Raw genomic sequence first — 54,704 nt, forward strand, 5'->3', positions numbered from 1 at the left:
CTGGGTCGGGCTGGTGGGGGGGGCCACCCCCTTCCCCCCCCCCCGGCCCGCGCCGAAGCTTCCCCGCCGCACCCTGCGGCGCGGGAGATTCGGGTGATGAGCGAGACCGAACGGCGCGCGGAGCTGGCCCGGACACTGCTCGGGCCGGCCTATGACGATCTGACCCCGATCCAGCGCAGCGTTATCGACCTGATCGCCACCGAGGCGCCCAGCGGGCTCGACCCCTTGCTGCGCGCCGACGACCGCAGCTTCTGGGAGCGGCTGGCCGACAAGGTGGCGGCGGTGGGCGGCTCCTGGACCTTCATCTTCGGCTTTGCCGCGGCCATGGCGCTGTGGACCGGCTGGAACGTGCTGGCCAGTCGCGCCGGGATGGCCTTCGACCCCTATCCCTTCATTTTCCTCAACCTGGTGCTCTCGACGCTCGCGGCCGTCCAGGCGCCGGTGATCCTGATGAGCCAGAACCGGGCCGCAGCCCGCGACCGCGCCGCAGCCGAGCACGACTATCGGGTGAACTTGCGCGCCGAACTGGAGATCATGCACCTGCACGACAAGCTCGACGCCCTGCGCCAGGAGGACATGGCCCGCCTGATCGCCCGCCAGGGCGAAATGCTGGACGCCCTGCGCACGGAGATCGCGGCGCTGCGGCGGGGGTGAGCGCGGTGGAGCTGGAGCCGGAGCCCACGCCGCCCCGCCAACCCTTCGACATGGAAGACTATGTGCGGAGGATCACGATGGGGCCGTGCTTCATCTGCCGGATGGCCGCCGGGGATCCGGACTACGCCCATCATGTGGTTTATGAAGACGACTTCGCGGTCGCTTTCCTCAACAAGCACCCGACCCTGACGGGCTACACCCTGGTCTGCCCGAAGGCGCACCGGGAGCAGATCGGCGGCGGCGACCTGAGCCTCGACGAGCATCTTCGCTTACAGGCTGTGGTCTATGCGGTGGCCGAGGCCCTGCGCCGCGTGTTGCCTACTGAGCGGGTCTATGTGCTCTCCCTGGGAAGCCAGGCGGGCAACCGGCACATCCACTGGCACGTCGCGCCCCTGCCTCCGGGCGTGCCGCTAGAGGACCAGCAGTTCGCCGCTCTGGACGTGACGCGGGGAGTTCTCGCGCAAAGCGAAGCCGAGATGGCGGATCTCGCGCGCAGGATCGTCGGGGAGTTGCGGTTCGTTGGGGAATGACGGCGGCTAAAGGGCTGAACACCTCAGGCGTAGCCGACCCAGCCGCGCCAGGTGAAGGCGGCATAGAAGAGCGCCACGTCGGTGAAACCGGCTGCGTTCAGGACCGCTTCGTCCTCCTCGGGACTGAACATGTACCGGCTGGCCGAGACGGCGGCGCGGGCGGCCTCGACCTGCTCCGGATCGGCGCCGGAGGCGAGCGCGAAGGCCGCGTAGCGCGACAGCCACGCCTCGCGGGCGCCCGGCTCCTGGGGAAAGCTCGCGTGAGCCACCACGCAAGGCGCGCCGGGACGCAGGCGGGCGCGAAGGGCGCGGGCGGTCTCCACGCGGGCCTCGCGGTCGAGAAAGTGCAGGGTGAGCAGGCAGGTGGCCGCGTCGAAGGGGCCGGGCGGCGCGTCGTCGATATAGCCCTGCACCAGCTCGATCCGCTCGGCGTACGGGGCGGCGGTCTTCGCCGCCAGGGCCAGCATCTCCGCGGCGGGATCGACGCCGACAAAGGTCCAGTCCGGCCAGGCTTCGGCCAGGGCCTTGAGCTCCAGCCCTCCGCCGGCGCCCAGAACCAGGACGCGTGCGGCCGCCGGCGCCCGCTCGGCGAGAAGAAGCCCGCTCATGCGGTGCAGCGCCGCAAGGCCCGGCGTGTAGCGCGGGGGCCCCTCTACATAGCGGGCCACGGCTTGGGGGTCGGAGAAGGACTGCAGAAAAGTCTGGGAGCTGTCTTCAGGCGGGACGGGGGGCTGCGCCTGTGAAGGCTGAGGACTGGTCATCGGGCGCATCTCCACGTCTTGGATATGTAATATTATAACATCTCCGTTGATTCAACGGAGTCGCGGCGCCGCGAAGCGCGCCTAGGCGGACCGCCAGACGTGCAGGCGGTCCATGACGTCGGCGATGAGCTGGTCGCGGGTGAAGCCGGTGACGTCCCGTGGCCGCCCGCTCTCCTCCAATCCCGCCGACAGCCGCCATTCCATCGTCCGGCGACGCTCCGGCGCGTCCAGGGCGGTCAGGGCGGGACGGGGCCGTTCGCGGGCGAGGAGGCGATAGCGGAAGGCGCGTCCGTCGGCCGCCTGGGCCAGCAGGCGCAGGCCGGCGTCTTCGCGGGTCAGTTCGGCCGCCATGCCCTGGTCGGCCAGCGCCTGGCGCACGGATTCCAAGGCGGGAACGCCTGTGCGCTCGATCTGCCGATCAATATCGCGGCGGCTGGCCGGCGCGAGGATCCGCTTCAGCTGCTCGGCCAGCGGCGGACCTTCTGTTTCGACGGCGCGGCCGACGAGGTCGGCGTTCATCTGGCGGACGAGCCCGACCGCCAGCACGATCATGATGACGGCGAAGGGCAAGGCCGCGACCAGGGTCGCGGCCTGGAGCGCGCTCAGCCCGCCGGCCAGAAGCAGCAGCGCCGCGGCCAGACCTTCCAGCGAGCACCAGTAGACGCGTTGCCAGCGCGGCGTCTCGTCCGCGCCCCCCGAAGCGATCGTATCGATCACCAGCGAGCCGGAGTCGGCCGAGGTCACGAAGAAGACCGCCACCAGCGTCACCGCCAGGGTGGAGGTGATCGCGGCCCCGGGCAGCTCGGCGAAGAACCGGAAGATGGCCACCGACAGGTCGGCCGCCACGGCGTTCGAGATCGCGCCGGCGGCGCCGCCCATGTCGAGGGCGATGGCCGTGTTACCGAAGACCGTCATCCAGAGGAAGGTGAAGCCGGTCGGGACCAGCAGTACGCCGATCACGAATTCCCGCACCGTTCGGCCGCGGGAGATGCGGGCGATGAACATGCCGACGAACGGCGACCAGGCGATCCACCAGGCCCAATAGAAGAGGGTCCAGTTCGCCATCCAGCCCCGCGGCTCGTAGGCGTAAAGATTGAAGGTGCGGATGAAGAAGTGGTCGAGATAGAGGCCGAAGTTCTGCACCAGCGCCTTCAGCAGGAAGGCGGTCGGCCCGACCGCCAGGACGAAGAGCATGAGCAGGACCGCCAGCGCCAGGTTCAGCTCCGACAGGCGCCGGATCCCCCTGTCGAGGCCGGTCAGCACCGAGATTGTCGCGGCGGTCATGACCAGGACGATCAGCGCCACCTGCACCGAAACCGTGTTCGGAAGGCCGGTGAGGTATGCGAGGCCGCTATTGATCTGGGACACGCCCAGGCCCAGCGAAGTCGCAATGCCGAACAGGGTGCCGCAGACGGCGAACACGTCGACCACGTCGCCTATGGGCCCGTCGATCCGCCGCCCCAGCAGCGGCGAGAGCCCCGAGCGCAGGGTCAACGGCAGGCCTTTCCTATGGGCGAAATAGGCCAGGCTCAGCCCAACCAGGGCGTAGATAGCCCAGGCGTGCACGCCCCAGTGGGTGAAGGTGATCACCATGGCTTCGCGGGCGGCGTCGAAGGACTTCGGCGCGGCCTCCGGAGGGCTTGCGTAGTGCTGGATCGGCTCTGCGACCGCGAAAAACATGAGGCCGATGCCCATGCCGGCGGCGAACAGCATGGCCAGCCAGGAGAGGTAGGGGAAGTCAGGCTCGGAGTCGTCCGGTCCCAGCTTCAGCGCTCCTGTGGGGCCGAAGGCGACGAACAGGATCAGCAGCAGGAAACCGGCCACCGCCGCGATGTAGAACCAGCCGAAGGTGTCGATCACCCAGCCCTGCGCGGCCTGAAACAGCCGGTCCGACTCGCCGGGCGCGGCGACCGCGAGCGTCAGCAGCAGCCCGGCGATCAGGCTCGCGCCCCAGAAGACGCGCGGGTTCATCTGGGTGCGTAGAGTCATGGACGGCGCGAGCCCCTGGGCTCGGTTCTTAGCAGGGTCATCGCAGCAGCTAACGCCGAGGATCGCGCCCGTATCCTCAGCTCCAGCCTGCGAGCGCTAAGGCCTTAGCTTCCGGCGCCCCCCTCATCCCTCCGGGGCTTCGTACAGCATGATCCAGTTGCCGACGGTGTCGTCGAAGGTGGCCATGGCGGGCATGGCGGCGTCGCCGACGCTGGGCGGGGCCTTGAAGGCGACGCCGGCGGCGGCGAGGCGGCGGTGTTCGGCCGCGAGGTCGGCGACCTCGAAAGCGGTGAGGGGAACGCCATTCTCCTTCAGCGCCTGCTGATAGGCCTTCACGAACGGGAAGCCGTTGGGTTCGAGCGAGATGCGCGCCCCGTCCGGGTGTTCGGCCGGGGCCAGGGTGATCCAGCGCGGCGCGCCCGGCGGGCCGACCGCCACGTCCTCCTTGACCACGAAGCCCAGTTTGTCGCGGTACATGGCCAGGGCCTTCTCCTGATCCTCGACGATGATCGAGACGAGGGTGACCTTCATGGCTGGCGCTCCTGCGGCGTCTTTGAATTAAACCAGTGGGTTTATTATTAGTCCGAACGGAAACGGTCAACCAAAAGGTTTTGCTTCTGAAATTGGAGCCTCCGGCTTAGGGCTTCAGCGGCCGGCGGCGGTCGCGCCCGTCGCGCGGAGCAGAGGATCGAGGTGGGTACGGCGATCAGCGTCGAAGAGGATGGGCGCGCGACTGCGGAGACCGGCGGCGATCCCAGCTTCCGCTGCTACGGCGGCCGGGCAGGCGCCGTCGGGCCTGAGCGGCGCTTCGCCCTCGGCCGTGTCGGCAAGCTTCTCGACTTCGGCGACCGTGCAGGCGAACAGGCCGGTCATGGAGACGAAGCAGACCTGACGCTGGACGAAGGTCTCATAGCGCCACCGGCACAGGTCGCTGCCGTCCGGGGAATCCTGTGGCCGTAAAACGAGGGTGGCGCCCGAGATGAAGGCGGCTTGGCGCAGCAGAGCGTCCTCGCGCCGAACCCCTTTGGTTAGGACCAGCGCTACGTCGCGGCCGGCGACGATCTCGGCCTGTTCTCGCCGGCTCAGGACCACCGGTTCCGAGGGTGGCGGGACGATGGGATCCGGCGGCAGGTCGGGGAGGATCATTCGGCCGGAATCCTGAAGAGCATCGGAATGCGGACACGACTACCGGCGACTGGCCGACCGTCGCGGGCCAGCGGAGCCATCCGGAAGTCGCCGGCCATCCTCAGCGCCGCCTCGCCGAAACCAGCGGCGGCGGGCGCCTCGCGCAGGACCTCGCAATCGACCAGCAGGCCCTGGGCGGAGACCGCGCAGCCGATCACGGCCTGGCCTTCCAGGCGCTGGGCGAGGGCGGCGGGAGGATAGGCGTGGGCGACATCCGCCGGTCCGGGGCGCTCCATCCAGTCCGGCGCAGCGACAAGAGGGAGGTCGGGTTTCGGCGGTTCCGGCGCGGCCTGAAGCGCCCAGGCGGCGCCTGCGCCGCCGAGACCGAACAGGCCCACCAGGGCGAGGCCGGCGAGCCGGCGAGCGGAGGTGGGCAAGGGCGCGGCCAGCATGGCGATCCTCTCCTTCAATGGGTGGCGGGTGGTGGGCGGCCAGCGACAGCCCAGGGGCAGGGGGTGGGCGGCGAGCTGCGTCTTAAGCAGCGCCTCGGCATAGAGCCGCCGCCTATGCGGCGCTTCCGCCAGCACGGCGGCGTCGCAGGCCAGTTCCTGGTCGATGCGCATGATACGGACGCCCAGATGGATCAGCGGGTTGAACCAGCAGAGGCAGAGGAGCGCGGCGGCCAGGGCGTTTGCGGCGGCGTCGCCGGAGGCGAGATGCGCGCGCTCATGGCTGAGGATCACCTCGCGTTCCTCGGGCGAGAACCGGGCTTCGAAGTCCTTCGGGGTGACGATCCGCGGCGACAGCAGGCCGACCACGGCGGGGCCGGCGCGACCGGCGCGCGCCTCCGACAGGAATCGCCGTTGGTGCGCCGCCATCGCGGCGAAGGCGATCAGAGCCCCGCCGGCCCAAAGGGCGAGGAGTTGCGCAGGGAGCCAGGGAGCGTCCTTCACCATGACCTCGGCGACAGCGCCGCTCGCCGAGAGCACGACGGGGCTGAGCAGCGTCGGGCTCTGCGGCTCGGGCAGCAGGCAGGTGGCCGCAGCGAATAGAGGTAGCGTCCAAAGGGCGTAGGCGACGCGGGCGCCGAAAGCCCGGCGCACCGGCTGGCGAAGGAGGAGCGTCGCCGGCACGCCGGCGGCGAGCAGGAGGTTGGCGCAGCCGAGGAGAAGGAGAATCTGTTCGGTCATGGATCGAGCTCGGCGATGATCCGCTTCAGCTCCGCCACGTCCTCGGGCGAGAGCTTTCGGGCCTTCGAGAAATGGCTGACCAGGGGAGCCACGCGGCCTTCGAACAGCCGGTCGATCAGGCCCGCGCTCTCGCGCGCCACCCAATCACCGCGCTCCAGGCGGGGCCGATAGAGATAGCGCCGCCCATCGCGTTCGGCCTCGATGGCCTTCTTCTTCAGGAGCCGGTTGATAAGCGTCTTGACGGTGGCTTCGCTCCAGCCCTGCGCAGGGCCGACATCGGCGGCGATCTGCTCGGCCGAGCGGGGGCTGTCCCGCCAGAGGGCTTCCATCACCAGGCTTTCGGCGCCGCTGATCCGCATGAGTATTTACATCCGTAATCGTCGTCACACGATTACGAGTGTAATCAGTTCTGTCAAGGCCCGACTTGGTCGCTGCTTCACCCCACGATCTTGCCGGGGTTGAGCTGTCCCGCGGGGTCGAGGGCGGCCTTTAGGATGCGCATCAGGGCGATCTCCGGCGGGGTGCGGGAGAGGGGCAGGAGGGCGCGTTTGCGCAGGCCGACGCCATGCTCGGCCGAGACCGAGCCGCCGAGCTGGGCGAGGGGCTCGTGCACGAGGCGGTCCAGGGCCTCGTGGGCGCCGGGCGGCACGGCGCCGACGATCAGGTGCAGGTTGCCGTCGCCCAGATGGCCGAACACCCAGAGCGGCGCCTCCGGCAGGAGTTCCGCCAGGGCCTGACGCACGCCGTTTACATAGCCCGGCATGTTGCGGATCGGCAGGCTGACGTCGAAGGCGGCGACGGGGCCGTGGCGGCCGGTCTGGCCCACGTCGTCACGCAGGGCCCAGAGGGCGTCGATCTCCGCGCCGGAGCGGGCGATGGCGGCGTCGGCGATCAGCCCGTCCTCCAGGGCCCCGGCCAGCGCCGCCTCGAACCGGGCGGGGTCGTGGACGGGATCGCCGCCCAGGCTCTCGGCCAGGACGTAGAAGGCGTGTCCGGCGGGCAGGGGCGGGCGGCCGAGCGCCGGCGGCTTGGTCACCAGGGCGTAGAAGTCCGGCCACATGGCCTCGAACGCCGAGAGCGTTCCGCCGAGATCGGCTTCCAGCCGCCGCAGCAGCCGGGGCAGGGTCTCGAAGCTCGCCACCGCCAGCAGGGCGGCGGAGCGGGCGGCCGGCTGCGGGCGCAGGCGCAGGACGGCGCGGGTGACGACGCCCAGCGTGCCCTCCGCCCCGATGAAGAGCTGCTTCAGGTCGTAGCCGGTGTTGTTCTTCAGGAGGCGGTTGAGGGCCGGCAGGATCGTCCCGTCGGGCAGGACCGCCTCCAACCCAAGAACCTGGTCGCGGGTCATGCCATAGCGCAGTACACGGTTGCCGCCGGCGTTGGTGGAGATCATGCCGCCGAGGGTCGCCGAGCCGCGGGCGCCCAGGTCCAGCGGCAGGAAGAGGCCCGCGGCCTCCGCCGCCTCGCAGGCCTTGGCGAGGGGACAGCCGGCCTGCACGACCATCAGGCACTGGGCGGCGTCGATCTCCTCGACCGCGTCCATCCGCTCCAGGCTCAGCGCCAGGGCGCCCTCGGCATAGGCGCCGCCGGCCAGGCCGGTGCGCCCGCCCCAGGGCACGACGGGGACCTTGGCCTCCGCGGCGGCGCGGACGACGGCGGCGACGGCCTCCGTGCTGCGCGGGCGGGCGATCGCCAGGGGCCGGCCAAGCGGGCCCCAGAAGCTGAAGGCCGCCTCCGCCGCCGCCTCGCCGGTCGCCAGGTCGTTGGGGGCCAGGATCGTTTCCAGCCGCCGCATCAGCTCGGTCATGCGCGCCTCCTGTGGGGAATGTGCGCCAAGCCGGCCGCCGTGCGGTTGATGCAGGTCAAGCTGCGGCGCCGAGCTCCCCTCGCGCCGTGCGACGCAAGGCCTGAGGCGGCTGGCCGAAGGCGCGGATGAAGGCTCGGCGCATGCGTTCAGGGTCGCCGAAGCCGGCGGACTGGGCGATGCGGTCGATGGGCTCAGCCGAGCCCTCCACCCGCTCGCGGGCGGTCTCAAGGCGCAGGCGCTCCACGGCCTTGGCTGGCGTCAGGCCGGTCTCGGCCGTGAAGGCGCGGGCGAAATGGCGGGGGCTCATGGCGGCCTTGTCGGCCAAGCGCTCGACGGGCAAGGGCTCGGCCAGGCGCTCCCGCATCCAGTCCAGCAGCTCGGCGAAGCGGCCGCCCTGGCCGCCCATCTCGATCAGGGCCGAGAACTGCGACTGGCCGCCCGGGCGACGGTGATAGACGACCAGTTGCTGGGCGGTCCGCCGGGCGACGTCTTCGCCCAGGTCCTCGCCGATCAGCGCCAGGGCCAGGTCGATGCCGGCGGTGATGCCGGCCGAGGTCCAGATGGAGCCGTCGCGGACGAAGATGCGGTCGGCTTCGAGCTTCACCTTCGGATAGCGGCGGGCGAAGTGGGCGCTGCGGGCCCAGTGGATGGTGGCGCGCCGCCCGTCGAGCAGGCCGGCCTCGGCCAGGACATAGGCGCCGGAGCAGACGCTGGCGACGCGGCGGGCTGTGGCGGACGCCCGGCGGACGAAATCCAGCACGCCTTGGTCGATCGCCGGCCCCCGCGTGCCCTCGCCGCCGGAGATCAGCAGGGTGTCGAGCCGCTCGGCCACCATGGGGGCGGCCTGCATGGCGACGCCCGAGGAGGCGGCGACGAGACCCGGCGTCGGGGCCATGGGAACAAGCTGGTAGGCGCCCGGCGTGAGGCGCCCGGCGATCTCGAAGGCGGCGATGGGGCCGGCGACGTCGAGAATCTGGAAGTCGGGGAAGATCAGCAGGCCGATGCGACGGGTCATGGCTATTTTCGAGGGAATAACGTCATTTCGGCCAGAGGCTAGGTCGGCCATCCTGCTTCCGTCAAGCACAGGAGCCGACGATGGCGCAGACCGAAATCCTGATCCCCCTCTATCCGGGCGTGACCCACCTGGACTTCACCGGGCCGCAGCAGGTGCTGGTGCGCCTTCCGGGCGCCCGGGTGACCGTCGCCTCCCTGGGCGGCGCCGATATCGAGGCCGACGGCCTGATCTTCACAGGGCTGGCGGACCTGGCGGCGGTCGAGCGCTGCGACATGCTCTGCGTGCCCGGCGGGTTCGGGACCACGGAGGCCATGCTGGACGAGGCCTTCATGGCCGAGATCCGGCGGCTGGGGGCCGGCGCCACCTATCTCACCAGTGTCTGCACCGGCTCGCTGATCCTGGCGGCGGCCGGGTTCCTCAAGGGGCGCCGGGCGGCCTGCCACTGGGCCTGGCGCGAGCTTCTGGTTCCGTTCGGCGCGATCGTCGATGAGGCCCGCGTGGTGCGTGACGGCAATATCATCACCGGCGGCGGCGTGACGGCGGGTTTGGATTTCGCTTTCGTCGTGGCTGCGGAGCTGGCGGGCGAGCCGGTGGCGAAGTCCATTCAGCTCGGCCTGGAGTATGCGCCTTCCCCGCCCTTCGAATGCGGCCGGCCGGAGATCGCCGATCCGGTGATCCTGGCCGCCATGCGCCAGATGATGGCGGCGGCCGGCGCCGACCGCATCGCCGCAGCGGAAGAAGCCGCTCGTCGGCTGGAGTCGGCCTTGGTCAGCCGGCGAGCACCCGCAACAGCTCCTGTGGGCTGATCGGCTTGCTGAGATAGCCGTCGAAGCCGAGCGCCAGCAGGCGCTCGCGCTCGCCGGCCATTGCGTCGGCGGTCAGGGCCACCACCGGCACGGCGGCGAACGGGCTTCCGCTGGCGCGGATCGCCGCCAGGGCCTGATCGCCGCTCATGCCCGGCATGTGGATGTCCATGAAGACGAGATCGAAGGGCGCGCGGGAAAGCGCCGCCAGGCCTTCCCGTCCGCCGGGCGCAGTCTCCACCTCCACGCCAAGCGCTTCGAGCAAGGCGCGGGCGACCTCGCGGTTGGCGGCGTTGTCGTCGACCACCAGAACCCGCACGGAGCGGTCGAGCAGGGCGGCCTCCGCGCGAGGTGGGGCTTCCGCCGGCGGCGCGCAGGCCGGCAGGGGCAGGGTGAGGGTGAACCGGGAGCCTTCGCCCAGGCGGCTCTCGACGGCGATGTCGCCGCCCATCAGGCGAGCGAGCTGGCGGGAGATGGCGAGCCCCAGGCCGGTGCCGCCGAAACGCCGCGCGATGCTGGAATCGCCTTGGACGAAGCCCTGGAACAGGCGCGCCTGGGTCGCCTCGTCCATGCCCGAACCGGTGTCGGCGACGACGAAAGCGACGAGGCCTGGCGTCGCGCCAGGAACAATGGAGACGCGCACCTCGCCCGTCTGGGTGAACTTGATGGCGTTGGAGACGAGGTTCATCAGGATCTGCCGCAGGCGGGCCGGATCGCCCTCCACCCATCGCGGGGCGACGGGGTCGATCTCGCAGATTAGGCGCAGGCCCTTCTCCTCCGCGGCGGTTTCCCAGAGCGTCGCGACCTTGGCGAGTTTGAGCTCCAGGTCGAAGGGCTCCCGTAGGATGTCGAGCCGCCCGGCTTCGATCTTGGCCAAGTCCAGCACGTCGTTGAGGATGGCCATCAGGCCTTCGCCCGATCTCAGCAGGGTGCGGACATAGTCGCGCTGGCGGCCGGTGAGGCGGGTGGCCTCCAGGGCGTGCGCCATGCCCAGGACGCCGTTCATCGGCGTGCGCAGCTCGTGGCTCATCATGGCCAGGAACGCGGACTTGGCCCTGTTCGCCTCCTCGGCCGCCTCGGCCTGGCGGGCGAGTTCGGCCTGGGCCTCGGCCAGGGCGCGGGCGGCTTCGACATTGCGGCGGGCGGAGACCGTGGCGTAGGCGGCGCAGACCAGCACCCCGAACACCGTCATCGCCTGCTGGGGAGCGGCGAAGCGCGGGACGAGCAGGGGGGTGGCGACCATCACCACCATGACCGGGGTGCTGAGCACGATCCAGGCGAACCGGGAGCGGTAGGCGTGGCTGATGGCGTTGACCAGCAACGAGGCCCAGATCAGCAGGGCGATGAAGGCGGTTCCGGACGCGGAGGCGCGCCAGAAGAGGACGCCCAGCGCCAGCCAGACGAAGTTGCCGGCGAGAGTGGCGGCCAGATAGGCGCCGCGCCGACGGGCGTCGATGGCCGCGCCCCGGGCGTAGGGCGTCGTCGTCAGCCAGTTGACGAACTCCGCAAGGGCGAGCGCCGCGCCCCAGGCGAACGCTGTGGATAGGCCGAGATTCCAGGCGACTAGGGCCGCCACTACGACGGCCACCGCCCCGCGGGCGGGGGCGAGCTTGCGCGCGGCGAGTGCGAGCTCGTCGAACCCCTTGTCGTACGCTGGAAAACTCATGCTGCGCCCGCGAGAAACGGGCGCAACATGAGGGCATTAGGGAAAATTTGGCTTAACGCTCAGCCGCCTCAGCGATCCTGCTGATGCCCCTGATGATGGGTGTTCTGCCAGGTGTTCCCCTGGCGGCCCTGGCTGCGCAGGTTGACGTCGTCGTCGCCGGGCTGGTCGGACTGCAGGCCGGTGGTCTCGTCGCGGCGGCCCTGGGTGGATCCGGTGATCTCCGGCTTCTGGCCTTTGAAGGCGCGTTGTTCCGGCGGGATCGGCGGGGCTTTCGACATGGGATGCTCCTTCCGTTGGGAAGGGAACCCCGGCCGGGCGGCTATGTTCCGAGCGCGTCGAGGCCGATGTCGAGGACCGGCGCCGAGTGGGTGAGCGCCCCGACGCTGATCACCTCCACCCCGGTCTCGGCGATGGCGCGGACGGTGGAAAGGTCGACGCCGCCGGAGGCTTCCAGCACGGCGCGGCCGGAAGCCAACGCCACGGCGCGCTTCAGGTCCTCGATGGAGAAGTTGTCGAGCATCACCACGTCGGGGTCGTGGCGCAGGGCTTCCTCCAGCTGATCCAGGCCGTCGACCTCGACCTCGACCTTCATCAGGTGGCCGGCGAAGGCTTTGGCGCGACGCACGGCCTCGCCCACCCCGCCGCAGGCGGCGACGTGGTTGTCCTTGATGAGGATGGCGTCGTCCAGGCCGAACCGGTGATTGACGCCGCCGCCGCAGCGCACGGCGTACTTCTCCAGGTGGCGCAGGCCGGGCGTGGTCTTGCGGGTGTCGGCGATGCGCGCCTTCGTGCCCGCCACAGCGTCCACATAGGCGCGGGTGAGGGTGGCCACGCCGGAGAGGCGGCCCAGCAGGTTGAGGGCCGTGCGCTCGGCGGAGAGCAGCGCTCGGGCGTTTCCTTCGATCCGCGCGAGCACGGCCCCGGGGGCCACGGCCTGGCCGTCGGCGGCCAGGGTGTTGAAACGGGCCGAGGGATCGAGGGCGGCCACCGCCAGCCGCGCGCAGGCCAGCCCCGACACCACGCCGGCCTTCCGAGCGCCGAAGGTGGCGGCCAGGCGCGCCTGTGGATCCAGGCAGGCCATGGCGGTGACGTCGCCGGCGCGGCCAAGGTCCTCCGCGAGGGCGCCGCGGACCACCGGCTCGATCAGGAGGTCGGGAAGGGGTTCAATCATGCGCGTTTGCTCGCCGCTTCGTAGGTGACGCCCGCGAGGAAACCGCGGATCAGGGTGAGGGTGGCGTTGCGGACCTCGCGGCTCGCCGCCGCCGGGTCGGCGGCCACAGCGATGCGCAGGGCGCCCTGGACGAAGGCGCCGAAGACGAGGTGCGACAGGGTCGGTACGATCTCCGGCTCCAGAAGGCCGGCCTCGGCCAGGTGGCCCATGGCGTGGGCGATGAGGCCGATGCAGACAGGTTCCTGCAGGGCGATCCACTGTTCGAAGCCGAGCACCGAGGGGCCGTCGATCAGGAGCAGGCGGCGGGCGTCGGTGGCCTCATAGGCGTCGAACATCTTGGCGCCGCCGACGATGATCTCCTCTAGCGGATGAGGACTTTCGGCCATGGTGGAGAGGTCGACATAGCGCGCTACGTCGGCCATCACCGCCTCGCAAGCGGCGCGGAAAAGGTCAGTCTTGTCCTTGAACTGGTAGTAGACGGCGCCCTTGGTCAGTCCCGCCGCAGCGGCGACTTCATCAACAGAAACAGCCGCATAGCCGTTCTCCGCAAACAGCCGGCGGGCTTGGGCGACCAGGCGGTCGCGGTTTGTGAGCGGCGTGGCGCTTGACATCATACTCTCGGTATGGGGATCATACCGTCGGTATGACAAGGGGCTCGGCCATGCGCATTCCGACCTGGACCATCGTCGCCGGCGCCGCGGCTGTCGCGGTTCTGCTGGGCGTGACCTGGATGACCGCGGCCGGCGGATATGGCGAGGAGGGCGCCGCCGCCGGAGCACGGATCACCGCGCGATGGTCGTTCGTCTGGTTCCTGGCGGCGTGGAGCGCCTCGTCCCTGGCGAAGCTGTGGCCTGGCGGCTGGCGCGCGACGCTCCTGCGGCGGCGGCGGGCGGTGGGCCTCGCCTTCGCTGCAAACCACTTCGTGCACCTCGGCTTCGTGCTGACGGCGGTGCTGGGCTTCGGGCTGGAGCGCTCCGCCGCGACCCTCGTCGGAGGGGGAGCCGCCTATCTGCTGGTGGCGGCCATGGCGGCGACCTCCAACGACGCTGCGCAGCGTTGGATGGGCCTCGGCCACTGGCGGCTGCTGCATGCCGTCGGCGGCTGGGTGGTGCTGCTGATCTTCACCAACAGCTACGCCGGGCGGCTCATGACCAAGCCGGAGCTGGCCGCGCCGGCGCTGGCCCTGATCGCGACGGCCCTGATCCTGCGGGCGGCCGCGGTCCTGAAGGGTCGGCTTGCGCCTCAGGCCGCCTGACACGCCGCGGCGTCCTTCGGCGAGACGAAGGTGCGGGCGGCCTCTTCCGCCGGGGCCGGGTGATCGGTGCGGAAGTGGGCGCCGCGGCTTTCGCGGCGCTCCAGGGCGCAGGCGGCGACCAGGCGTGCGGCGATCAGCGCTGGCGCGCGACCATAGCGGGCGGTGAGCGCATCGATCTGCTCCACAAGACGCACGAGGCCGGTCGCTTCCCGCACCACGCCGGCCTCGAGGCTCATGGCCTGCCGAAGAGGCGCGAGGGCGTCGGAGGGCAGGACTGGAGCGGGCGCAGCCTTGAGCAGACGGCCGGAGGAGGTCTGAGCCTCGCGCGCGGCGGCGCCCGCGCGACGCCCGAAGACCGCCGCCTCGAGCAGGGAATTCGAGGCCAGCCGATTGGCGCCGTGGACACCGGTGGAGGCGCATTCTCCGGCGGCGAACAGGCCCGCAAGCCCCGTGCGGCCTTCGGCGTCGGTGACGATCCCGCCCATATGGTAATGGCAAGCGGGCGCGACCGGGATCGGCTGGACGCGCGGGTCGATTCCGCCCGACAGGCAGGCGGCGAACACCGCGGGGAAGGCGTCGGGGAAGTGATCGCCCACCGCGGCCCGGGCGTCGAGGAAGGCGCCGCGGCCGGCCTCGCGCTCGGCATGGATGGCGCGGGCCACCACGTCGCGCGGGGCGAGTTCGGCGTCGGGATGGTAGCGCGCCATGAAGGCCTCGCCGTTCCCGTCGATCAGGCGGGCGCCCTCGCCGCGCAGGGCCTCGGTGGCGAGCGGGGCGGGATCGCGGCCGATGTCGATGGCCGTGGGGTGGAACTGCACGAACTCCGGATCGGCGATCGTCGCGCCGGCCAGGGCGGCGAGGCCCAGGCCCTCGCCCAGCAACTCGGGCGGGGTGGTGGTGACCGCATAGAGGCCGCCGACGCCGCCCGTGGCGAGGACGGTGGCGGGGGCCAGGATCTCCACCAGCCGGCCGGCTTCTTCCACGAGCGCGCCGCGCACGCGGCCTTCGGCGTCCTGCAGGAGAGCGCGCAGGCGCATCCCCGACCGGATCGTCACATGCCGGGAAGAGAGGGCGGTCTTGACCACCGCTTCCATGATGGCCCGGCCGGCCTGGTCGCCCTTCACCCGGGCCACCCGCGAGCGGGAATGCGCGGCTTCAAGGCTGGTCGCAAAGGCGCCGTCCGCCTTGCGGTCGAAGGGCGCGCCCAACTCGGCGAGCTTGCGGACCGCGGCCGCGCCTTCCTCGGCCAGCAGCCGGGCCATGGCCGGATCGACCAGACCCGCGCCGGCCGCCACGGTGTCGGCCGCGTGCAGCGCCGGATCGTCGTCCTCGCCGAGCGCCGCGGCCATGCCGCCCTGAGCCCAAGCGGACGAGCAGCCGTGGTTCACAGGCGCGCCGGTCAGGACCAGCGCCTTTCGCGGCGCGGCGGCCAGGGCGGCGGACAGGCCGGCCAGGCCGGCGCCCACGATCAGGACGCCGTCGTGTTGGATGCGGTCCATGCGGACCTCCTCAGATCAGCTCGACGTCGACGTGGTGGCGCGCCTTGACCAGGTCGTAGCGGGCCGGGATCGCGGGCGGAGGCAGGTCGACCATGCGCTGGACGGCCAGACGCGCGCGCTCGGCGATGGCGGGATCCACCGTCACCTCGTAGCGGTCGTGCAGGAGGGCCTCGTAGATGTTCTCCAGGCTGATCCGCTTCATGTGCGGGCAAAGGTTGCAAGGGCGCACGAACTCGGTGTCCACCGCATCCGCCGCCACGTTGTCGGCCATGGAGCACTCGGTGATCAGCACAACCCGCTTGGGCTTCTTCTGCAGGACATAGTCGTTCATCGCCGCGGTGGAGCCGGCGAAGTCGGCCACCTCTAGCACCTCGGCCGGGCATTCGGGATGGGCCAGGACCTCCGCGCCCGGATAGGCCGCCTTCAGGTCCAGGATGTCCTGGGCGTCGAAGCGCTCGTGCACCTCGCAGCGGCCTTTCCAGGCGATGATGCCGACCTTGGTCTGGCGCGCGACATTGCGGGCGAGGAACTCGTCCGGGATCAGGATCACCCGGTCGACGCCCCATTCCCGCGCCACATGCTCCACCACCTGCACGGCGTTGGCGCTGGTGCAGCAGACATCGGTCTCGGCCTTCACGTCGGCCGTGGTGTTGACGTAGGTGACCACCGGCAGGCCGGGATAGCGTTGCTTGATCAGGCGCACATCCGCGCCGGTGATCGAGGAGGCGAGGGAGCAGCCGGCGCGCAGGTCCGGGATCAGCACCTTCTTCTCGGGGCTGAGGATCTTGGAGGTCTCGGCCATGAAGTGAACACCCGCCTGGACGATCACCGCCGCGTCCGAGCGCGCGGCCTCCTTGGCCAGGGCCAGGCTGTCGCCCACGAAGTCCCCGACGCCGTGGAAGATCTCCGGCGTCATGTAGTTGTGAGCCAGGATGACGGCGTTCTTTTCACGCTTCAGCCGATTGATTTCGGCGATCAGCGGGGCCTGGAGGCGCCACTCCATCGGCGTGACGTGGCGCTTGACCTTCTCCCACACGGGCAGGGTGGCGGTTTCCACCGCCGGGGTGAAGGCGAATTGCGTACCGTCGGCCATGGCGTCCTCCTTATGCTCAAATTGAGCATTTCCTAGGCCTCAAAAAACGCCGTGGGTCTTCTCGGCGTCCCCATCGGCGTCAGATATGCTCAAAACGAGCAAAACCGATGACTGTCATATAGACCGATGTTCGCCCCGCGACAAGGCGCGAGTTTCGAAGGCTCTCCTTTTCCTCCCCGTGAAAGGGGGAGGGATAGACGGCCTCACCCCGCCTCGACCGCGCGCTCGATGGTCTGGGCGAGAGCCTCGGCGGAGTACGGCTTGCGCAGCAGGGGCCAGGGAGTCTCTTCGGCGGGGCCGAGGGATTCCCCGGTATAGCCGGAGGAGAGGATCACGGGCAGGCCCGGGCGCATGGCGACGGCCTCCCGGGCGAGGTCCACGCCGGTCTTGTCGCCCGGCATGATGAGGTCCGTCAGGAGGAGGTCGAGGGCTTCGCCGCCCCGCAAGATTTCCAGAGCCGGGGTGACGCCCGAGGCGCGGAGGACCTTGTGGCCCAGTTCCTCCAGCATGGCCGCGATCATGTCGCCGACGTCGGGATCGTCCTCCACCAGCAGGACCTTCAGCGACGCGTTCGATGCAGGCGCAGTAGGCGCCCGCGACGGTTCGGCGAGCGGAGCGGAGTCTTGGACCCGGGGCAGGTAGAGGCGCACCGTCGCGCCGCGCCCGGGAGCGGATTCAATGGCCACGCCGCCGCCGCTCTGGCGCACGAAGCCGTAGACCTGGGAGAGGCCGAGGCCCGTGCCCTTGCCGACTTCCTTGGTGGTGAAGAACGGCTCGAACACCCGCGCCATCACCTCCGGCGCCATGCCGACGCCGGTGTCGTGGACGCAGAGACGCACATAGGCGCCGGGTGCGGTTTCGGGAACCTGGCCCTCGGCCAGCTCGCAGGCGGCGGTCTCGATGCGGATCGCGCCGCCGTGGGCCGTGGCGTCGCGCGCGTTGACCACCAGGTTCATCAGCGCCGCCTCGAACTGGCCGGGGTCGACCATGGCCGTGGCCCCCTCGGCGCTGGGCCGGACCGAAAAGGCGACCGCCTCGCCCACAGCGCGTCGCAACAGGGGCTCGGCCTCGGCGACCAGCTCGTCCACCCGCACCGGCTGCGGGTTCAGCGCCTGGCGGCGGGAGAAGGCCAGTAGCTGCTGGGTCAGGCGCTCGCCCCGGCGGGCGGCGCCGAGCGCCGCCTCGATCATCCGATCCCGCCGGGCTGCGTCGGCCGGATGGCGCTGGATCAGGTCGAGCGCCCCGATGACCACGGTCAGCAGATTGTTGAAGTCGTGGGCCACGCCGCCGGTGAGTTGGCCTACGGCCTCCAGCTTCTGGGCGTGGCGCAGGGCGGCTTCGGCCTCGTCCCGCTCGGCGAGCGCGGCCTGCACCCGCTCCGCCAAAAGGTCGTTGATGCGCTGCAGGTCGGCCTGCGCCTGCTTCGCCTCGGTCACGTCGAACCCGATGCCGATGAAGCCGATGAAGGCCCCTAGGGGGTCGTAGCGGGGCTGGGAGATCGAGCGGACCCAGCGCCACTGGCCGTCGGCGCGCAGGTAACGTGCTTCGAGCTCGAAGAGCTTTCGCGAGGACTCGCCGGCGATCTGCTCGGCGAGGATCCGGTCGAGGTCGTCGGGATGCAGGCGCTTGCGCCAGTCGAAGGCGATGGCGGTCTCATAGGGCTCGCCGAGGAAGTCCACATAGGCGCGGTTGGCGAATTCGCGCTTGCCGTCGCTGCGCGAGACCCACATCAGCACCGGCGCGGAGTCGGCCAAGGCGCGGAACCGCGCCTCGCTCTCGCGCACCTGCTCCTCGGCCACGTGCCGGTCAGTGACGTCGATATTGACGCCGACGGCGTGGCGCGCGCGGCCGGTCTCGTCCACCTGCACGTCGCCGCGGGAGAGCAGCCAGCGCACCTGGCCGTCGGGATGGACGACCCGGTACTCCACCGGGTCCATGCGGCCGGTCTTGAGGGCGCGGACGTTGTTCTGGCGCACCCGTTCGCGGTCCTCGGGATGAATGACCTCCAGTAGGGCGCGGATGGTCGGGCGGGTGGACGGGTCGAGGCCCAGGTTCTTGTAGAGGGTCGGCGACCAGCGGCCGACGTCCTGATCGACATCCCACGACCAGGGGCCGACGCCGCCGGCGTTCTGGGCGGTTTGCAGGTGCGCCTCGCTGGCGTCGAGGGCGGCCTGGGCCTCGCCGAGCCGCAGAAGGTTTTCGCGCAGGGCGCCTGCCACCAGCACGGTGACCGCCGCCGAGATCAGGAAGAGCACCAGGGCCGCCTGGCGCGAAATGGTTTCGGCCAGGATGGTGTCGACGGTGAAGCTGAGCGCGACGACCGCGGCCAGGGTCGCCCACCCCCAGCGCTGGCCGGCATAGAGGGTGGCCAGGATGAAGGCCGGGAACTGGGCGGTGGAGAGGCCGAGCGCGCCGTCCCAGCCCAGGAAGGCGCCGCGCAGGACCGCTGCGACCGCCATGGCGCCTAGGCTGACGGCGAGCGCCCGGTGGAAGGGCGGCGAACGCCGCGGCACGAACCTCGCCCAGAGCGCGGCGGGCTTTATCGGCACGGCTGGCCCCCCGGAATCGCCGATCCTTACGCGGACGGTTGCGGGAAGCATGAGCGGGTCCCAGGGCCTGTGCAACACTGGATATCGTCACAGCCCATCCCCATTTGCGCCGCCGGAGCGGCCGAGCGCGGCCGGTTTCCTGTGCACAAGTTCATTTTGCCGGGGAGGGAGCTTGGCCTATTTTCCCGGCCCGCAAACCTTTGGGAGCTCGCGCCTGACACGCTTGGCGACCCTCATTCGGCCCCGCGTCATAGGGGCGGCGACGGCCGCGCTGGCCTGCGCGGTCGCGGCCTGGGCCTCGGCCTCGACCTATCTGGGCCGGGGCGGCGGGCCCGCGCGCCTGGACGCCGCCCTGGCCGGAGACCTGTCGGGGGAAGGCCTGACGCGCCTGACCGGCCGGATGGATCCGGCGATGCTGAGCCTGGCCCAACGGCACGACCCGGATCCCAAGGCGGACTTCTGGGGCCGCCCGGCGGGTTGGGCGACCCTCGATCTCGAAGCCTTGCCGGATCTCGGTTTCGGGGCCGCGCCCGACGCCACCGCCCGGCAGATCAACGCCCTCCGCCCCTTTGCCGAGGTCCCCATCCGGCCGATGGCGCCCTTCCGGATGTCGCTTTCCGACGCGGATGGCCGGCGGGCGCTGCAGTGCCTGAGCGAGGCCGTCTACTACGAATCCGCACGTGAGCCCGCCCTGGGGCGCGAGGCCGTGGCCCAGGTGGTGCTGAACCGCGTGCGCCACCCCGCCTATCCCAAGACTGTCTGCGGCGTGGTCTATCAGGGCTCGGCGCGAACCACCGGCTGCCAGTTCAGCTTCACCTGCGACGGCTCGCTGCGATGGGCGCCAGAGCCCCGGCTGTGGCGCGAGGCGCAGGCCATCGCAGGTCGGGCTTTGTCGGGCTACGTGGCCGAAAGCGTCGGCTCGGCCACCCACTATCACGCCGACTATGTGGCCCCTTACTGGGCGCCGACCCTGGTGAAGCTGAAGCAGATCGGTCTGCACATCTTCTATCGCTGGACCGGGCCGTCGGGAGAGCCGGCCGCCTTCACCGGCCGCTACGCTGGCGGCGAGGCCTATATCTCGCCGGCGATCCTCGGCGGGAGCGATCCCCGGACTCAAGGGCTGTTCGAGCCGTCGGCGCCTGCGCTGCGGCAGGTGACCTTGGCCGTGGGCGGCGAGACGCGCACCTATGCGGTGGCCGAGGCTGCGGCCGATTTCCCGACGCCCGGCGCCCTCAACGCCTCGCGACGCAAGCCGACGCCGGAGGAAATCCGCAAGATCAACGAGGCCTTGGCGGCGCTGGAGGCCGGCGAGGACGCGGCCGCCCGCGCGGCTACCGATTGAGCCGTCAGGCGCCGAAGGCGTCGGGATAGGCGACTGTCAGGGGCTCGTCCAAGGCTCCAGGCTCAAGCGCGAGGGCCATGAAGGCGGGGTTGCCGGAAAACGGCGAGCGGAGTCTGGCCGCCGCTCCGGTCGAGAAGCCGAACTTCGGATAGTAGGCGGGATGGCCCAGCACCACGACCGCATGGGCGCCGAACTCGCGCGCCGTCTCCAGGGAGGCCTCGGTGAGGCGCTTGCCGAGGCCCGAGCGCTGCCGGTCCGGCCGGACAGCGAGAGGCGCCAGGGCGGCGTAGAGATTGGCGCTGTCCGCCCAGAGCCGGCTGAAGAGGATATGGCCGAGAAGCTCTCCGGCCTCCTCGGCCACCAGTTCGAACACCACATCGCCATCGCTGCGAAGGCGTTCCACCAGTTCGGCCTCGGTGCTCTGCCCGAAGGCGGCTTCGACGACGGCGAAGATGGCCGGGTGATCGGCGGGGCGGACGTGGCGGATCATGTGTGGACTTTAGGCGCTCCGCACGCCGCCGTCTCCTCGCCGCCGCGCCGAGCCACCTCTTAGATCGCGCCGACGGCCCCCGGCTACGCGGCGCCTCAGTGCTTCAAGGCGTCCCGGGCGGCTTCCTTCACGTTGCCGACGCCCTTCTGCACCTTGCCGGCGACCTGATCGCCCTTGCCTTCGGCGCGCAGCTTGTCGTCGCCGGTCATCTTGCCCGCGGTTTCCTTCACGGAGCCCTTGGCGTCCTTCATCGAGCCTTTGACGGTGTCCTTGTGCATGGGAAGTCCTTCCTTGGTTGCTTCCCAAAACTACGCTTGAACGCGTCAGGCGTTCCGTTCGAGACGATCGAGGAGGGCCGCGAACGCCGCCTGGGCAGCCGCCTTGGCGTTCTTGTCGCCCAGCATCCGAAGGGCGTCGGAGTGCCCCAGGGTGAAGCTCTTCATCTGGAACGCAGCCCCCGCGGCGTCCTCTTCGGACAGGGGCGGGTCGCGGAGCGCCTGCAGTTCCCGGGCGAGCGTCCGGCGCCACTGACGCACACGCTTGTGCAGCAGGTCGCGCAAGGGGCCGGGCTGGTCGTCCAGTTCGACGCTGGCGGCGTAGATCAGGCAGCCGCCCGCGGCGTTCTCCACCTCCTGCCAGTCCAGCCACCGCTCGAAGATCGCCTCCAGGCGCGCGCGTCCGGCGGGAAGAGCCTGGGCCGGCGTCCAGACGAAGGCGACGAAACGGTCGAATGCCTGATCCAGGGCGGCGAGTTCCATCGCCTCTTTCGACTCGAAGTGCTTGAAGAGGCCGCTCTTGGACAGGCCCACGGACTGGGCCACGTCGCCCAGGCTCACGGCGCCGAAGCCCTTCACCGCGGCCTGGCGCTGGGTCTCCTCCAGGATCCGCTGCCGGGTCGCATCGCCCTTACGCAATGGCCAAGCCTCCCGTGCTTGACAGAAAGTGACCGATCATGCTCTTTTTCGTTCAGTTACCGATCGTGCTCTTTTTAACCTCCCCGAGGCACATTATGCAAATCCACTCGATGTCCCTGGCCGCCTGCGCGGCCCTGATCCTCGCCACGCCTGCGGCGGCGCAGACCTATCGCAGCGAAGCCCGCCTGGCCGCGCCGGCCGCCGCCCCCGCCGCGGTCACGGTGAGCGGCGTGAGTTGGCGCTGCGAAGCGGAGTTCTGCATCGGCACCGCCCAGCACCGCACCATCGACTCCTTCATGAAGGAGTGCCGCCGGACCGCCGAGGCGGTGGGGCCGCTGGCCTCCTTCGCCAGCCGTGGCCGGGCCATGAGCCCGCGCGACGTCGCCACTTGCAACCGCCTCGCAGGCAAGACGGTCGAGGCCGAAAGCGCTCTGGCCGAAAAGTAGGTCGCCTTCCTGGTTCCTCCCTTGCGAAGCGGGGGAGGAAAAGACGCCGCCGGCTTTTCTTCTCTCCGACTCCCTCAACTTGCGCCGTCCGCCCTGCTTGCTCGGGCGGGCGGCGTCTTTGTCGCGGCGGCGTTGCGCATACGCGCCCGGGCCGCTATCTGCTGCCGCAAATTCCCCTTCATCCGAGACCGAAGCGAGCGCGGACGCCCGATGGCGCAGCAGTACATTTTCCAGATGCAGGGCCTGACCAAGGCCTATCCCGGCGGCAAGAAGGTGTTCGAGAACATCTGGCTGTCCTTCTATCCGGACGCCAAGATCGGCGTGGTCGGGGTCAACGGCTCGGGCAAGTCGACCCTGCTGAAGATCATGGCTGGGATCGACAAGGAGTTCTCGGGCGAGGCCAAGGCCGCCGACGGCGTGAAGATGGGCTACCTGGAGCAGGAGCCCCAGCTCGACGACCAGCTCAACGTGCTCGGCAACGTCATCTCCTGGTGCGAAGAGAAGAAGATCTTCGACCGCTACAACGAGATCGCCGCCCAACTCGGCGAGGACTATTCCGACGAACTCATGGAGGAGATGACCGCCCTCCAGGAGAAGATCGACGCCGGCGACTTCTGGGACATCGATTCCAAGGTAGAGATGGCGATGGACGCCCTGCGCTGCCCGCCTGACGACTGGACCGTGGACAACCTCTCCGGGGGCGAGAAGCGCCGCGTGGCCCTGGCCCGGCTGCTGCTGTCGAAGCCCGACATGCTGCTGCTGGACGAGCCCACCAACCACCTCGACGCGGAGTCGGTGGCGTGGCTGCAGCATCACCTGGAGGCCTTCCCGGGCTGCGTGATCCTGGTCACCCACGACCGCTACTTCCTCGACCAAGTGACCAAATGGACGCTCGAGCTCGATCGTGGGCGGGGCATCCCTTACGAGGGCAACTATTCCGCCTGGCTGGAGCAGAAGACCAAGCGGGTCGTCCAGGAGCAGTCCGAGAGCGAGGCGCGCCAGCGGGCCATGACCCGCGAGCTGGAATGGGTGCGCTCCAACCCCAAGGCCCGCCAGGCGAAATCCAAGGCGCGTCTGGCGGCCTATGAGAAGATGGTCAGCGAGCAGGAGAACGCCCGCCAGGCCCAGACCTTCGCCACCATTCAGATCCCGCCCGGCCCGCGCCTGGGTAATGTGGTGCTGGAGGCCGAGAACCTTTCCAAGGCCTATGGCGACAAGGTGCTGTTCGAGAACCTTTCGTTCAAGCTGCCGCCGAACGGCATCGTCGGCGTGATCGGCCCGAACGGGGCGGGCAAGTCGACCCTGTTCCGGATCATCACCGGTCAGGAGCAGCCGGACGCTGGGACCTTCCGGGTCGGGGAGACGGTGAAGCTCGCCTATGTGGACCAGACCCGCGATGCGCTGGATCCCAACAAGACCGTCTGGCAGGAGATCTCCCAGGGCCTTGACGTGCTGGCCATCGGCAAGCGTGAGATCAATACGCGCTCCTATGTCGGCTCGTTCAACTTCAAGGGCGGCGACCAGCAGAAGAAGGTGGGGCAGCTCTCCGGCGGGGAGCGCAACCGCGTGCACCTGGCCAAGACGCTGACCGAAGGCGGCAACGTCATCCTGCTGGACGAACCGACCAACGACCTGGACATCGAGACCCTGCAGAACCTGGAAGAGGCCCTGGAGGACTTCGCCGGCTGCGCCGTGGTCATCAGCCACGACCGCTGGTTCCTGGACCGCCTGGCCACCCACATCCTGGCCTTCGAGGGCGACAGCCACGTAGAATGGTTCGAGGGCAACTTCGAGGCCTACGAAGAGGACAAGAAACGCCGCTTGGGCGCAGACAGCCTGATCCCGCACCGGATCAAGTTCCAGAAGTTCTCGCGGTAGAGCTTGCCCGGAAGGGTAGACTCAGGCGCCCCAGACCCGCCATGATGGCGCCGCGCCTCCAAGTGCGGCGTTGGGGAATTGGGGGGGCGATATGGGCGCGCAGTTCGTCACGACGGCGGATAACGAGACCCTGATCGGGACCTCGGCCAGCGAGACGCTGGTCGGCGGATCGGGCGACGACGAGATCCAGGGCGGCGGCGGTGACGACAGCCTGGCCGGCGGGGCCGGCGACGACCTGATTTACGGCGGCGACGGCGCCGACACCATCGATGGCGGGCCGGGCGTCGACATCGTCGTGCTCGACGAGGCTCATCGGGTCCTGAACGTCTGGCTGAACCAGCCCGCGCCGCTAGGGCATATCCGCGTCGACAATGCGGAATTGGTGCTCCTGGGTGACGGCGGCTCGCACGTCCGCGGCGGCGTGACGGACGATTTCGTGATCGGCGGCGCCGGCGGGGACACTCTCGAAGGAAACGCGGGTGACGACATCCTCGCCGGGAGCCTGGGGGACGACCTGCTGGTCGGCGGGGCCGGCGACGACATCCTCGATCCAGGCCATGGCAACGACACTCTCGACGGCGGCGCGGGCTCCTTCGATTACGCTGACTTCTCGGCCTCCAACGTGCCTCTGCGGATCGATCTGCGCATCATCGACGTGCAGGACACCAATCTAGGGCGGCACAAGCTCACGGGGGTCGAAGATCTCGGCGGTTCGGCCTTCGCCGACACTCTGACAGGGGACGCCAATTCGAACCTTTTCGAGGGCTGGGGCGGAAACGACCAGCTCTTCGGCGGCGCCGGCGACGATTTTCTCTATGGCCACGGCGGCGACGACTTCCTCCGCGGAGAGGAGGGCGACGACGTCTTGGCCGGCGGCGACGGCTTCGACGACATGCATGGCAATCAGGGGAACGACACTCTAAGCGGCGGCTTCGGCGACGATTGGGTGGTCGGCGGCCAGGGGAACGACCTTGTCTCCGGCGACGGCGGCTTCGACATCGTGCATGGCAGCAAGGGTGACGACACCCTGCTGGGCGGGACCGGCGGCGACACCCTGCGCGGCGGGCAGGAGAACGACAGCCTGTCGGGCGGGGACGGCGACGACTGGCTCTCGGGCGATCGGGGATCCGACACCATCTCCGGCGGAGCGGGGGCCGACACCTTCCACTTCTTCAAGGGCGCCGGCCTCGACCGGGTGATCGACTTCTCCTACGGCCAGGGCGACCGGGTGGTCTTCGAGACCCCGGGCGTGGCCTACACCCTGCGCCAGGAGGGGGAGGACACCGTCGTCGACCTCGGCGACGGCGACACCCTGGTGCTGGTGGGCGTGCAGCTCTCCAGCCTGCCGGCCGGATGGATCCTGAATGGCTGAGGTCAGGTGGCGCTTGGCCGTTAACCACAATTGAAGGTTGTGCGGGTGGCGTTGCGGCCTTATGGCGCAGGTGGAGATTTTCGGGGGCGACGATCATGGCTGTTTTCACCGCAGGCTCGAGCTACGGGCTGGACTTCGACGGGTTCGACCTGCTGTCCCTGGTCGCCGGGGACGTTACGGTCGCCAACGGGACGACGATCAGCACCAGCGACTCCGGCCTGACGGACACCTTCACCGGATCCTTCCAGTACAATACGGCGGGTGAGCTGATCGGCGGGACGATCACCGGCATCAGCCAGACCTTCCTGGGGCAGACGACCTATACCCTGACCGGGTTTGCGCCGATCTCGGTGGCGACCTTCCTCGGCTGGGTGGCGACGAACGCAAATCTGACCGCGATGAACACCATCTTCGGCGGTAACGACGTCATCACCGGCTCTCCCTTCGAAGATCTGATGAGGGGCTTCGGCGGCGCCGACACCATCGATGGCGGCGGCGGCGACGACGAGCTGTTCGGCGGCGCGGGTGACGACTTGATTCGGGGCGGAGCCGGTCGCGACTTCATGCGCGGAGAGACCGGCGCGGACCTGATGTATGGCGGCGCCGAGTTCGATGACATGCACGGAAACCAGGGCGCCGACACCCTCTATGGCGAGGGAGGCGATGACTGGGTGGTCGGCGGCCAGGACGGGGACCTGCTCTATGGCGACGCCGGTATCGACATCGTCTACGGGAACATGGGCGCCGACACCCTGTTCGGCGGCCAGGATCGCGACTTCCTCCGCGGCGGCCAGGACAATGACAGCCTGAGCGGCGAGGCGGGCGACGACTGGCTCTCGGGGGACCGAGGTTCCGACACCATTTCCGGCGGGGCGGGGGCCGACACCTTCCACTTCTTCAAGGGCGCCGGCCTCGACCGGGTGGTCGACTTCTCATACGCCGAGGGGGACCGGGTGATCTTCGAGACGCCGGGCGTGGCCTACACCCTGCGCCAGGAAGGGGCGGACACCGTCATCGACCTGGGTGGCGGCGACACCATGGTGCTGGTGGGCGTGCAGCTCTCCAGCCTCCCGGCCGGGTGGATCCTGAACGGCTGATCCGGAACCCGGCCGCCTGCGCGCCTGTTCTCCGGTCCGACACCCGGACAAGGAGGACGATATGGCGGAAGGCAGGCTTTCCGGCCGCAAGGTGGCCGTGCTGGCGACCGACGGCTTCGAGCAGGTGGAGCTGGAAAAGCCCATCGAGGCCCTGAAGGCCGAAGGCGCCCAGGTCGAGGTGGTGGCCCCCAAGGGCGGACGCATCCAGGGCTTCAACCATCACGACAAGGGCGACGCCGTGCCGGTGGACCGCGAACTGGCGAACGCCGACCCTGCCGGCTACGACGCCATCGTGCTGCCGGGCGGTGTGATCAATCCTGACGAGCTGCGCCTGGAGCCCAAGGCCATCGACTTCGTGCGGTCCTTCGCCCAGGCGGGCAAGCCCATCGCCGCGATCTGCCACGGGCCCTGGACCCTGATCGACGCCGGCGCCGTGCAGGGCCGGCGCATGACCTCCTGGCCCTCGCTCAAGACCGACCTGAAGAACGCCGGCGCCGACTGGGTGGACGAAGAGGTGGTGGTCGACCAGGGCCTCGTCACCTCCCGCAAGCCCGACGACCTGCCGGCCTTCTGCCGCAAGATGGTCGAGGCGTTCGCCGAGGGGCGGCATGAGGCCGGCTAATAGATCGGATCGAGATTCCAGCCCGTGAAGCCGAGCATGGTCATACCGAGGTCGCGGATCGGGCCGTCCTCGGGCGAGGACCGCTCGACATATCGATAGCGTCCATCATCGACGGCTTCCATCAGCCACTCAGCGCCATCATAAACTCGACGGCAGCTGACCCCCGCACTTTCAAGCGTTTAGCCCCTATGAAGGCTCGGACGAACTTCTGACGCTCCTCCGGCGTGAGCAGCCTTTTGACTTGGCGGTCTATCTCGCCCGTGTTGGAGAGCCGTGTGGCTGCCACATGTAAGCGACCGTCGAACCCCTCTTCGATCCTCACGACGACCGATGTGTCGAACGAATTCGACCAAGTGAAGCGATAGATGTTCGCGTGCGGTCCGACGCGGTTCAGGCCGGCCACAAGCGAAGGCTCGCCGGCCGCCTTCAGCATCCTTGTGTATGAGTTAGCCGAAGGCTCGCTTAGGATGGGAATGGGCTTAGCGAAGTCAGCGCACTGGTAGGTGATGCGCGCTAGGGCAGGAGGGAAGTAGGCGTTTGTCGCTCCGCTGTTCGTCACGGCGCCCGCCTCGACGTAACCCTGAGCGGGCGGGAGCGGGATTCCCTCGCGCGGAAAGGCGATCGAGAGGCCCCAGAACAATAGAGCCAGGCAGAGTAGCATGGGGATCGCGAGAGCGCTCATGGCCACAAAGTAGCCGATGGGATGAATGTCCTGCCGGATGCCGAGCAGCGGTCCGACCAGGGGCGCGACGCCGGTGCGTGCGCCGTGGATCCACAGGGACACAAAGGTGGCCGAGATCCAGATCAGAAAGCCAACGGCGAGAAGATTGAACATAGCTAAGCTATTCATCCCTCGTGACCCCACGCAACAGATCAGGCCGCCGCGCTCCGCGCCCGCCGCAGCGGGGAAGCGAGCACGATCAGCGGGGTGAGGGCGAAGCCGGCCCAGGCGATCCAGAGCGCGCCCCGCGCGCCGATCAGCTCGCCCAGCAGGCCCCCGGCCAGGGCGCCTAGCACCGCCATGCCGCCGCCGGCGGCGTGGAAGGCGCCGCCGACCCGGCCCAGGACCGCCTGGGGCATGGCCGTCTGGCGCAGGGTGGAGGCGACGATCAGCCCCATCACCCCGAACGCGTCGCCGAACACCTGGGAGGCGATCAGCCAGGCCAGGGCGCGCTCCGGATCGGCGGGCGCCAGCGGGGTGAGCACGAGCGCGCCGGCGACCCCGACGAGGCATAGGAGGATGGTGGGACCAGAGCCGAGCCGGCGATCAAGCCGCGGCGCCAGCATCGAGCCTGCGAGCGCGCCGGCGCCCCCGGCGGCGATCGCTATCCCGAGGGCCGCGGGGCCGAGGCCCAGCACCTTCAGGCAGAAGAGGACATAGAGCGCGGCGAAGATTCCGCCAAACAGGCCGTGGCTGGCGCTGACCAGCAGGATCGGGCGAACCAGCGGATGGGCCAGCGCAAGGCGGAAGCCCGCCGTCATGTCGGAAAGCCAGGGTTCGGGCGGGCTGGGCTCCGGCGGCGGCTCGGGCTTGCGGATCGTCGCCAGGAACGCTGCGGAGACCAGATAGGTCAGGGCGTTGCCGGCGATGGCGATGGGGGCCGTCAGCCATTGGAACAGCAGGCCGGCGAGGGCGGGCCCTCCGACTTCGGCGACGCTATCGGTGGCCGAGAGCTTGGCGTTGCCGTCGACGAGCGCTTCGCGCCCGATCAGGCCGGGCAGATAGGCGTGGCTGGCGATGTCGAACACCGCGCTGGCTGCAGCCACCAGCGCGGCGGCGACGAAGAGCTGAACGAGCGAGATCGCCCCCAGCCAGGCGGCGAGCGGCAGGGTGATCAGGACGGCGCCGCGCACGAGGTCGGCGCCGATCAGCAGCGGCCGCCGCGCGGTGTGGTCGATGGGGCCGCCGCCGGCCAGCCCGGCTACGAGGGCGGCCGCGCCGGAGACCGCCGCCAGGGCGCCGAGGGCGGCCGGCGAGGCGGAAAGCCCGACCACGGCGACGATCGGCAGGCCCTCGCGGGTGATGCGCGCGCCGAAGGCTGAAACGGCCTGGGCGGCCCAGAGGCGGGCGAAATCGCGCTCGGCGAGCGCGGAAGGGGAGGTCATCTGAGTGTCCGAAAGGGCGCGGAAAATGGTCCGCCGCGAAGGCGGGGCCGCGCGAGCGCGAGATATTCAACGCCGCCGCCGGGCGCTCGCGATCCGGCAGATGCCCCAGAGGGACGGCCTGGTCAAGGTTCTCCCGCTCTGCGACGCCGGGGCGGGGGAGGGGGTCAGCCGCCGGCTTCCAGCGCCTCCCGGCGGCTTTCGAGCTCCAGCCATTCCTCCTCGGCGGCGGAGAGCTTCGCCCGCGTCGTCTCCAGCGCCTTCGAGACGCGCTCGAACCCGGCCGGGTCGCGCGTGTAGAGGCCGGGATCGGCGAGCTGGCCTTCCAGCCGTGCGATCTCCTCGGGGAGGGTGGCGACCATCTCTTCCAGCTCCTGCAGGCGGCGCTGGTCCTTGTAGGAGAGCTTGGCGGATTTGGACGCTGGCCGCGGCGGTGCGGGCTTGGGCGCGGGCGTCGCGGCCGGCGCGGCCACGGAGCGGAAGAAGCCGGGGTTCTGGGCCAGGAAGTCCTGCCAGCCGCCGAGGGTCTCCACCGCCTTGCCGCGGCCGTCCAGGCCGATGGTGGAGGTCGCGAGGCGGTCGACGAAGTCGCGGTCGTGGCTGACCAGGATCAGCGTGCCCTCGTAATCGGCCAGCAGCTCCTCCAGCAGGTCGAGGGTGTCCATATCGAGGTCGTTGGTTGGCTCGTCCAGCACCAGCAGGTTGGTGGGGTTGGCCAAGGCGCGGGCCAGCAGCAGGCGGTTGCGTTCTCCGCCCGACAGGCTCTTCACCGGCTGGCGCAGCTGGTTCTCGCCGAACAGGAACTCCTTGGCGTACGCCGCCACGTGCCGCGGCTGGCCGCGCACCATCACCTGGTCGCCGCCGTGGGGCGTCAGCACGTCCTTCAGGGTCATGTCCGGCTTCAGGTCCGCCCGGGCCTGGTCCACATAGGTGACGGTGAGGTTGGCGCCGAGCGTCACCGTCCCCTCGTCGGGCGCGATCTCGCCCAGCAGCAGGCGCACCAGCGTGGTCTTGCCCGCGCCGTTGGGGCCGACGATGGCGATGCGGTCGCCGCGCAGGATGCGGGTGGTGAAGCCGCGCAGCAGCACCCGCTCGCCGAACGCCTTGGAGACGTTCTTCACGTCCGCCACCCGCTGGCCCGAAAGGCCCGAAGCCGCCAGCCCCATGGAAAGCTCGCCGCGGGCCTCGCGCAGGCGTTCGGACTTGGTCTGACGCAACTCCATCAGGGCGCGGCGGCGGCCCTCGTTGCGGGCGCGGCGGGCGGTGACGCCCCGGCGCAGCCAGTGCTCCTCGCGCTCCAGCTGCTTGTCGAGGCGACGGGCCTCCTCAGCCTCGGCCGCGAGGATCTTCTCCACCCAGGCGTCGAAGTGGGAAAAGCCCTTGTCGAGCCGACGCACCCGGCGGTGCTCCAGCCAGAAGCAGCGGCCGGTGACGCGGGCGAGGAAGGCGCGGTCGTGGCTGACGATCACCGCCGCGGCGCGGGACGCGGCCAGGGCTTCTTCCAAGGTTTCAATGGCCAGGATGTCGAGGTGGTTGGTGGGCTCGTCCAGCAGCAGCACGTCCGGCTGCTCGGCGAATGCCCGGGCCAGGGCGGCGCGCCGCATTTCGCCGCCGGAAAGGCCCTGGCTCGCCTTGGCCGGATCGAGGCCGAACACCGCGAGCGCGGCCTCGGCTTCATGCGCGGCGGCGCCCCCCGCGGTGACGTGGTCCAGCAAGGTGGGGCCGGCGATCTCCGGCTCCTGGGGGACATAGGCGATGCGGATGGCGGGCTGCAGCGTGCGCTCGCCCTCGTCGGCCTGCAGTTCGCCGGCCAGGATCTTGAGCAGCGTGGACTTGCCCGCGCCGTTGCGGCCCACCAGGCAGGCCCGCGCGCGCGGCTCCACGGCCAGGTCCACGCCGTCGAACAGCATGCGAGGGCCGTCGGCCAGACGGACGTCCTTGAGCGCGAGGATGGGGGGCTTCATGCGGCGAGCGACATAGAGGCGAACGGCGGCCGGTCCAAGGGGGAGGGCTTCAAGGTTCGCGATCTTCCCCTTGCGGCGGGGGCGGAATCGCGAGGTCCGGCTCGAAGTCAGGTTCGCGGGGCGGAGCCGGCGCGTCGCCCGCAATTCGGGCGAAATCGTCGGCCAGGCCTTCGTAGAACCAGTTGCGCGGATCCTCCTCCATCTCCGGCTCGGGTTCCGGCAGAAGCCAGTCGAACTCCCGCGGCGGCAGGAAGGCGTGGGCCGCGGTCATGTAGCGCGCCCAGGCGCGGGCGGCGAGCTCGCCGCCGGTGACCCGGTTCATGGGCCTGTCGTCGTCGTTGCCCACCCAGACGCCTGTCACGATGTCGGGGGTGAAGCCGATGAACCAGGCGTCGCGCCAGTTCTGGCTGGTGCCCGTCTTGCCGGCGGCGGGACGGCCGATATTCGCCCCGGTTCCTGTGCCCGAGGTGATCACCGACTGCATCATGCGCACCATCATGCTGGACCGGATGATGTCGTAGGCCGGGACCGGAGAGGCCGTGGCGTGGCGATAGACCGGCTCACCGCGGACGGTGCGGATTTCTTCCACGATGTAGGGCGTCAGGCGCAGCCCCTGCTGCTGGAAGACCTGATAGGCCGAAACCATCTCGATCAGCGGGACTTCGTAGGCGCCGAGCGCGATGGAAAGCTGGGCGTCGGCCGGAACGGTCGTGATCCCGAACCGTCGCGCGAGGCCCGCGATGGCCGTGGGACCGGCCTCCTGGGCCAGCTTGACGGAGATGGTGTTGATGGAGGCCGCCAGCGCCGCCTGCACGGTCACCGGGCCGCGGTGGCCGCCGCCGTAGTTGCGCGGTTTCCAGCCGCCGATGTCGAGGGGTTCGTCGACCCGCACGTCGGAGGGCAGCACGCCGGCTTCCAGCGCCGCCGCATAGACCAGGGGCTTGAAGCTCGATCCTGGCTGGCGCCGCGCCTGGACGGCGCGGTTGAAGACGCTTTCGCCGTAGTCGAGACCCCCGATCAGGGTGCGGATGGCGCCCTCTTCCGAGATCGAGACCATGGCCGCCTGGCTGGCGCCCGCGGTGCGGCCGTCGGCCTGCAGGACGCTGCGCAGGACCTCTCCGCCCTGTTCCTGCAGCTTGCCGTCGATCGTCAGCCAGACGTCGAGATCGGTCGACTCGGAGCCTACGAGCCGCAGCACCTCGGTGGTGGCGTAGTCGAGCGCGTAGCCGATGTCGCCGTCGTCGGCGAGCGCCGTGGCGGCCAGTTGCGGCGGATTGGCGATCGCCGCCGCCATTTCCGCCTCGGTGATCCAGCCCTCGCGCAGCATGCGCTGCAGCACCAGGCGCTGGCGGACCAGCGCCCCCTTCATGTTGCGGTGGAGCGCCAGCTGCGACGGCGCCTTGGGCAGGGCCGCCAGCAGGGCGGCTTCGGAGAGATTCAGCTGCGCGGCCGGCTTGTCGAAATAGGTGCGCGAGGCGCCGTCGATCCCGAAGGTGTTGGCCCCGAAATAGATGCGGTTGAGGTAGAGCTCGAGGATCTCGTCCTTCGACAGCCTCTGTTCGATCCGCCGGGCGAGCTCCGCCTCCTGGATCTTCCGCGTCATGGTCTGGTCGGGGGTCAGGAACAGGGTCTTGGCGAGCTGCTGGGTGATGGTCGAGCCGCCCTCGACCACCCGACCGGCCGCCCGGTTGGCCCGCCAGGCCCGCCAGATGGCGATGGGATCGACGCCCCGGTGCTGGAAGAACCGGCGGTCCTCGGCGGCCAGGAAGGCGTCGCGAACGTGGTCGGGCAGCTGGCGTACGAAGACCCGATCGCCGTGCTTGGGCCCGCGCGAGGCGAGCATCACGCCGTTGCGGTCATAGAACCGGATCGCCGGGGCGCGGTTCATCTCGTAGAGGGCCTCGCGAGCGGGGACCTCCGGCAGGTCGACGAAATAGGTGCGCTCCAGGTGCCGCCAGCCCGCGAGCGCCGCAAAGGCGCCGGCCGAGAGCAGTACGGTGAAGATCGCCAGCAGGATCCACAGCCAGCGCGGCCCCTTGCCGCGGCCCTTGCCATTCCCGCCGCCAGGGGGCAGGTCGGCGCGGAACGTCTCTTCGCCGTTCGGCGGCGCTTCGGAACCGGAGTAGGATGGCGTGTTCGGATCGGTCACTTAGGGCCGGCGTGTTTGCGAGTTCGAGTTCTGTGGGACGCCTCTAGCATGGGTTCGAGACCTTTCTGGGAGACGAAATCCCTCGAACATATGACCGCCGCCGAGTGGGAAAGTCTCTGCGACGGATGTGGGCTCTGCTGCCTGGTGCGGTTCGAGGATGAAGACACCGGCGAGATCATACCCACCCGGGTCCACTGCCGGCTGTTCGATCCGAAGTCCTGTCGTTGCGCCGACTATGTCAACCGCAAGGCCCACGTGCCCGACTGCATCAAGCTGACGCCGCACAATATCGAGGCGCTGGAATGGATGCCGAAGAGCTGCGCCTATCGCCGCCTCTACGAGGGCCGCGGCCTGGCCGCCTGGCACCCCTTGATTTCCGGCGATCCGGAGAGCGTGCATCGGGCGCGCGTCTCCGTCCGCGGCGAGACGGTCAGCGAAGCCGAGTTCGAGGATCCGGACGATGCGCTTGACTACGCCGCCTACGATCTGTTGGACGAGCGGGGGGTGGACTGAGCGCCTGTGGTATTTTTATCACATTCGCTCTTGCGCCTCCGGGTGAACGGCCTAATTCAGGGCCATGGGCTATCAAGGTTTCGAAGGGTCTTCCTTGGCGCGCGATCTCTATGACGAGCTGGGCGTGTCCCGCGGCGCGAGCGCCGACGAGATCCGCAAGGCGTTCCGCAAGCTCGCCAAGCAGAACCATCCCGACGCCAATCCGGGCGACAAGGCGGCCGAGGAGCGCTTCAAGCGGGTGTCGGCGGCCTTCGACATCCTGGGCGATGCGGACAAGCGCAAGAAGTACGACGCCGGCGAGATCGACGCCGACGGGCGCGAGACCATGCGCGGCTTTTCGGGCGGACCGTGGGGCGGCGGCGGGCGCGGTCAGGCGGAGGGCTTCGAGAACATCGATCTGTCGGATTTGTTCGGCGAAATCCTGGGCCGCCGCGGCGGCGGCCCGCAGGGGGGCGGATTCGGCGGCTTCTCCCCGCGCGGAGCCGACGTTCGCGCCAAGCTTGAGATCGATCTGCAGGACGTGATCCACGGCGCCAAGAAGCGCATCGCCTTCTCCGACGGCCGCACCATCGACGTGACCATCCCGCGCGGGGCCGAAGACGGCCAGACCCTGCGCCTGCGGGGGCAAGGCTCCCCCGGCCGCGGCGGCCCGGGCGACGCCTTCATCGAGCTCTCCGTTCGCCCGCACCCCATATTCCGCCGCGAGGGCGAGGCGCTGGTCATGGACCTGCCGGTCGCCATCCCCGACGCGGTGCTGGGCGGCAAGGTCGAGGCGCCGACGCCCGACGGGAACGTCTCCCTGACCATCCCCAAGGGCGCCAATTCCGGTCAGACCCTGCGGCTGAAGGGAAGGGGCCTGGCCGACGCGCGCGGCCGGCGCGGCGACCTCCTGGCGAAGATCGTCCTGCGCCTGCCCGACAATCCCGATCCGGAGCTTGAAGCCTTCGCCGAACGCTGGCGGGCCGAGCGGCCCTATACGCCGCGCAAGCGTACCTGACCCGCGGCGTGACAGAGCGCCGCAGCCCCGGCATAAACCTGCCATTCAGGCTCGGTTCAGTCGTGGAGGCCTATGGCTGATCGCATGAAGCGCATTATCGCCATAGCTGCCCTCGCCCTGGCGGTCCCGGCGGCGGCCCAGGCCCAGCCCTGGGGCGATCCGGGGCAGCCGTCCTACGGCGCCGGCCGCGGCGACCAGGATGCGGCGCGCGCGGCCGTACGCGGCGGGCGCCAGGTGCCGCTGTCGCAGGTGATCGCCACGATCTCCGCGCGCACGCCGGGCCGCCATCTCAACACCACCATGGGCGACTTCCAGGGCCGGCCGGCCTATTTCGTCCAGTGGCAGACCAACGACGGCCGCGTGATCATCTTCATCGTCGACGCCCAGAGCGGGGGCATCCTCTCCCGCCAGGGCGGCTAACCGGGGAGCCCGAATGCGAATCCTGCTGGTCGAGGACGATCCGGACCTATCGCGGCAGCTGAAATCCGCGCTGGCCGACGCCGGCTATGCGGTGGACCACGCCCCGGACGGCGAGGAGGCCCAGTTCCTCGGCGAGACTGAACCCTACGACGCGGTGATCCTCGACCTTGGCCTGCCCAAGGTCGACGGGGTCTCGGTGCTGGAACGCTGGCGGCGCGAGAACGTCGCCACGCCGGTGCTCATCCTGACGGCCCGAGGCGCCTGGAGCGAGAAGGTGGCGGGCTTCGACGCCGGGGCCGACGACTACCTGACCAAGCCGTTCCACACCGAGGAGCTGCTGGCCCGTCTGCGCGCCCTGCTGCGCCGTTCGGCCGGCCATGCGGCGCCCAGCCTCTCCTGCGGCGGCCTGCGGCTGGATCCGCGGGCGGCGCGGGCCAGCGTGAACGGCGAGCCCCTGCGGCTCACCTCGCTGGAATACCGGCTGCTGCACTACCTGATGATGCACCAGGGCGGCGTGATCAGCCGCACCGAGCTGGTCGAGCACCTGTACGACCAGGATTTCGACCGGGATTCCAACACCATCGAGGTGTTCATCGGCCGGGTGCGCAAGAAGATCGGACCCGAGCGGATCGAGACCGTGCGCGGCCTGGGCTACCGCTTGACGGCGCCGGCCGAGGAGATGGGCGCGGCCGGCTCGTGAAGCTGGAGCTGCTGCGCGGGCCGTCGCTCGTCCGGCGGCTGGTGATCCTGGCCTCCGGCTGGGTGCTGGCGGTGCTCGTGATCTCGGCCGTGGTCCTGGCCATGCTGTTCCAGCAGGCGGCGATCCGGCGGTTCGACCAGGGCCTGCTGGAGCTGATCGACAACCTGACGGCCGGCGCCACCATCGACGGCGAGGGCCAGGTGGTGGCGCCGGCCCTCACCGATCTGCGCGCCCTACGCGCCTTCTCCGGAAAATACTGGCAGATCGCCGAGCCGACCGAGGCCGGCGCGGTGCGGGTGCTGGTGCGCTCGCGCTCGCTGTGGGATTCCGAACTGGCCGCCCCGCCGGACCTGGTCGCCCGGCTCACCGCCGCGCCGGGCAAGCCCGTGACCTACGACACCCGCGATCCGCTCAACACCCCGCTGCGGGCCATGGCCACCCAGGCCCAGCTGCCCAACCGCACCGCGCCGGTGATCTTCATGGCGGCGGAGGACCGGGGGCCGGTGGACCGCGACGTGCGCGGCTTCGTGGCCGCGACCGCCGTCACCTTCCTGCTGCTGGGCGTCGGCATGCTGGCTGCGGTGGTGATCCAGGTGCGGGTCGGCCTCAACCCGCTCTTCGCCCTGCGTCGCGAAGTGGCCGCCGTGCGCCGCGGCAAGGCCGAGCGGGTGGAACGGGACTATCCTACCGAGCTTGCGCCCCTGGCCGAGGAGTTGAACGCCCTCATGGCGCACAACCAGGAGGTCGTGGAGCGCCAGCGGACCCATGTCGGCAACCTGGCCCACGCCCTCAAGACGCCGCTCTCGGTGATGCTGACCGAGGCCCGCCAGACCGGCGGCGGCCTGGCCGACGTCGTCGAACTGCAGGCCGAGGCCATGCGCCGCCAGGTGGACCACCACCTGCGCCGGGCCCGCGCGGCGGCCCGCACGCAAGGGTCGGGGGAGCGCACCTCGGTCGCCGACGTGCTGGACGAGCTCGCCCGCACGCTGGAGCGGATCTTCCAGAACAAGAGCGTGGAGATCGACTGGGACGCCCCCGATGATCTCTATTTCCTCGGCGAGCGGCAGGACCTGCTGGAACTGGCCGGCAATCCTATGGAGAACGCCTGCAAGTGGTGCCGCGGCCGGGTGCGGGTGCGCGCGTCGGGCGCAGGAGCTGAGCGGCTCACGCTTTCCATCGAGGACGACGGACCGGGTCTGGATCCTCAGCAGCGCGAGGAGGTGATCCGTCGCGGGACCCGGTTGGACGAGAACGCGCCGGGCTCGGGGCTGGGGCTCTCCATCGTCGACGAACTGGCCCGAGCCTATGGCGGCGCGCTGACGCTGGCCGAATCCCGCCTGGGCGGACTTTCCGTCCAGCTCGACCTGCCGCGCGCGGAGGCGTGAGGCAAAACAAAGCCTTAACCCGCGTCAAGCATCCTTCCGCCCGCGTGGGCCCATTGGTCCGCGCCTGGAGTTTCCGTTTCCCATGGCCGGCCTGCCCGCAGCCAAGATCGAGATCGTCCGCGGCCTGGTGGAGCAGTCGCCCGACCGGATCGTGAGCAATCTGCAAAGCGCGCTCGCCGCCGTGGAGGACGATACGGCGCTGGCCGGCGTGCGCCGGGTCGTCGAGGCCGAGGTCGCCGACCGCCGGCTGCGCAACATGGCGCTGGAGCCCGTGGCCCCGCTGTTTGCGGCCGGCGCAGCGGGCGGCGGAACGATCACCTTTCCCCCGCAGGCCCTGGCGCTTCTGTGGCGGGGCCTGAAGGCCGAGGCGCCGGACGAGGTGCTGGAGGCCGCCGCGGCCCTGGTGGATTATCGCCCCGACGAAAGTTCCACCGAGCCGTTCGACGCCCTGGTCGCGCGTCTGATCGATGGCCTGGAGGCTGGCGTTCAGCGCGACTACCTCAAGGCCATCGACTTGATGGAGACCGATCGGCCGGGTTCGGTGCGTGAGCTCCTGGCCTGCCTGGAGATCGCCCCTGTGGTCCGCCGTGCGACCCTGCGCCTGCCCGAATGGATCGCGCGGACGACGGGCGAGGGGGCCGCCGCGGCCAAGGTCGCCTACAAGGACGCGCTCGCCTCGGGCGAGGACGCCGGCCCCCGCTTCTTCGAAATGCTGGCCGCCCAGTTGGCCGAACGCTGGATGATCCTGCGCGTGGTCTCGGCGGTGATGTCGCGTCCGGCCGAAAGCTACCTGGCCGCCTCAGAGCTCGCCGTCTTCGCCTTGCGCCTGATGGACGCCATCGATGCGAACCTGAAGGAGGTGGCCAATTTCGACGCTCTCGGCGGAACTGCGGCCGGTGAACGGGCCGCAGCCCTGGTCGAAACCCTGACGCTGCAGGTCGCCGAGGTCGAGAACAATATCGAGCTTGCCCACGAGACCGGCTGGGGCGCGCGGCTCCTGAAGCAGAAGCAGACCCTGGCCGCCGTGGTCGAGGCGAGGCTGCGGGAACTGGAGAAGGCGCTGGGCCAGGCTCTGCCGAACCACCGGGTGCGCGTGGCGCGCGCCATGAAGATGGAGCCGCGCCTGACGCTTGCGCCCGACGCCAAGGCGGTGGAGCGCTGCCGCGCCTTGCTGGCCTTTTCCGAGGGCGTACGGACCAGCGCGGCTTATGGCGGCTTCACCTCCACCCGAGCCAAGGTGATGGAGAACGTCGCCGAGGCCTTCGACGACTATGTGGACGAGGTGCTGTCGCTGGTGCGCGACAACGAGGCGCCGGATCGCGAGATCGCCGCCCGATTCCTTCAGCTGGCCGCGGAGTTCGCGACCTTGATCCACGAACCGCGGGCCGGCGACCTCGTGCGGCGCCGGGCGGCGGCGGCCTTCGGCGCGACACGGCGTCCCACCTCGCCGGAAATCGAAGAGACCTAGGGGTTTCCCCGAGTAGCCGCGGAGGGCGGTTTCGGCTAAAGGCGCGCCATGTTCCTCTTCTGGGGGGTCGCGGGGGTGCTCTCCGCAGCGGCCGCCGCCCTCATCCTCCTGCGCGCCGCCCGGGCGGCGTCCGACGCCGGGACTCCGGACCCGGCCCAGGCCCTCTATCGCCGCCAGCTGGCCGAGATCGACGATCTGGCCGGGCGCGGCCTGCTGGCCGAGGCCGAGCGCAAATCGGCCCACGCCGAGGCCGCCCGCCGCCTCCTGGCCGCGACCGACACCCGCCACAGCGCCTGGAGCGCTTCGTCCGCCGTGCGGCGGCCGGTGCTGATCGCCGCGGTGGCGGCGCCCCTGATGGCCGTCGGCCTCTATTTCGTCACCGGCGCGCCCGGTTTTCCAGATCAGCCCATCGCCGCGCGGGTGGCTGCCTGGCGCGCCGCCGATCCGGCCGCCCTGACGCCGCAGCAGATGGCCGCCGTGCTGCGCGCAGTGCTGACCGAGCGGCCGGACGACGCCGAGGGCTATCGCTTTCTCGCCATCGCCGAAGGGGCCTCCGACAATCCCACCGCAGCGGCGCGCGCCCTTCGCCGGGCGATCTCCATAGCTCCGGAGCGAGCGGATCTCTGGGAGATGTTGGGTGAAACCCTCGTGGCCGAAGCCGGCGGCGAGATGAGCCCGCCTGCCGAGCGCGCCTTCGCCCAGGCCCTCGCCCGCGACCCCAAGTCCATCGCCGCCCGCTTCCATCTGGCCCGCGCCCAGGTCGAAGGCGGCGATCGCGCGGCCGGCCTTTCCGCCTGGCGGGCCCTGGCGGCCGAGCTGCCCGCCGACGATCCGCGCCGCGCCGGCGTTCAGGCGGCCATCGCCCAGGCGAGCAACGCCGCCGCCTCGCCGGCCCTGCCCGACGCCACGGCGATCCGGGGCATGGTCGAGGGTCTCGCCGCGCGACTGGAGGCCGAGCCCGACGACGCCGAAGGCTGGGTGCGGCTGGTCCGTTCCTACGCCGTGCTGGGTGAAACCGTCCGCCGCGACGCTGCGCTTCAGGACGCCCGGCGGCGGTTCGCCGGCCGCCCCGACGTGCTTTCGGCCCTGAACTCCGCCGCCGCCGCCCCGCCCATGACCCAGACGGAGCCTGCGCCATGAGCTGGTTGCCCAAGTCCCGCAAGGCGCGCCGGCGTCTGATCGTGATCGCCGCCGTGGCGCCGGTCCTGGCCCTGGCCGTCGGGCTGACGCTCTGGGGCCTGCGGGACTCGATCTCGTACTTCTACACGCCCAGCCAGGCGCAGGCGGCTGCGCCGACGCCCGGGCGCTCCATCCAGCTCGGCGGTCTGGTGCAGCCGGGCAGCGTGGCCAAGCATCCGGACGGGCGGGTGGAATTCACCGTCGCCGACCAGCTGGCCGCCAGCCGGGTGGTGTTCTCCGGCGACCTGCCGGACCTGTTCCGCGAGGGGCAGGGGATCGTCGCCACCGGATCGTTCCGGGAGGACGGCGTCTTCCAAGCCCGCCAGGTGCTGGCCAAGCATGACGAGACCTATATGCCGCGCGAAGTGGCCGACGCCTTGAAGGCCCAAGGCGAGTGGCGGGGCGTGGGCGCGCCGCCGCCCGCCTATGACGGCCCGGCGGCCGGGAGCGCGCCTGCGCCATGATGACGGCGGAAATCGGCGCCTTCGCGCTGGCCTTGGCCCTGGCGCTGTCGGCAATGCAGTTCGTCCTATCGACGACGGCGCGGATCCGGCGTTCGGCTGTGCTGGCCGGTGCGGGCGAGGGGGCGGCGCTCGCCGCCTTCGCAGCCCTCGTCGTGGCCTTCGGCGCGCTGATGCACGCCTTCGTCAGTTCCGATTTCTCGGTGGCGAACGTCGCGGCCAACTCCCACACCGAAAAGCCGCTGCTCTATCGGATCGCTGGGACGTGGGGGAGCCATGAGGGCTCCATGCTGCTCTGGTGCCTGACGCTGACCGGCTGCGGCGCGGCGGTTGGGGCGCTTGGAGCCAGCCTGCCGCGCGGCTTGCGGGCGCTGACGTTGGCGACGCAAGGGGCGTTGGGCGTCGTGTTCCTGGCCTACACCGTCTTCGCCTCCAATCCGTTCGCCCGGTTGGCCCAGCCGCCGGTGGAGGGGCGCTCGCTCAATCCGCTGTTGCAGGACCCGGCGCTCGCCGTGCATCCGCCGTTCCTCTATCTCGGCTATGTCGGACTTTCGGTGGTGTTCTCCTTCGCCGTGGCGGCCCTGATCGAAGGCCGGGTCGATGCGGCCTGGGCCCGTTGGGTGCGGCCCTGGACTCTGGCGGCCTGGAGCGCGCTGACCGTCGGCATCGCGCTCGGTTCCTTCTGGGCCTATTACGAGCTCGGCTGGGGCGGCTGGTGGTTCTGGGATCCTGTGGAGAACGCCTCCTTCATGCCCTGGCTGGTGGCCACGGCCCTGCTGCATTCGGCGATCGTCACCGAGAAGCGCGGCGCGCTCGCCGGCTGGACGGTGTTCCTGGCGCTGGCGGCCTTCACCTTCTCCATGCTGGGCGCCTTCCTCGTGCGTTCGGGCGTGCTGACCTCGGTGCACGCCTTCGCCGTCGACCCCACCCGCGGCGTGCTGCTGCTGATCATTCTCGGCGTCACGGCAGGGGCGGGTTTTGTGCTCTTCGCCTGGCGCGCGCCGACGCTCGGCCAGGGGGGGCTCTTTGCGCCGGTCAGCCGCGAGAGCGCGCTGGTGCTCAACAACATCCTGCTGGCCGCGGCCACCGCAACCGTGCTGCTGGGCACGCTCTATCCGCTGATGCGGGAGGCCGCGACGGGGGAGGCGATCTCCGTCGGGCCGCCCTTCTTCAACTTGACCTTCACGCCGCTGATGGCGGCGCTGGCCGTGCTGCTGCCGGCCGGGCCCCTGCTCGCCTGGAAGCGGGGCGACGCGCTGGGCGCCTTGCAGCGGCTTTGGGCGGCGGCGGTGCTGGCCTTGGCCTGCGGCCTTGCGGCCTTCGCCCTGGTCAGCCCGCGCAAGGCCCTGGCGGCGGCGGGCGTGGCCATGGGGTTCTGGCTGATCTTCGGCGCCCTGGCCGAGCTCGCCGAGCGCACCCGCCTGTTCCGCGCGTCGGCGGCCGAAGCCTGGCGGCGGCTGACGGGCCTGCCCCGCGGCGCCTGGGGCATGACCCTGGCCCACCTCGGGCTCGGCGTCTTCGTGCTGGGCGCCTGTTTCGAGACCGCCTGGAAGGTCGAGGCGGCCGAGACCCTGCCCCTGGGCGGACGCCTCCAAGTCGGCGCCTATACGCTGGTGCTGGACGATGTGGGGGGCGTCGAAGGGCCCAATTACGAGGCTGAACGCGGCGCCCTGCGCGCCTTGCGCGGCGAACGTCTGGTCTGCGCCCCGCAGCCGGAGCGCCGCTTCTATCCCACCGGCGGCCAGACCACTTCGGAAGTCGCCATCTGCACCCGAGGGCTGGATCACCTGTATGTGGTGCTGGGCGAGCGGCGCGCCGGACCGGAAGGCCCGGTCTGGCTGGTGCGGGGCTATTTCAATCCCTGGGCCGTGCTGATCTTTGTCGGGCCGGCGATCATGGCGCTGGGCGGCGTCGTCTCCCTCACCGACCGGCGCCTGCGCCTTGGCGTCGGGCGGCGCACGGAGGCCAGGGCATGAGGCGGCTGGCCGCCATCGCCGCGGCGATCCTCTGCATCGCCGCGGCGTCCGATCCGGCCGAGCGGCTGGACGATCCGGCGCAGGAGGCCCGTGCGCGTGCGCTGTTCCAGGAGGTGCGCTGCGTCGTCTGCCAGAACGAGTCCATCGACGATTCCAACGCCGAACTGGCCGCAGACCTGCGCCGCCTGGTGCGGGAGGAAGTGAAGGCCGGCAAGACCGACGACCAGATCCGCACGCATCTCACCGCCCGCTACGGCGAGTTCGTGCTGCTCAAGCCGGCGTTCTCCTGGAGCAACGCCGGGCTCTGGATCGGACCCTTCCTGGTGGTGGCGCTCGGCCTCTGGCTGCTTTTCCGGCGCTTTCGCAACCGAACCGCCGAGGAGACGCTTTCGCCCGAGGAGACGGCCCGCCTGGAGCGGATCGCACGCGACGAAGAGGCATGAACAAGATTGCGCCCAAGATCGGACGCTATGAAGCTCCGAGCGTGACCTATCCGTAACTTGCGCGACCATTGCGCTTCGGTGCATCGCACCTAGGTTGGCGCAGACGGGCCGATCCGAAGTATGCTCGGGCTCCTGCAAGGATTTGAAGGCGATATGACCTCGAAAAAGACCGGTTATCTCCTCGGCGCGGTGGCGGGCCTGGGCGTCGCGACCGCAGCGCTCGCCGGGGCGAGCTTGCGCGACGAGCCCGCGGGCGGTTCTTCGGCTTCGGCGCAATCCGAGGCGACCCTGATCCGCGCCTCGACGGCGCCGATCTTCGCGCCGCCGCCCGGCGCGCCGCTGTCCTTCGCCGACATCTTCGAGCGGGTTTCACCGGCGGTGGTCTCGATCAACGTCACTTCCGAGCTCGATCCTTCGGCCTTCCGCCGCATCCCGGGCTTCGAGAACTTCCCGTTCGACATTGTGCCGCGCGGCCAGCCCCGCGGCCAGGGACAGGGTCAGGACGGCGAGGAGGGCGGGACGACGCCGGAGGGCCAGCCGCGCCTGCCGCGCCAGCAATCGTCCGGATCAGGCTTCTTCATCTCCGGCGACGGCTACATCGTCACCAACAATCACGTCGTGGAGAACGCCAAGGAGATCAAGGTCGTCCTGAAGGACGAGCGCGAGCTCGACGCCGTCGTGGTCGGCCGCGACGAGGGCACCGACCTGGCGGTGCTGAAGGTCAAGGGATCGAACTTCCCCTATGTGAACTTCGAGAACTCAGCCCAGCCCCGCGTCGGCGACTGGGTGATCACGGTGGGCAATCCCTTCGGCCTGGGCGGCACCGCCACGGCGGGCATCATCTCCGCCTATGGCCGGGACATCGGCGAGACCTTCGTCGACTACATCCAGATCGACGCCCCCATCAACCGGGGTAATTCCGGCGGCCCGACCTTCGACGTCTATGGCCGGGTGATCGGGGTGAACACGGCGATCTTCTCGCCTTCGGGCGGGTCGGTCGGCATCGGGTTCGCCATTCCCTCCGACGTCGCGGACGCCATCACCAAGCAGCTGATCTCCAACGGCAAGGTGGTCCGCGGCTATATCGGCGCCACCATCCAGAACTTCACCGCCGAAATGGCTGAAGCTCAGGGCATGGGCGATCAGCGCGGCGCGATCGTCACCGCCGTGGTGCCCGGCGGCCCCTCGGCGCGGGCGGGCCTGCAGTCGGGCGACATCGTCACCTCGGTCAACGGCCGTCGGGTGCGCACCTCCTCGGAGCTGACCCGCGAGGTCGCCAAGGCCGCCGCAGGCGACAACCTGCGGCTCGAGGTGGTTCGCGGCGGGCAGCGCCGCACGGTGGACGTGCGCTCCGGCGTGCGCCCCAGCGAGCGCGAGCTGGCGGCCAACGACAACCAGCCGGGCTCCGGCGATCAGCCGGGCCAGGGCGGGTCGGCGCCCCAGGCGCAGCGGCCTTCGGTCTTGGGCATGGCCATCGCCCCGCTCGACGAAGCGGCCCGGCGGCGGCTGAACCTCGATGCGAGCGTCCGCGGCGTGCTGATCGACCGCGTCGACCAGTCCTCCGACGCAGCCCAGCGGGGCCTGCGCCGCGACGACGTCATTGTCCAGGCCAACGGACGCGAGGTGAACACCGCCGCCGAACTCGCCGCCATTGTCGACGCGGCCCGCAAGGCCGGCCGCCAGAACGTGCTGGTGGGCGTGCACCGGGCCGGGCGCACCTCCTTCCTGCCGCTGAAGATTTCCGGTTAGGCTGCGGCGATCCGGGGGGGTTGAGTCGATGCGCATCCTGATCGTCGAAGACGACGCCGAAGCGGCCGAAGTGATGGTGCGGGGCCTGACCGAGGCCGGGCACGACTGCGTCCGCGCCGGCGACGGGCAGGAGGGCCTGGAGGCCGCCCGCGGCGGAACCTTCGACGTCATGGTGGTCGACCGCATGATGCCCCGCGTCGACGGCGTCACCATGGTCCAGACCCTGCGCCGCGAAGGCGACGGCACGCCGGTGCTGTTCCTCTCGGCGCTTGGCGAGATCAACGACCGCGTGGAGGGGCTGCAGGCCGGCGGCGACGACTATCTGGTCAAGCCCTACGCCTTCGCCGAGCTGATCGCCCGGATCGAAGCCCTGTCTCGGCGGCGCGAGACCGGCTCTGTGCAGACCCTGCTGAGGGTCGGCGAACTGGAGATGGACCTGATCGGCCGCACCGTGCACCGCCAGGGCAAGGAGATCGACCTGCAGCCGCGGGAATTCCAGCTGCTGGAGTTCATGATGCGCCACGCCGGCCAGTCGGTGACCCGCACTATGCTGCTGGAGAAGGTCTGGGAGTACCACTTCGACCCCCAGACCAACGTCATCGACGTGCACATCTCTCGCCTGCGCTCGAAGATCGACAAGGGGTTCGACCGGCCGATGCTGCAGACGGTCCGCGGGGCGGGTTACCGCCTCGATCCCTAGAGCGCGTTCCGCAAAAGTGGAAGCCGGTTTTGCGATCAGAACGCGCTCAAGCTTTTGAATTTAGAGCACGATGCGGCCAGATGATTCCATCTGGCCGCATCGTGCTCTAAGCGGAAGCGCGGCGTGCGCCTGCCCCGGCTTTTCCGGACCACGCCGTTCCGGCTGACACTGCTGTTCCTGGCGCTGTTCGCCGCGGCCGCCAGCGCTTTCCTGGCCTATATCTACCTGGCGACGGCGGGGGAGGCGACGCGGCGCACCGATCGCGTCATCACTCGCGAGATGCGTTCGCTGGAGGCGGCCTATGAGCGCGCCGGCGTTGATGCGCTGAACCAGTCGCTCATCGAGCGGGCGGCCAGCGAGCGGCCGTTCCTCTATCTGCTGATGCAGCCGGACGGCACCCGGATCTCCGGCTCGATCGAGGAGTCACCGCTGGACGAGTTCGACGGCTCGCCCACCTGGGCGACCTTCTCGGTGACCGATATCGACATGCAGGGGCGGGCCGTGCGCCACCCGGCTCGAGGCCTGCAGCAGCGGCTGAGCGGCGGACAGATCCTGTTCGTCGGGGCCGACGTCGGCGACGACCAGGCCTATGTCGTCAAGATCGTCCGCGCCCTCTGGGGCGCCGGCGCCCTGGTGATCGTGCTCGGTCTGGCGGGCGGGGTTCTGGTCAGCCGCAATGTCTCGCGCAGCATGGCCAGCCTCACCGACGTGGTCGCCGCCGTGCGCAATGGCGATTTCGGCGCCCGCGCCCCGGTCCGTGGCGCCCGGGACGAGTTCGACGAGCTGGCCGAGGGGCTGAACGAGATGCTGGACCGGCTGGAGCGGTCCATGGCCGCCCACCGCCACGCCGGGGACGCCATCGCCCACGACCTGCGCTCGCCGCTCACCCGCCTGCGCGCGCGGCTGGAGACGGCCTATCTGGACGTGGAGGCCGGCAAGGGCGACGCGACCGAGGCCTTGGCCCAGGCCCTGGAGGACACCGACGGGGTGCTGAAGACCTTCGGCGCGGTGCTCTCGATCGCCCGGCTGCAGGCCGCGGGCCAAGCGCCCGACCAGACCTTGTTCGACCCGGCCGAGCTGGGCCGCGACATGGCCGAGCTCTATGAGCCGGTCTGCGAGGACAAGGGCCTCGACTTCGCCGCGGAGCTGACTTCCGGCCTGCAGGTGCGGGGCAACCGCGAGTTCCTGGCCCAGGCGCTCGCCAACATCCTGGACAACGCCGTGAAGTACACGCCCGCCGGCGGGGCGATCATGCTGCGGGTGCGCCGCCGATCTTCCGGCGAGGTGGAATACTCCGTCACCGATACCGGCCCCGGCGTGCCGGACAACGACCGTGAGCGGGTGGTCGAGCGTTTCGTGCGGCTGGAGAACAGCCGCAACGAGCCCGGCTCCGGCCTCGGTCTTTCCCTGGTCGCCGCGGTGGCCGAGGCGCATGGCGGCCGGCTGGAGCTGGCCGAAGGGCCGGGCAAGGTGGGCGAGATGGGGCCGGGCCTGCGGGTGGCCTTCGTCCTGCCCCGGGCGGTGTGACCTGGGAGGCTTGGCCTCGCTCGCTGGGCGCCGCCCCCGTCTGACTCTGGCTGCGGCGGTCCTCGCCGCCGTCGCCGTCTCCGCCGGGCTGCAGAGCCGGCCGCCCAAGGCTGCGAAGCTCACCCTGACGCCGGTGGTGGCGCGGGTGCTGGAGGACGGCGGCTCGCCGCGGATCGGCGCGCGGGACCCGGAAGTCGTCGTCGTGGTGTTCACCGACTATCGGTGCGCGATCTGCCGGCGCACGGATCCGGCCCTGGAACGCCTGATCGCCACCGATCCCGGCGTGCAGGTCATCTACAAGGACTGGCCGATCCTCGGAGCAGCCTCCGAGGACGCGGCGAAGGTCGCGCTGGCCGCCCGCAGTCAGGGCAAGTACCTGCAGGTCCACCGCGCCCTGATGACGGCGAAGGGGCCGCTCGACGCCGACGGTCTCCGCCGCGCCGTGGCTTCCGCCGGCGCCGACTGGGAGCGACTGCAGGCCGACCGCGCCGCCCAGGCCCAGGCCATCGAAGCCCAGCTCGCCGGCCACGCCAGCCAGGCGTGGTCGCTCGGCTTCCGCGGAACGCCGGCCTATCTGGTCGGGCCCTATCGCGTAGAAGGCGGGTTGGATGATCGGGACCTGAGCCGTCTGGTGGCGGAGGCGCGCAAGTCGGGCCCCCCGCGCTGACGTCCTACCGCCGCTTCCCGCCGCCGCCGAACAGGCTGTCGACGGCGAACCGCCCCGGCCCGTGGGTGGCCAGATATAGCCCGATCAGCACCAGGCAGGCGGAAGGGAAGGCGCCGCGGATCCCCTGGTGCATGTCGACCATCAGGATGGCGACGACGAAGTTGATCGCGCAGACCAGCCCCGCCCAGCGGGTCAGCAGGCCCAGTACGAGGCCGGCTCCGCACAGGAACTGGGCCCACACCGACAGCGGCGCCATGAACCCGGGATAGGGAAAGCCGTGGCGGGCCAGGAACGTCTCGAACTCCGCCACTCGCGCGGGGCTCTCGATATTGTCCCAGACCCCCCAGATCAGGAACGCGCCGACCATCAGCCGCAGGGCGAGGAGGGCGAGGTCGTCGTGCTTGCGCAGGGGCGAGAGGGTGAGGATATCCGTCGCGCGCATGGGGGCTCTCCGGTTCGCCGGAATGAGGAGCGCAGACGGCGAGTCGCGGCTAGTGAAATCTGGTGACCGGAGCCGCTAAGCTCACCGGCATGACTCGCCTGGTCGACCGCCTTCAGCCCTGTGGCCCCATCGTCGATCCCAAGGCCGCCCAGCGAATGCGGACCGTGCTGGAGGAGCCGGCCGCCGCCGAGGGCTGGACGGACCTGCTGGACGCGGCCTGGCCGGCGCTCGCGCCGGTCTTCGCCGCCTCGCCCTATCTGACCGCCCTGGCGCGCCGCAGTCCCGACCGGCTGCGGGCTCTGCTGGAGGCCGATCCTGCCCCGCGCTTCGAGGACCTTCTGGCGCGCACCGCCGCCCTGGCCGAGGCGGACTGGGAGGCCGCGAAGTCGGGCCTGCGCAAGCTGAAGGCCGAGGCGCACCTGCTGATCGCGCTGGCCGACCTCGGCGACGCCTGGGGCCTGGACGACGTCACCGGCGCGCTGACCCGTTTCGCCGACGCCGCCCTGGCCGCCGCCCTGACCGTGGCCGCCCGCGCCGAGCTGGAGGCCGGCCGCCTGCTGCAGATGGGACAAGGGGAGGCGGGGCCGGTCCCGGGCTTCTTCTGCATCGCCATGGGCAAGCACGGCGCCTACGAGCTGAACTATTCCAGCGACATTGACATCTCGGTCTTCTATGAGCCCGACGCCCTGCCGCTGGCCGAGGGTCTGGAGAGCCAAGCCTTCGCGGTGCGCCTGACCCATCGCCTGGCCGAGCTGATGCAGGACAAGACCGGCGACGGCTATGTCTTCCGTATCGACCTGCGGCTGCGGCCGGACCCGTCCTCCACCCCGCCCGCCGTGCCCGCGCCGGCGGCCTTCGACTACTACGAGAGCGTGGGCCAGAACTGGGAGCGGGCGGCCTTCATCAAGGCGCGCGCCTGCGCCGGCGATGTGGCCCGCGGCCGGGCCTTCCTGGCGGAGCTCGCCCCCTTCGTCTGGCGCAAGAACCTCGACTTCGCGGCTATCGCCGACATCCATTCCATCAAGCGCCAGATCCACGTGCACAAGGTCGATGAGCGCCTGACCGCCAAGGGCGTGGACCTGAAGCTGGGCCGCGGCGGCATCCGGGAGATCGAATTCTACGTCCAGACCCAGCAGCTGATCCTCGGCGGCCGCAATCCGGAGCTGCGGTCGCCGCGCACGCTCGACGCCCTTTTCGCCCTGCGCGACGCCGGCCATGTGGCCCCCGCCGCGGCCGAGGAGCTGGCGGAGGCCTATGTCGCCCTGCGCTCCGCCGAGCACCGGGTGCAGATGCTGGCCGACGAGCAGACGCACAAGCTCCCTGAGTCCGACGCCGACCGACGGCGGGTGGCCGCGCTCTCCGGCTTCGATCGCCTGCCCAGTTTCGACGCCGCCATTGGGCGCATCCTGCGCACCGTGAACCGGCGTTATGGCGAGCTCTTCCCCGAGGAAGAGCAGCTGTCCTCGCGCTTCGGCAGCCTGGTCTTCACCGGGGTGGAGGACGATCCGGAGACCCTGGCGACCCTATCGCGCATGGGCTTCTCCAACCCCTCCCGCATCGCCCAGACCATTCGCAGCTGGCACCACGGCCATATCCCCGCCACCCGCACCGAGCGGGGACGCGAGCTTTTCACCCGGCTGGCCCCGCGCCTGCTAGAGGCCGCCCAGGCGACCGACGCCCCGGATGCGGCCTTCACCCGGTTCGAGGACTTCTTCTCCAAGCTGTCGTCCGGCGTGCAGCTGCAGTCGCTGTTCCTCGCCCAGCCCAAACTGTTCGAGCTGATCGTCCAGGTCATGGCCTTCGCCCCGCGCCTGGCGACGACGCTCGCCCGTCGGCCTGCGGCGCTGGACGCCATGCTCGACGGCGCCTTCTTCGCCGAAATCGACCGGGATGAGGACAAGGCCGCGCTGGCCCTGGCGCTCGCCCGCGCGGACGGCTTCGAAGGCGCCATGGACGCTGTGCGCAGGGTCCATCGCGAACAGGCTTTCCGCGTCGGCGTGCAGGTGATGAGCGGGGCGGCGAGCGCTGAGGCCGCCGGCCGCGCCTTCGCCGACCTGGCCGACATCTGCATCGAGGCTCTTGCGCCCGTCGCCCTGGCCGAGACCGAGCGGCTGGGCGGCGCCTTCCCCGGCGAGGTGGCGGTGATCGCACAGGGCAAGTGCGGCTCGCGCGAGATGAGCGCCGGCTCCGACCTCGACCTCATGACGCTCTACCGCGCCGCCGACCCGGCCGCGGCGTCCTCCATCAAGGAGTGGGGGGCGGAGGTGTTCTACGCGCGCTTCACCCAGCGGCTGATCGCGGCGCTTTCCACGCCGACGGCGGAGGGCGAGCTCTATCAGGTGGACATGCAGTTGCGCCCCTCCGGCACCAAGGGGCCGGTGGCGGTCAGCTTTCCCGCTTTCGAGGACTATTACGGCCGGGAGGCCGAAACCTGGGAATTCCTGGCCCTCACCCGGGCGCGGGTTGTGTGGGCGACCTCGGAGGCCTTCGCCCAGGACGCCGCGGGCGCCCTGGAGGCGGCCCTGCGCAAGCCGCGCCAGCGCAGGCGCACCGCCGCGGATGTGCGCGAGATGCGCGAGCTGATGGAGCGGGAACGGCCGCCGAAAGGGCCGTGGGACCTGAAGCTCTCCCCGGGCGGCCTGGTGGATATCGAGTTCGCCGCCCAGTTCCTGCAGCTCGCCCACGCCGCCGACGGCGGACCCCTGCGCCAGAACACCGCTGAAGCGCTGGAGGCGTTCAAGGCCGCCGGCCTGGCTCCGAAGGTCTTGGTCGACGACCTGATGCGCGCCTGGAAGCTCCAGCAGGACCTCACCCAACTCCTGAAGGTGGCGCTGGGCGACGACCGCGACCCTTCCTCGGAGCCGCGGGCGTTTCAGACCCTGCTCGCCCGCGCCGGCGGTGCGAAGAACTTCTCCGCGCTCCGCACCCGGCTCGACGCCGCCCAGGCCGCCGCCCGGAGCGCCTACGAGGCCCTCGTGGCGGGATAAACGCCTCCAGGGACTGGATCATCCTAGCGCTTTGCAGCGGAGCACGGCGACGGAAGGCGTGAGGATCGCCGTTCAAGTCTTCGAAGGCGTCGAAGAAGGGACCGGTTTCGATGAAGACCATGATGCTCGGCCTCGCGCTCGCATTGGTCGCGGGCGCGGCTCAGGCGCAGATGCGGGCGCCGAACCCCGATCTGGACGGCGACGGCCGAGTGACCTTCGCAGAGTTCAAGAAGGTGCAGGCCGACGGCATGCTGGCCCGGCTGGACGCCGATAAGGACGGGCGCATCTCCCGGGCGGAGATGTCGGCCGTGGCGGATCGGGCGCGGCTGATCAGCGCCGGCGCGCCGGCCCGGGCCCGGACGATGTTCGACCTGGCGGATGCGGACAAGGACGGCTTTCTGTCCCGGGCGGAGCTCGAGGCGGCGTCGAAGCGGCGGTTCGACCGGGCCGACACGGATAAGAACGGCTGGCTCAGCAAGAACGAACTGGCCGCCATGCGTCAGAACCGGGGCCGTGAGACCGACTGAGCGCTATAGTCCGCCGGCAGGCGAGGTGAGGCTTGGAGCTGGGCGAGTCGGACGAGGCGCTTCTGGCGCGTGTCGCCGCGGGCGATCCGGCGGCGGCGCGCGCGCTGGTGGCGCGCAAGCTGCCGCGCGTGCTGGCGCTCGCCCAGCGGATGCTCGGCGACGCCGCGGAGGCCGAGGACGTGGCCCAGGAGACCATGCTGCGGACCTGGCGGCAGGCCGGGAGCTGGCGGACCGGCGAGGCGCGTCTGGACACCTGGCTGCACCGGGTGGCGCTCAACCTCTGCTACGACCGCCTGCGCAAGCGGCGGGAGACCGCTGTCGCCGACCCGCCCGACCGGCCCGACGAGGGGCCGGGGCCAGACCGGGGCCTGCAGGCGCAGGACGTGGGGCGGCGCGTGGCCGCGGCCATGGCGGCCCTGCCGGACCGCCAGCGCGCGGCGATCGCGCTTTGCCATTACCAGGAGCTCGGCAATATCGAGGCGGCCGCCCTCATGGGGGTCAGCGTCGAGGCTCTGGAAAGCCTGCTCTCGCGCGGCCGCCGAGCGCTGCGCAAGGCGCTGTCGGATGTGGTGGACCGATGAGGAGGCGCGCATGACCCGAGAACGGTTCCAGGCCCTCGCCCAGGCCTATGGGGGCGAGATGGCCCACTGGCCGGCGGCCGAGCGGGAGGGCGCCGCCCTGTTCCTCGCCGCCGAGCCGGCTTTCGCGCGCAACGTGCTGGCCAGGGCGGACGAGCTTGACGCCGCGCTGGACGCGTGGCGCCCGCAGGCCGCCTCCCACGCCTTGCTCGAAAGGGTGATCGCCGGCGCGCCGCGGCCCCGGCGCGCCGGGCGGCGGCTATCGGACTGGCTGTGGCGCGCGGGCCTGGGCGCCGGACTGGCCACCGCCTGCGCGGCGGGCCTGGCGCTGGGCGTGGCCCTTTCGGATCAGGTGACCCAACCCACCGCCGCGAGCGAGGCGCTGAGCGCGGCGGCCGATTACGACGCCTTGTTGCTGCCGACGGAGTCCGCCTGATGGGATCGCGCCGCCTGACCGTCCTGCTGGTCGTCTCGCTCGCCCTGAACCTGTTCCTGGTGGGGACCGTGCTCGGCGGACTGGTGGTCGGGCGCCGGATGCAAGGCGAGGGCCCGACGCCGCGGGCCGGGGGGCCGCCCCTGTGGTCGGCGGCCCGCGGCCTGTCGGAGGATCAGCGTCACGCCTATGGCGAGCTGCTGCGCGACCGCGAGATTCGCGCCGAGCTGCGGAGCGCGCGGCTGGCCCGCGCCGAGGCCTGGCGACGGCTCGGCGCCGAGCCGTTCGACGCTGAGGGGGCCCGCCGCGCCCTGGCCGAGGCCCGCGCCAAGGAACTGGCCGCACGCACCGCCATGGAGGACCGCATCGTCGATTTCGCCGGCGACCTGTCCGCCGGGGATCGCGCCCGCTTCGCCGAGGCCCTGGGACGGCCCCCCCACCGGATGAAACACCGGTCTGACGAGCGGCCTTAAGCCGCGGCGCCGGCCGCCGGGACCAAGCCGAGGCCGGTCTGGCGAACGGGCAGGGAGAAGCTGACCACGGTGCCCTCGCCCGGCGCGCTCTTCAGGTCCAGCGCCCCGCCGTGCATCTCCACCAGCGCCTTGGTGAGCGCCAGGCCCAGGCCCGTGCCCTGGGTTGTCTTCGAATGTTGGTTCTCCACCTGCTCGAACGGACGGGCCAGGCGGGCGAGGTCTTCCTCGGCGATGCCGATGCCGGTGTCGCGGACGCTGATCCGCACCCGCTCGCCCAGGGAATCCTGGCGCAATTCGGCGCGGATGCTCACCTCGCCGCCGCGGGGCGTGAACTTGATGGCGTTGGAAAGCAGGTTCAGCAGCACCTGCTTGACCGCACGATAGTCGGCCTCCACCTCCGGCAGGTCGGCCGGGAATTGCAGCCCGAGGTCCAGGCCGGCGGTCTCGGCGCGGTTGCGGACCAGGCGCACGGCGTCTTCGGCGACCTCTTCAAGCGCCAGCGGCTCGAATTTCAGAGTCATCTTGCCGGCCTCGATCTTCGACATGTCGAGGATGTCGTTGATCAGGGCCAGGAGGTGCTGGCCGGAGGAGAGGATATCCTGGGCGTAGCCCTTGTAGCGCCCGTCGCCCAGCGGCCCGAACATCTCGCCCACCATGATTTCGGAGAAGCCGTTGATGGCGTTCAGCGGCGTGCGCAGTTCGTGGCTCATATTGGCCAGGAACTCGCTCTTGGCCTTGTTGGCCGCCTCGGCGCGGACCTTCTCGGCCTCGTACTTGCGGGCCAGTTCCGAGAGCTGCTCCTGGCTTTGCTCCAGGCTGACCACGGCGCGCTGCAACTGCTCCTCCTTCAGCCGGCGCGCCTCCTCCTGGGTCTTGATGACGGTGATGTCGGCGGCGGTCATGACGAGGCCGCCCTCGGCCGTGCGGCGTTCGGAGATCTGAATCCAGCGGCCGTCGGCCAGTTCGGCCTCGCGCTGGCCGCGGCGCCCCTCCGGCGCCTCGCTCTCCCGCTGGATCGCAAGCCGCGCGATGCGGGTGATCTTGTCGTAGGGCGCGCCGGGCTTGAGCAGATCGGGATCGATGGAGAAGAAGCTGCGATAGTTCTGGTTGCACATCAGGAGCCGCCCGTGGCGGTCCCAGAGCACGAAGGCTTCCGACACGCTCTCGATGGCGTCGCGCAGCCGGTTCTCGGCGGCCTGGGCGCGGGCCTGGGCCAGGCGCTCCTCGGTGACGTCCAGGGCCACGCCGATGATCCGGGTGTAGCCGCCGACCCCGGCCGGGCCGAAGGCCTGGCCGCGGGCGTCGATCCAGAGGGTTTTGCCGCCGATCCGCGCCGGCGTGCGGAAGGAGACGTCGAAGCCGCCATAGGCCGCCGCTGCGGCGAGCGCCTGGCGGACCCGCTCCCGGTGTTCGGGGGCGACGCGCTCCAGCACTTCCTGACCCGCGACCACCCCGCCGCCGCCCCATCCCAGCATGGCGCCGGTGACGTCGGACATGAACATGCGGTCGGTGGCCAGGTCCCACTCCCAGATGCCGCAGCGCGCCGCCTCCACGGCCATGCGGAAGCGCTGCTCCGAGGCGACGAAGGCGTCCTGGGC

54 protein-coding genes (1 of these 54 running past the window's edge) are annotated in these 54,704 nt (G+C 70.5%); 29 read left to right on the forward strand and 25 right to left on the reverse strand.

Annotation, left to right across the window (positions count from 1 at the left end; all coding sequences use genetic code 11):
• Positions 1 to 96: 96 nt before the first annotated feature.
• Complete coding sequence (locus ACK41C_RS11150) at positions 97 to 654, forward strand: DUF1003 domain-containing protein (RefSeq protein ID WP_409654010.1); 558 nt, start codon at positions 97 to 99, stop codon at positions 652 to 654.
• Positions 651 to 1,184, forward strand: coding sequence for an HIT family protein (locus tag ACK41C_RS11155; RefSeq protein WP_409654013.1), 534 nt, complete (start codon positions 651 to 653; stop codon positions 1,182 to 1,184). The genes ACK41C_RS11150 and ACK41C_RS11155 overlap by 4 nt, the downstream gene beginning before the upstream one ends.
• 23 nt (positions 1,185 to 1,207) lie before the next feature.
• On the opposite strand, the gene ACK41C_RS11160 is transcribed toward ACK41C_RS11155, so the two are convergent.
• The 8 genes from ACK41C_RS11160 to ACK41C_RS11195 all read right to left on the reverse strand — a co-directional run bounded on the left by ACK41C_RS11160 (position 1,208) and on the right by ACK41C_RS11195 (position 9,068).
• Positions 1,208 to 1,945 carry a class I SAM-dependent methyltransferase gene (locus tag ACK41C_RS11160; RefSeq protein WP_409654015.1) on the reverse strand — a complete coding sequence of 246 codons (738 nt, stop codon included), beginning with the start codon at positions 1,943 to 1,945 and terminating at the stop codon, positions 1,208 to 1,210.
• 81 nt (positions 1,946 to 2,026) lie between these two features.
• Entirely contained in the window at positions 2,027 to 3,934 is a 1,908-nt protein-coding gene (locus ACK41C_RS11165) for a BCCT family transporter (protein WP_409654018.1), read from the reverse strand.
• A 123-nt stretch (positions 3,935 to 4,057) separates the two neighbouring features.
• Positions 4,058 to 4,465: a VOC family protein gene (locus ACK41C_RS11170; RefSeq protein ID WP_409654020.1), complete on the reverse strand. Its 408-nt coding sequence runs from the start codon at positions 4,463 to 4,465 to the stop codon at positions 4,058 to 4,060.
• Between the two features lie 114 nt (positions 4,466 to 4,579).
• On the reverse strand, positions 4,580 to 5,080 hold the full coding sequence (locus ACK41C_RS11175; RefSeq protein WP_409654022.1) for a hypothetical protein: 501 nt from the start codon (positions 5,078 to 5,080) through the stop codon (positions 4,580 to 4,582).
• Positions 5,077 to 6,249 carry a TonB family protein gene (locus ACK41C_RS11180; protein WP_409654025.1) on the reverse strand — a complete coding sequence of 391 codons (1,173 nt, stop codon included), beginning with the start codon at positions 6,247 to 6,249 and terminating at the stop codon, positions 5,077 to 5,079. Before ACK41C_RS11180 ends, ACK41C_RS11175 begins: the two co-directional genes overlap by 4 nt.
• On the reverse strand, positions 6,246 to 6,608 hold the full coding sequence (locus tag ACK41C_RS11185) for a BlaI/MecI/CopY family transcriptional regulator (protein ID WP_409654028.1): 363 nt from the start codon (positions 6,606 to 6,608) through the stop codon (positions 6,246 to 6,248). The genes ACK41C_RS11180 and ACK41C_RS11185 overlap by 4 nt, the downstream gene beginning before the upstream one ends.
• A gap of 77 nt (positions 6,609 to 6,685) precedes the next feature.
• Positions 6,686 to 8,053 (reverse strand): FAD-binding oxidoreductase, encoded by a 1,368-nt coding sequence (locus tag ACK41C_RS11190; RefSeq protein WP_409654031.1) that lies wholly within the window; start codon positions 8,051 to 8,053, stop codon positions 6,686 to 6,688.
• Between the two features lie 55 nt (positions 8,054 to 8,108).
• Positions 8,109 to 9,068 (reverse strand): GlxA family transcriptional regulator, encoded by a 960-nt coding sequence (locus tag ACK41C_RS11195; protein WP_409654034.1) that lies wholly within the window; start codon positions 9,066 to 9,068, stop codon positions 8,109 to 8,111.
• 80 nt (positions 9,069 to 9,148) lie between these two features.
• On the opposite strand from ACK41C_RS11195, the gene ACK41C_RS11200 reads away from it, so the two are divergent.
• Complete coding sequence (locus ACK41C_RS11200) at positions 9,149 to 9,874, forward strand: DJ-1/PfpI family protein (protein WP_409654037.1); 726 nt, start codon at positions 9,149 to 9,151, stop codon at positions 9,872 to 9,874.
• Here the strand turns inward: ACK41C_RS11200 and ACK41C_RS11205 are convergent.
• From ACK41C_RS11205 to ACK41C_RS11220, 4 genes are all read right to left on the reverse strand, one after another.
• Complete coding sequence (locus tag ACK41C_RS11205; protein ID WP_409654040.1) at positions 9,837 to 11,537, reverse strand: ATP-binding protein; 1,701 nt, start codon at positions 11,535 to 11,537, stop codon at positions 9,837 to 9,839. The genes ACK41C_RS11200 and ACK41C_RS11205 overlap by 38 nt on opposite strands.
• A 68-nt stretch (positions 11,538 to 11,605) precedes the next feature.
• On the reverse strand, positions 11,606 to 11,815 hold the full coding sequence (locus ACK41C_RS11210) for a hypothetical protein (protein WP_409654043.1): 210 nt from the start codon (positions 11,813 to 11,815) through the stop codon (positions 11,606 to 11,608).
• Positions 11,816 to 11,856: 41 nt separating this feature from the next.
• Positions 11,857 to 12,708 carry a carboxylating nicotinate-nucleotide diphosphorylase gene (gene nadC, locus ACK41C_RS11215; protein WP_409654045.1) on the reverse strand — a complete coding sequence of 284 codons (852 nt, stop codon included), beginning with the start codon at positions 12,706 to 12,708 and terminating at the stop codon, positions 11,857 to 11,859.
• Complete coding sequence (locus ACK41C_RS11220; RefSeq protein WP_409654048.1) at positions 12,705 to 13,322, reverse strand: TetR/AcrR family transcriptional regulator; 618 nt, start codon at positions 13,320 to 13,322, stop codon at positions 12,705 to 12,707. Before ACK41C_RS11220 ends, nadC begins: the two co-directional genes overlap by 4 nt.
• 47 nt (positions 13,323 to 13,369) lie before the next feature.
• On the opposite strand from ACK41C_RS11220, the gene ACK41C_RS11225 reads away from it, so the two are divergent.
• Positions 13,370 to 13,963, forward strand: coding sequence for a hypothetical protein (locus ACK41C_RS11225; RefSeq protein WP_409654051.1), 594 nt, complete (start codon positions 13,370 to 13,372; stop codon positions 13,961 to 13,963).
• On the opposite strand, the gene ACK41C_RS11230 is transcribed toward ACK41C_RS11225, so the two are convergent.
• The 3 genes from ACK41C_RS11230 to ACK41C_RS11240 all read right to left on the reverse strand — a co-directional run bounded on the left by ACK41C_RS11230 (position 13,951) and on the right by ACK41C_RS11240 (position 19,104).
• Complete coding sequence (locus ACK41C_RS11230) at positions 13,951 to 15,462, reverse strand: L-aspartate oxidase (RefSeq protein WP_409654053.1); 1,512 nt, start codon at positions 15,460 to 15,462, stop codon at positions 13,951 to 13,953. The genes ACK41C_RS11225 and ACK41C_RS11230 overlap by 13 nt on opposite strands.
• Before the next feature lie 10 nt (positions 15,463 to 15,472).
• Complete coding sequence (gene nadA, locus ACK41C_RS11235) at positions 15,473 to 16,555, reverse strand: quinolinate synthase NadA (protein ID WP_409654055.1); 1,083 nt, start codon at positions 16,553 to 16,555, stop codon at positions 15,473 to 15,475.
• Between the two features lie 203 nt (positions 16,556 to 16,758).
• Positions 16,759 to 19,104, reverse strand: a complete 2,346-nt coding sequence (locus ACK41C_RS11240) for a PAS domain-containing protein (protein ID WP_409654058.1) — start codon at positions 19,102 to 19,104, stop codon at positions 16,759 to 16,761.
• 223 nt (positions 19,105 to 19,327) lie between these two features.
• Here ACK41C_RS11240 and ACK41C_RS11245 point away from each other — a divergent pair, with 223 nt between their 5' ends.
• Positions 19,328 to 20,446 (forward strand): cell wall hydrolase, encoded by a 1,119-nt coding sequence (locus ACK41C_RS11245; protein ID WP_409654061.1) that lies wholly within the window; start codon positions 19,328 to 19,330, stop codon positions 20,444 to 20,446.
• A gap of 4 nt (positions 20,447 to 20,450) precedes the next feature.
• Here ACK41C_RS11245 and ACK41C_RS11250 read toward each other — a convergent pair whose 3' ends face one another.
• From ACK41C_RS11250 to ACK41C_RS11260, 3 genes are all read right to left on the reverse strand, one after another.
• A complete protein-coding gene (locus ACK41C_RS11250) occupies positions 20,451 to 20,936 on the reverse strand; it encodes a GNAT family N-acetyltransferase (RefSeq protein WP_409654064.1) in 486 nt (161 codons plus the stop codon).
• Between the two features lie 95 nt (positions 20,937 to 21,031).
• Positions 21,032 to 21,214: a CsbD family protein gene (locus tag ACK41C_RS11255; protein WP_409654068.1), complete on the reverse strand. Its 183-nt coding sequence runs from the start codon at positions 21,212 to 21,214 to the stop codon at positions 21,032 to 21,034.
• A gap of 45 nt (positions 21,215 to 21,259) precedes the next feature.
• Positions 21,260 to 21,850: a TetR/AcrR family transcriptional regulator gene (locus ACK41C_RS11260; protein WP_409654071.1), complete on the reverse strand. Its 591-nt coding sequence runs from the start codon at positions 21,848 to 21,850 to the stop codon at positions 21,260 to 21,262.
• Positions 21,851 to 21,945: 95 nt separating this feature from the next.
• On the opposite strand from ACK41C_RS11260, the gene ACK41C_RS11265 reads away from it, so the two are divergent.
• The 5 genes from ACK41C_RS11265 to ACK41C_RS11285 all read left to right on the forward strand — a co-directional run bounded on the left by ACK41C_RS11265 (position 21,946) and on the right by ACK41C_RS11285 (position 27,265).
• Positions 21,946 to 22,296 (forward strand): CC_3452 family protein, encoded by a 351-nt coding sequence (locus ACK41C_RS11265; RefSeq protein WP_409654074.1) that lies wholly within the window; start codon positions 21,946 to 21,948, stop codon positions 22,294 to 22,296.
• Between the two features lie 210 nt (positions 22,297 to 22,506).
• Positions 22,507 to 24,174 (forward strand): energy-dependent translational throttle protein EttA, encoded by a 1,668-nt coding sequence (ettA, locus tag ACK41C_RS11270; RefSeq protein WP_409654077.1) that lies wholly within the window; start codon positions 22,507 to 22,509, stop codon positions 24,172 to 24,174.
• 91 nt (positions 24,175 to 24,265) lie between these two features.
• A complete protein-coding gene (locus ACK41C_RS11275; RefSeq protein ID WP_409654079.1) occupies positions 24,266 to 25,546 on the forward strand; it encodes a calcium-binding protein in 1,281 nt (426 codons plus the stop codon).
• Between the two features lie 95 nt (positions 25,547 to 25,641).
• Positions 25,642 to 26,643 carry a calcium-binding protein gene (locus ACK41C_RS11280; protein WP_409654082.1) on the forward strand — a complete coding sequence of 334 codons (1,002 nt, stop codon included), beginning with the start codon at positions 25,642 to 25,644 and terminating at the stop codon, positions 26,641 to 26,643.
• Between the two features lie 61 nt (positions 26,644 to 26,704).
• Positions 26,705 to 27,265, forward strand: coding sequence for a type 1 glutamine amidotransferase domain-containing protein (locus ACK41C_RS11285; RefSeq protein ID WP_409654085.1), 561 nt, complete (start codon positions 26,705 to 26,707; stop codon positions 27,263 to 27,265).
• Here ACK41C_RS11285 and ACK41C_RS11290 read toward each other — a convergent pair.
• The 5 genes from ACK41C_RS11290 to ACK41C_RS11310 all read right to left on the reverse strand — a co-directional run bounded on the left by ACK41C_RS11290 (position 27,262) and on the right by ACK41C_RS11310 (position 33,481).
• Positions 27,262 to 27,387 carry a hypothetical protein gene (locus ACK41C_RS11290; RefSeq protein ID WP_409654088.1) on the reverse strand — a complete coding sequence of 42 codons (126 nt, stop codon included), beginning with the start codon at positions 27,385 to 27,387 and terminating at the stop codon, positions 27,262 to 27,264. The genes ACK41C_RS11285 and ACK41C_RS11290 overlap by 4 nt on opposite strands.
• On the reverse strand, positions 27,387 to 28,100 hold the full coding sequence (locus ACK41C_RS11295; RefSeq protein WP_409654091.1) for a hypothetical protein: 714 nt from the start codon (positions 28,098 to 28,100) through the stop codon (positions 27,387 to 27,389). Before ACK41C_RS11295 ends, ACK41C_RS11290 begins: the two co-directional genes overlap by 1 nt.
• Before the next feature lie 38 nt (positions 28,101 to 28,138).
• Positions 28,139 to 29,371, reverse strand: coding sequence for an MFS transporter (locus ACK41C_RS11300; RefSeq protein ID WP_409654094.1), 1,233 nt, complete (start codon positions 29,369 to 29,371; stop codon positions 28,139 to 28,141).
• Between the two features lie 164 nt (positions 29,372 to 29,535).
• Positions 29,536 to 31,332 (reverse strand): ABC-F family ATP-binding cassette domain-containing protein, encoded by a 1,797-nt coding sequence (locus ACK41C_RS11305; protein WP_409654097.1) that lies wholly within the window; start codon positions 31,330 to 31,332, stop codon positions 29,536 to 29,538.
• Positions 31,333 to 31,381: 49 nt separating this feature from the next.
• A complete protein-coding gene (locus ACK41C_RS11310; protein ID WP_409654100.1) occupies positions 31,382 to 33,481 on the reverse strand; it encodes a transglycosylase domain-containing protein in 2,100 nt (699 codons plus the stop codon).
• A gap of 48 nt (positions 33,482 to 33,529) precedes the next feature.
• Here ACK41C_RS11310 and ACK41C_RS11315 point away from each other — a divergent pair, with 48 nt between their 5' ends.
• The 14 genes from ACK41C_RS11315 to ACK41C_RS11380 all read left to right on the forward strand — a co-directional run bounded on the left by ACK41C_RS11315 (position 33,530) and on the right by ACK41C_RS11380 (position 47,666).
• Positions 33,530 to 33,994, forward strand: a complete 465-nt coding sequence (locus ACK41C_RS11315) for a YcgN family cysteine cluster protein (RefSeq protein ID WP_409654103.1) — start codon at positions 33,530 to 33,532, stop codon at positions 33,992 to 33,994.
• A 94-nt stretch (positions 33,995 to 34,088) separates the two neighbouring features.
• A complete protein-coding gene (locus tag ACK41C_RS11320) occupies positions 34,089 to 34,991 on the forward strand; it encodes a DnaJ C-terminal domain-containing protein (protein ID WP_409654106.1) in 903 nt (300 codons plus the stop codon).
• Positions 34,992 to 35,075: 84 nt separating this feature from the next.
• Entirely contained in the window at positions 35,076 to 35,411 is a 336-nt protein-coding gene (locus tag ACK41C_RS11325) for a PepSY domain-containing protein (RefSeq protein ID WP_409654109.1), read from the forward strand.
• A 13-nt stretch (positions 35,412 to 35,424) separates the two neighbouring features.
• On the forward strand, positions 35,425 to 36,111 hold the full coding sequence (locus ACK41C_RS11330; RefSeq protein WP_409654113.1) for a response regulator transcription factor: 687 nt from the start codon (positions 35,425 to 35,427) through the stop codon (positions 36,109 to 36,111).
• Positions 36,108 to 37,496 carry a sensor histidine kinase gene (locus tag ACK41C_RS11335; protein ID WP_409654116.1) on the forward strand — a complete coding sequence of 463 codons (1,389 nt, stop codon included), beginning with the start codon at positions 36,108 to 36,110 and terminating at the stop codon, positions 37,494 to 37,496. The genes ACK41C_RS11330 and ACK41C_RS11335 overlap by 4 nt, the downstream gene beginning before the upstream one ends.
• 82 nt (positions 37,497 to 37,578) lie before the next feature.
• Positions 37,579 to 38,964 (forward strand): hypothetical protein, encoded by a 1,386-nt coding sequence (locus tag ACK41C_RS11340; protein ID WP_409654118.1) that lies wholly within the window; start codon positions 37,579 to 37,581, stop codon positions 38,962 to 38,964.
• A 48-nt stretch (positions 38,965 to 39,012) separates the two neighbouring features.
• Positions 39,013 to 40,104, forward strand: a complete 1,092-nt coding sequence (gene ccmI, locus ACK41C_RS11345; protein ID WP_409654121.1) for a c-type cytochrome biogenesis protein CcmI — start codon at positions 39,013 to 39,015, stop codon at positions 40,102 to 40,104.
• On the forward strand, positions 40,101 to 40,607 hold the full coding sequence (ccmE, locus tag ACK41C_RS11350; RefSeq protein ID WP_409654125.1) for a cytochrome c maturation protein CcmE: 507 nt from the start codon (positions 40,101 to 40,103) through the stop codon (positions 40,605 to 40,607). Before ccmI ends, ccmE begins: the two co-directional genes overlap by 4 nt.
• Positions 40,607 to 42,580 (forward strand): heme lyase CcmF/NrfE family subunit, encoded by a 1,974-nt coding sequence (locus ACK41C_RS11355; RefSeq protein WP_409656648.1) that lies wholly within the window; start codon positions 40,607 to 40,609, stop codon positions 42,578 to 42,580. The genes ccmE and ACK41C_RS11355 overlap by 1 nt, the downstream gene beginning before the upstream one ends.
• Positions 42,577 to 43,023, forward strand: coding sequence for a cytochrome c-type biogenesis protein (locus tag ACK41C_RS11360; RefSeq protein WP_409654128.1), 447 nt, complete (start codon positions 42,577 to 42,579; stop codon positions 43,021 to 43,023). Before ACK41C_RS11355 ends, ACK41C_RS11360 begins: the two co-directional genes overlap by 4 nt.
• Positions 43,024 to 43,176: 153 nt before the next feature.
• On the forward strand, positions 43,177 to 44,772 hold the full coding sequence (locus ACK41C_RS11365; RefSeq protein ID WP_409654131.1) for a Do family serine endopeptidase: 1,596 nt from the start codon (positions 43,177 to 43,179) through the stop codon (positions 44,770 to 44,772).
• Between the two features lie 28 nt (positions 44,773 to 44,800).
• Positions 44,801 to 45,472 (forward strand): response regulator transcription factor, encoded by a 672-nt coding sequence (locus ACK41C_RS11370; protein WP_409654134.1) that lies wholly within the window; start codon positions 44,801 to 44,803, stop codon positions 45,470 to 45,472.
• A gap of 123 nt (positions 45,473 to 45,595) precedes the next feature.
• Positions 45,596 to 46,999 carry a sensor histidine kinase gene (locus tag ACK41C_RS11375; protein WP_409654137.1) on the forward strand — a complete coding sequence of 468 codons (1,404 nt, stop codon included), beginning with the start codon at positions 45,596 to 45,598 and terminating at the stop codon, positions 46,997 to 46,999.
• A gap of 10 nt (positions 47,000 to 47,009) precedes the next feature.
• Positions 47,010 to 47,666: a DsbA family protein gene (locus ACK41C_RS11380; protein ID WP_409654141.1), complete on the forward strand. Its 657-nt coding sequence runs from the start codon at positions 47,010 to 47,012 to the stop codon at positions 47,664 to 47,666.
• Between the two features lie 4 nt (positions 47,667 to 47,670).
• On the opposite strand, the gene ACK41C_RS11385 is transcribed toward ACK41C_RS11380, so the two are convergent.
• Positions 47,671 to 48,108: a DoxX family protein gene (locus tag ACK41C_RS11385; protein WP_409654143.1), complete on the reverse strand. Its 438-nt coding sequence runs from the start codon at positions 48,106 to 48,108 to the stop codon at positions 47,671 to 47,673.
• A gap of 89 nt (positions 48,109 to 48,197) precedes the next feature.
• Here ACK41C_RS11385 and ACK41C_RS11390 point away from each other — a divergent pair, with 89 nt between their 5' ends.
• From ACK41C_RS11390 to ACK41C_RS11410, 5 genes are all read left to right on the forward strand, one after another.
• Positions 48,198 to 51,095, forward strand: coding sequence for a bifunctional [glutamine synthetase] adenylyltransferase/[glutamine synthetase]-adenylyl-L-tyrosine phosphorylase (locus tag ACK41C_RS11390; RefSeq protein WP_409656650.1), 2,898 nt, complete (start codon positions 48,198 to 48,200; stop codon positions 51,093 to 51,095).
• A gap of 110 nt (positions 51,096 to 51,205) precedes the next feature.
• On the forward strand, positions 51,206 to 51,622 hold the full coding sequence (locus tag ACK41C_RS11395) for an EF-hand domain-containing protein (protein WP_409654146.1): 417 nt from the start codon (positions 51,206 to 51,208) through the stop codon (positions 51,620 to 51,622).
• A 32-nt stretch (positions 51,623 to 51,654) separates the two neighbouring features.
• A complete protein-coding gene (locus tag ACK41C_RS11400) occupies positions 51,655 to 52,203 on the forward strand; it encodes an RNA polymerase sigma factor (protein WP_409654148.1) in 549 nt (182 codons plus the stop codon).
• Positions 52,204 to 52,213: 10 nt separating this feature from the next.
• The gene (locus tag ACK41C_RS11405; RefSeq protein WP_409654149.1) at positions 52,214 to 52,636 is read left to right on the forward strand and encodes a hypothetical protein; all 423 of its coding nucleotides are present in this window, start codon (positions 52,214 to 52,216) and stop codon (positions 52,634 to 52,636) included.
• Positions 52,636 to 53,106, forward strand: a complete 471-nt coding sequence (locus ACK41C_RS11410) for a periplasmic heavy metal sensor (protein ID WP_409654152.1) — start codon at positions 52,636 to 52,638, stop codon at positions 53,104 to 53,106. Before ACK41C_RS11405 ends, ACK41C_RS11410 begins: the two co-directional genes overlap by 1 nt.
• Here ACK41C_RS11410 and ACK41C_RS11415 read toward each other — a convergent pair.
• Positions 53,103 to 54,704, reverse strand: partial view of an ATP-binding protein gene (locus tag ACK41C_RS11415; RefSeq protein WP_409654155.1) — the 3' portion only. Its footprint extends 930 nt past the window's final position; the window shows 1,602 of its 2,532 coding nt (coding positions 931-2,532); the start codon falls outside the window, past its right edge; the stop codon is at positions 53,103 to 53,105. The two genes, ACK41C_RS11410 and ACK41C_RS11415, sit on opposite strands and share 4 nt — an antisense overlap.

The organism is Phenylobacterium sp. (assembly GCF_046290725.1).
Lineage (GTDB): Bacteria > Pseudomonadota > Alphaproteobacteria > Caulobacterales > Caulobacteraceae > Phenylobacterium.

What these genes read in the sequence shown, in the direction of transcription:
- ACK41C_RS11360 (WP_409654128.1), top strand. Translation starts at nt 42,577, where the DNA reads ATGAGGCGGCTGGCCGCCATCGCCGCGGCGATCCTCTGCATCGCCGCG.
- ACK41C_RS11170 (WP_409654020.1), bottom strand. Translation starts at nt 4,465, where the DNA reads ATGAAGGTCACCCTCGTCTCGATCATCGTCGAGGATCAGGAGAAGGCC.
- ACK41C_RS11355 (WP_409656648.1), top strand. Translation starts at nt 40,607, where the DNA reads ATGACGGCGGAAATCGGCGCCTTCGCGCTGGCCTTGGCCCTGGCGCTG.
- ACK41C_RS11365 (WP_409654131.1), top strand. Translation starts at nt 43,177, where the DNA reads ATGACCTCGAAAAAGACCGGTTATCTCCTCGGCGCGGTGGCGGGCCTG.
- ACK41C_RS11220 (WP_409654048.1), bottom strand. Translation starts at nt 13,322, where the DNA reads ATGATGTCAAGCGCCACGCCGCTCACAAACCGCGACCGCCTGGTCGCC.
- nadA (WP_409654055.1), bottom strand. Translation starts at nt 16,555, where the DNA reads ATGGCCGACGGTACGCAATTCGCCTTCACCCCGGCGGTGGAAACCGCC.
- ACK41C_RS11330 (WP_409654113.1), top strand. Translation starts at nt 35,425, where the DNA reads ATGCGAATCCTGCTGGTCGAGGACGATCCGGACCTATCGCGGCAGCTG.
- ACK41C_RS11395 (WP_409654146.1), top strand. Translation starts at nt 51,206, where the DNA reads ATGAAGACCATGATGCTCGGCCTCGCGCTCGCATTGGTCGCGGGCGCG.
- ACK41C_RS11180 (WP_409654025.1), bottom strand. Translation starts at nt 6,249, where the DNA reads ATGACCGAACAGATTCTCCTTCTCCTCGGCTGCGCCAACCTCCTGCTC.
- ccmE (WP_409654125.1), top strand. Translation starts at nt 40,101, where the DNA reads ATGAGCTGGTTGCCCAAGTCCCGCAAGGCGCGCCGGCGTCTGATCGTG.
- ACK41C_RS11385 (WP_409654143.1), bottom strand. Translation starts at nt 48,108, where the DNA reads ATGCGCGCGACGGATATCCTCACCCTCTCGCCCCTGCGCAAGCACGAC.
- ACK41C_RS11225 (WP_409654051.1), top strand. Translation starts at nt 13,370, where the DNA reads ATGCGCATTCCGACCTGGACCATCGTCGCCGGCGCCGCGGCTGTCGCG.
- ACK41C_RS11370 (WP_409654134.1), top strand. Translation starts at nt 44,801, where the DNA reads ATGCGCATCCTGATCGTCGAAGACGACGCCGAAGCGGCCGAAGTGATG.
- ACK41C_RS11325 (WP_409654109.1), top strand. Translation starts at nt 35,076, where the DNA reads ATGAAGCGCATTATCGCCATAGCTGCCCTCGCCCTGGCGGTCCCGGCG.
- ACK41C_RS11230 (WP_409654053.1), bottom strand. Translation starts at nt 15,462, where the DNA reads ATGGACCGCATCCAACACGACGGCGTCCTGATCGTGGGCGCCGGCCTG.
- ACK41C_RS11210 (WP_409654043.1), bottom strand. Translation starts at nt 11,815, where the DNA reads ATGTCGAAAGCCCCGCCGATCCCGCCGGAACAACGCGCCTTCAAAGGC.
- ACK41C_RS11340 (WP_409654118.1), top strand. Translation starts at nt 37,579, where the DNA reads ATGGCCGGCCTGCCCGCAGCCAAGATCGAGATCGTCCGCGGCCTGGTG.
- ACK41C_RS11150 (WP_409654010.1), top strand. Translation starts at nt 97, where the DNA reads ATGAGCGAGACCGAACGGCGCGCGGAGCTGGCCCGGACACTGCTCGGG.
- ACK41C_RS11280 (WP_409654082.1), top strand. Translation starts at nt 25,642, where the DNA reads ATGGCTGTTTTCACCGCAGGCTCGAGCTACGGGCTGGACTTCGACGGG.
- ettA (WP_409654077.1), top strand. Translation starts at nt 22,507, where the DNA reads ATGGCGCAGCAGTACATTTTCCAGATGCAGGGCCTGACCAAGGCCTAT.
- ACK41C_RS11405 (WP_409654149.1), top strand. Translation starts at nt 52,214, where the DNA reads ATGACCCGAGAACGGTTCCAGGCCCTCGCCCAGGCCTATGGGGGCGAG.
- nadC (WP_409654045.1), bottom strand. Translation starts at nt 12,708, where the DNA reads ATGATTGAACCCCTTCCCGACCTCCTGATCGAGCCGGTGGTCCGCGGC.
- ACK41C_RS11255 (WP_409654068.1), bottom strand. Translation starts at nt 21,214, where the DNA reads ATGCACAAGGACACCGTCAAAGGCTCGATGAAGGACGCCAAGGGCTCC.
- ACK41C_RS11390 (WP_409656650.1), top strand. Translation starts at nt 48,198, where the DNA reads ATGACTCGCCTGGTCGACCGCCTTCAGCCCTGTGGCCCCATCGTCGAT.
- ccmI (WP_409654121.1), top strand. Translation starts at nt 39,013, where the DNA reads ATGTTCCTCTTCTGGGGGGTCGCGGGGGTGCTCTCCGCAGCGGCCGCC.
- ACK41C_RS11205 (WP_409654040.1), bottom strand. Translation starts at nt 11,537, where the DNA reads ATGAGTTTTCCAGCGTACGACAAGGGGTTCGACGAGCTCGCACTCGCC.
- ACK41C_RS11250 (WP_409654064.1), bottom strand. Translation starts at nt 20,936, where the DNA reads ATGATCCGCCACGTCCGCCCCGCCGATCACCCGGCCATCTTCGCCGTC.
- ACK41C_RS11200 (WP_409654037.1), top strand. Translation starts at nt 9,149, where the DNA reads ATGGCGCAGACCGAAATCCTGATCCCCCTCTATCCGGGCGTGACCCAC.
- ACK41C_RS11275 (WP_409654079.1), top strand. Translation starts at nt 24,266, where the DNA reads ATGGGCGCGCAGTTCGTCACGACGGCGGATAACGAGACCCTGATCGGG.
- ACK41C_RS11190 (WP_409654031.1), bottom strand. Translation starts at nt 8,053, where the DNA reads ATGACCGAGCTGATGCGGCGGCTGGAAACGATCCTGGCCCCCAACGAC.
- ACK41C_RS11285 (WP_409654085.1), top strand. Translation starts at nt 26,705, where the DNA reads ATGGCGGAAGGCAGGCTTTCCGGCCGCAAGGTGGCCGTGCTGGCGACC.
- ACK41C_RS11175 (WP_409654022.1), bottom strand. Translation starts at nt 5,080, where the DNA reads ATGATCCTCCCCGACCTGCCGCCGGATCCCATCGTCCCGCCACCCTCG.
- ACK41C_RS11315 (WP_409654103.1), top strand. Translation starts at nt 33,530, where the DNA reads ATGGGTTCGAGACCTTTCTGGGAGACGAAATCCCTCGAACATATGACC.
- ACK41C_RS11290 (WP_409654088.1), bottom strand. Translation starts at nt 27,387, where the DNA reads ATGGAAGCCGTCGATGATGGACGCTATCGATATGTCGAGCGGTCCTCG.
- ACK41C_RS11185 (WP_409654028.1), bottom strand. Translation starts at nt 6,608, where the DNA reads ATGCGGATCAGCGGCGCCGAAAGCCTGGTGATGGAAGCCCTCTGGCGG.
- ACK41C_RS11295 (WP_409654091.1), bottom strand. Translation starts at nt 28,100, where the DNA reads ATGTTCAATCTTCTCGCCGTTGGCTTTCTGATCTGGATCTCGGCCACC.
- ACK41C_RS11195 (WP_409654034.1), bottom strand. Translation starts at nt 9,068, where the DNA reads ATGACCCGTCGCATCGGCCTGCTGATCTTCCCCGACTTCCAGATTCTC.
- ACK41C_RS11410 (WP_409654152.1), top strand. Translation starts at nt 52,636, where the DNA reads ATGGGATCGCGCCGCCTGACCGTCCTGCTGGTCGTCTCGCTCGCCCTG.
- ACK41C_RS11265 (WP_409654074.1), top strand. Translation starts at nt 21,946, where the DNA reads ATGCAAATCCACTCGATGTCCCTGGCCGCCTGCGCGGCCCTGATCCTC.
- ACK41C_RS11160 (WP_409654015.1), bottom strand. Translation starts at nt 1,945, where the DNA reads ATGACCAGTCCTCAGCCTTCACAGGCGCAGCCCCCCGTCCCGCCTGAA.
- ACK41C_RS11305 (WP_409654097.1), bottom strand. Translation starts at nt 31,332, where the DNA reads ATGAAGCCCCCCATCCTCGCGCTCAAGGACGTCCGTCTGGCCGACGGC.
- ACK41C_RS11165 (WP_409654018.1), bottom strand. Translation starts at nt 3,934, where the DNA reads ATGACTCTACGCACCCAGATGAACCCGCGCGTCTTCTGGGGCGCGAGC.
- ACK41C_RS11300 (WP_409654094.1), bottom strand. Translation starts at nt 29,371, where the DNA reads ATGACCTCCCCTTCCGCGCTCGCCGAGCGCGATTTCGCCCGCCTCTGG.